The organism is Salinisphaera sp. PC39 (assembly GCF_040361335.1).
GTDB lineage: Bacteria > Pseudomonadota > Gammaproteobacteria > Nevskiales > Salinisphaeraceae > APNM01.
The window spans coordinates 57,672-107,970 of sequence record NZ_APNM01000013.1; the positions used below are offsets into that span (position 1 = coordinate 57,672).

General features: G+C 68.9%; 45 protein-coding genes (1 of these 45 running past the window's edge). 14 read left to right on the forward strand and 31 right to left on the reverse strand.

Annotated elements, in window-relative coordinates; all coding sequences use genetic code 11:
• Positions 1 to 973, forward strand: partial view of a PhoH family protein gene (locus PC39_RS12795; protein WP_353253783.1) — the 3' portion only. Its footprint begins 434 nt before the window's first position; the window shows 973 of its 1,407 coding nt (coding positions 435-1,407); its start codon lies beyond the left edge, outside the window; its stop codon occupies positions 971 to 973.
• Between the two features lie 241 nt (positions 974 to 1,214).
• On the opposite strand, the gene PC39_RS12800 is transcribed toward PC39_RS12795, so the two are convergent.
• Positions 1,215 to 2,288, reverse strand: coding sequence for an AI-2E family transporter (locus tag PC39_RS12800; RefSeq protein WP_353253784.1), 1,074 nt, complete (start codon positions 2,286 to 2,288; stop codon positions 1,215 to 1,217).
• Positions 2,289 to 2,420: 132 nt separating this feature from the next.
• Here PC39_RS12800 and PC39_RS12805 point away from each other — a divergent pair, with 132 nt between their 5' ends.
• Complete coding sequence (locus tag PC39_RS12805; RefSeq protein WP_353253785.1) at positions 2,421 to 3,902, forward strand: M48 family metallopeptidase; 1,482 nt, start codon at positions 2,421 to 2,423, stop codon at positions 3,900 to 3,902.
• A 143-nt stretch (positions 3,903 to 4,045) separates the two neighbouring features.
• Here PC39_RS12805 and lapB read toward each other — a convergent pair whose 3' ends face one another.
• The 12 genes from lapB to gyrA all read right to left on the reverse strand — a co-directional run bounded on the left by lapB (position 4,046) and on the right by gyrA (position 18,348).
• Positions 4,046 to 5,215 carry a lipopolysaccharide assembly protein LapB gene (gene lapB, locus PC39_RS12810; RefSeq protein WP_353253786.1) on the reverse strand — a complete coding sequence of 390 codons (1,170 nt, stop codon included), beginning with the start codon at positions 5,213 to 5,215 and terminating at the stop codon, positions 4,046 to 4,048.
• Complete coding sequence (locus PC39_RS12815; RefSeq protein ID WP_353253787.1) at positions 5,208 to 5,498, reverse strand: lipopolysaccharide assembly protein LapA domain-containing protein; 291 nt, start codon at positions 5,496 to 5,498, stop codon at positions 5,208 to 5,210. Before PC39_RS12815 ends, lapB begins: the two co-directional genes overlap by 8 nt.
• 79 nt (positions 5,499 to 5,577) lie before the next feature.
• Complete coding sequence (locus PC39_RS12820) at positions 5,578 to 5,868, reverse strand: integration host factor subunit beta (protein ID WP_353253788.1); 291 nt, start codon at positions 5,866 to 5,868, stop codon at positions 5,578 to 5,580.
• A gap of 117 nt (positions 5,869 to 5,985) precedes the next feature.
• The gene (gene rpsA, locus PC39_RS12825) at positions 5,986 to 7,677 is read right to left on the reverse strand and encodes a 30S ribosomal protein S1 (RefSeq protein ID WP_353253789.1); all 1,692 of its coding nucleotides are present in this window, start codon (positions 7,675 to 7,677) and stop codon (positions 5,986 to 5,988) included.
• 112 nt (positions 7,678 to 7,789) lie between these two features.
• Entirely contained in the window at positions 7,790 to 8,572 is a 783-nt protein-coding gene (cmk, locus tag PC39_RS12830) for a (d)CMP kinase (protein ID WP_353253790.1), read from the reverse strand.
• Between the two features lie 5 nt (positions 8,573 to 8,577).
• Positions 8,578 to 9,909, reverse strand: a complete 1,332-nt coding sequence (gene aroA / locus PC39_RS12835) for a 3-phosphoshikimate 1-carboxyvinyltransferase (RefSeq protein WP_353253791.1) — start codon at positions 9,907 to 9,909, stop codon at positions 8,578 to 8,580.
• Complete coding sequence (locus tag PC39_RS12840) at positions 9,906 to 10,802, reverse strand: prephenate dehydrogenase (protein ID WP_353253792.1); 897 nt, start codon at positions 10,800 to 10,802, stop codon at positions 9,906 to 9,908. The genes aroA and PC39_RS12840 overlap by 4 nt, the downstream gene beginning before the upstream one ends.
• Complete coding sequence (gene hisC / locus PC39_RS12845) at positions 10,799 to 11,923, reverse strand: histidinol-phosphate transaminase (RefSeq protein ID WP_353253793.1); 1,125 nt, start codon at positions 11,921 to 11,923, stop codon at positions 10,799 to 10,801. Before hisC ends, PC39_RS12840 begins: the two co-directional genes overlap by 4 nt.
• Before the next feature lie 160 nt (positions 11,924 to 12,083).
• The gene (gene pheA, locus PC39_RS12850) at positions 12,084 to 13,169 is read right to left on the reverse strand and encodes a prephenate dehydratase (protein WP_353253794.1); all 1,086 of its coding nucleotides are present in this window, start codon (positions 13,167 to 13,169) and stop codon (positions 12,084 to 12,086) included.
• A gap of 21 nt (positions 13,170 to 13,190) precedes the next feature.
• The gene (locus PC39_RS12855) at positions 13,191 to 14,381 is read right to left on the reverse strand and encodes a phosphoglycerate dehydrogenase (protein WP_353253795.1); all 1,191 of its coding nucleotides are present in this window, start codon (positions 14,379 to 14,381) and stop codon (positions 13,191 to 13,193) included.
• 163 nt (positions 14,382 to 14,544) lie between these two features.
• The gene (serC, locus tag PC39_RS12860; RefSeq protein ID WP_353253796.1) at positions 14,545 to 15,627 is read right to left on the reverse strand and encodes a 3-phosphoserine/phosphohydroxythreonine transaminase; all 1,083 of its coding nucleotides are present in this window, start codon (positions 15,625 to 15,627) and stop codon (positions 14,545 to 14,547) included.
• A gap of 165 nt (positions 15,628 to 15,792) precedes the next feature.
• Positions 15,793 to 18,348 carry a DNA gyrase subunit A gene (gene gyrA / locus PC39_RS12865; protein ID WP_353253797.1) on the reverse strand — a complete coding sequence of 852 codons (2,556 nt, stop codon included), beginning with the start codon at positions 18,346 to 18,348 and terminating at the stop codon, positions 15,793 to 15,795.
• Positions 18,349 to 18,573: 225 nt separating this feature from the next.
• On the opposite strand from gyrA, the gene PC39_RS12870 reads away from it, so the two are divergent.
• The 4 genes from PC39_RS12870 to PC39_RS12885 all read left to right on the forward strand — a co-directional run bounded on the left by PC39_RS12870 (position 18,574) and on the right by PC39_RS12885 (position 22,265).
• Positions 18,574 to 19,890, forward strand: coding sequence for a TRZ/ATZ family hydrolase (locus PC39_RS12870; RefSeq protein WP_353253798.1), 1,317 nt, complete (start codon positions 18,574 to 18,576; stop codon positions 19,888 to 19,890).
• Between the two features lie 237 nt (positions 19,891 to 20,127).
• The gene (ubiG, locus tag PC39_RS12875; protein WP_353253799.1) at positions 20,128 to 20,829 is read left to right on the forward strand and encodes a bifunctional 2-polyprenyl-6-hydroxyphenol methylase/3-demethylubiquinol 3-O-methyltransferase UbiG; all 702 of its coding nucleotides are present in this window, start codon (positions 20,128 to 20,130) and stop codon (positions 20,827 to 20,829) included.
• Complete coding sequence (locus tag PC39_RS12880) at positions 20,813 to 21,514, forward strand: HAD family hydrolase (protein ID WP_353253800.1); 702 nt, start codon at positions 20,813 to 20,815, stop codon at positions 21,512 to 21,514. The genes ubiG and PC39_RS12880 overlap by 17 nt, the downstream gene beginning before the upstream one ends.
• 13 nt (positions 21,515 to 21,527) lie before the next feature.
• A complete protein-coding gene (locus PC39_RS12885; RefSeq protein ID WP_353253801.1) occupies positions 21,528 to 22,265 on the forward strand; it encodes an SDR family NAD(P)-dependent oxidoreductase in 738 nt (245 codons plus the stop codon).
• A 193-nt stretch (positions 22,266 to 22,458) separates the two neighbouring features.
• On the opposite strand, the gene PC39_RS12890 is transcribed toward PC39_RS12885, so the two are convergent.
• The 6 genes from PC39_RS12890 to PC39_RS12915 all read right to left on the reverse strand — a co-directional run bounded on the left by PC39_RS12890 (position 22,459) and on the right by PC39_RS12915 (position 27,317).
• Positions 22,459 to 23,121 carry an endonuclease III domain-containing protein gene (locus PC39_RS12890; protein ID WP_502950883.1) on the reverse strand — a complete coding sequence of 221 codons (663 nt, stop codon included), beginning with the start codon at positions 23,119 to 23,121 and terminating at the stop codon, positions 22,459 to 22,461.
• Positions 23,122 to 23,250: 129 nt separating this feature from the next.
• Entirely contained in the window at positions 23,251 to 23,994 is a 744-nt protein-coding gene (gene rluB / locus PC39_RS12895; RefSeq protein ID WP_353253802.1) for a 23S rRNA pseudouridine(2605) synthase RluB, read from the reverse strand.
• 8 nt (positions 23,995 to 24,002) lie between these two features.
• Positions 24,003 to 24,659 (reverse strand): SMC-Scp complex subunit ScpB, encoded by a 657-nt coding sequence (scpB, locus tag PC39_RS12900; protein ID WP_353253803.1) that lies wholly within the window; start codon positions 24,657 to 24,659, stop codon positions 24,003 to 24,005.
• Positions 24,652 to 25,503: a segregation and condensation protein A gene (locus tag PC39_RS12905; RefSeq protein WP_353253804.1), complete on the reverse strand. Its 852-nt coding sequence runs from the start codon at positions 25,501 to 25,503 to the stop codon at positions 24,652 to 24,654. The genes scpB and PC39_RS12905 overlap by 8 nt, the downstream gene beginning before the upstream one ends.
• A 78-nt stretch (positions 25,504 to 25,581) precedes the next feature.
• Complete coding sequence (gene trpS / locus PC39_RS12910; protein ID WP_353253805.1) at positions 25,582 to 26,595, reverse strand: tryptophan--tRNA ligase; 1,014 nt, start codon at positions 26,593 to 26,595, stop codon at positions 25,582 to 25,584.
• A gap of 101 nt (positions 26,596 to 26,696) precedes the next feature.
• A complete protein-coding gene (locus PC39_RS12915) occupies positions 26,697 to 27,317 on the reverse strand; it encodes an L-threonylcarbamoyladenylate synthase (RefSeq protein WP_353253806.1) in 621 nt (206 codons plus the stop codon).
• Between the two features lie 92 nt (positions 27,318 to 27,409).
• Between PC39_RS12915 and PC39_RS12920 the strand changes: the two genes are divergently transcribed.
• The 3 genes from PC39_RS12920 to PC39_RS12930 are packed head-to-tail and all read left to right on the forward strand — an operon-like array spanning position 27,410 to position 28,520.
• Positions 27,410 to 27,955, forward strand: a complete 546-nt coding sequence (locus PC39_RS12920) for a septation protein A (RefSeq protein WP_353253807.1) — start codon at positions 27,410 to 27,412, stop codon at positions 27,953 to 27,955.
• Positions 27,955 to 28,254 carry a YciI family protein gene (locus PC39_RS12925; protein WP_353253830.1) on the forward strand — a complete coding sequence of 100 codons (300 nt, stop codon included), beginning with the start codon at positions 27,955 to 27,957 and terminating at the stop codon, positions 28,252 to 28,254. Before PC39_RS12920 ends, PC39_RS12925 begins: the two co-directional genes overlap by 1 nt.
• Complete coding sequence (locus tag PC39_RS12930; protein WP_353253808.1) at positions 28,251 to 28,520, forward strand: BolA family protein; 270 nt, start codon at positions 28,251 to 28,253, stop codon at positions 28,518 to 28,520. The genes PC39_RS12925 and PC39_RS12930 overlap by 4 nt, the downstream gene beginning before the upstream one ends.
• Positions 28,521 to 28,542: 22 nt before the next feature.
• Here PC39_RS12930 and PC39_RS12935 read toward each other — a convergent pair whose 3' ends face one another.
• The 5 genes from PC39_RS12935 to smc form a co-directional block, all read right to left on the reverse strand.
• Complete coding sequence (locus PC39_RS12935; RefSeq protein WP_353253809.1) at positions 28,543 to 28,908, reverse strand: hypothetical protein; 366 nt, start codon at positions 28,906 to 28,908, stop codon at positions 28,543 to 28,545.
• Between the two features lie 11 nt (positions 28,909 to 28,919).
• Positions 28,920 to 29,996, reverse strand: a complete 1,077-nt coding sequence (locus PC39_RS12940; protein WP_353253810.1) for a PQQ-dependent sugar dehydrogenase — start codon at positions 29,994 to 29,996, stop codon at positions 28,920 to 28,922.
• Between the two features lie 88 nt (positions 29,997 to 30,084).
• Positions 30,085 to 32,184 carry an NAD-dependent DNA ligase LigA gene (gene ligA / locus PC39_RS12945; RefSeq protein WP_353253811.1) on the reverse strand — a complete coding sequence of 700 codons (2,100 nt, stop codon included), beginning with the start codon at positions 32,182 to 32,184 and terminating at the stop codon, positions 30,085 to 30,087.
• Between the two features lie 7 nt (positions 32,185 to 32,191).
• On the reverse strand, positions 32,192 to 33,022 hold the full coding sequence (gene zipA, locus PC39_RS12950) for a cell division protein ZipA (RefSeq protein ID WP_353253812.1): 831 nt from the start codon (positions 33,020 to 33,022) through the stop codon (positions 32,192 to 32,194).
• 98 nt (positions 33,023 to 33,120) lie between these two features.
• Positions 33,121 to 36,636, reverse strand: a complete 3,516-nt coding sequence (gene smc / locus PC39_RS12955; RefSeq protein WP_353253813.1) for a chromosome segregation protein SMC — start codon at positions 36,634 to 36,636, stop codon at positions 33,121 to 33,123.
• A gap of 499 nt (positions 36,637 to 37,135) precedes the next feature.
• On the opposite strand from smc, the gene queF reads away from it, so the two are divergent.
• On the forward strand, positions 37,136 to 37,525 hold the full coding sequence (gene queF / locus PC39_RS12960; RefSeq protein ID WP_353253814.1) for a preQ(1) synthase: 390 nt from the start codon (positions 37,136 to 37,138) through the stop codon (positions 37,523 to 37,525).
• A gap of 10 nt (positions 37,526 to 37,535) precedes the next feature.
• Here queF and PC39_RS12965 read toward each other — a convergent pair whose 3' ends face one another.
• A complete protein-coding gene (locus PC39_RS12965; RefSeq protein WP_353253815.1) occupies positions 37,536 to 38,048 on the reverse strand; it encodes an outer membrane lipoprotein in 513 nt (170 codons plus the stop codon).
• A 58-nt stretch (positions 38,049 to 38,106) separates the two neighbouring features.
• Here PC39_RS12965 and cysZ point away from each other — a divergent pair, with 58 nt between their 5' ends.
• Both cysZ and PC39_RS12975 read left to right on the forward strand, forming a co-directional pair.
• Positions 38,107 to 38,853: a sulfate transporter CysZ gene (cysZ, locus tag PC39_RS12970; protein WP_353253816.1), complete on the forward strand. Its 747-nt coding sequence runs from the start codon at positions 38,107 to 38,109 to the stop codon at positions 38,851 to 38,853.
• Entirely contained in the window at positions 38,850 to 40,835 is a 1,986-nt protein-coding gene (locus PC39_RS12975; RefSeq protein WP_353253817.1) for a M3 family metallopeptidase, read from the forward strand. The genes cysZ and PC39_RS12975 overlap by 4 nt, the downstream gene beginning before the upstream one ends.
• Before the next feature lie 58 nt (positions 40,836 to 40,893).
• On the opposite strand, the gene PC39_RS12980 is transcribed toward PC39_RS12975, so the two are convergent.
• On the reverse strand, positions 40,894 to 41,697 hold the full coding sequence (locus PC39_RS12980; RefSeq protein ID WP_353253818.1) for an HAD-IA family hydrolase: 804 nt from the start codon (positions 41,695 to 41,697) through the stop codon (positions 40,894 to 40,896).
• Positions 41,698 to 41,846: 149 nt separating this feature from the next.
• Between PC39_RS12980 and dksA the strand changes: the two genes are divergently transcribed.
• Positions 41,847 to 42,290 (forward strand): RNA polymerase-binding protein DksA, encoded by a 444-nt coding sequence (gene dksA / locus PC39_RS12985; protein ID WP_353253819.1) that lies wholly within the window; start codon positions 41,847 to 41,849, stop codon positions 42,288 to 42,290.
• Between the two features lie 199 nt (positions 42,291 to 42,489).
• Complete coding sequence (phaR, locus tag PC39_RS12990; protein WP_353253820.1) at positions 42,490 to 42,990, forward strand: polyhydroxyalkanoate synthesis repressor PhaR; 501 nt, start codon at positions 42,490 to 42,492, stop codon at positions 42,988 to 42,990.
• Positions 42,991 to 43,662: 672 nt separating this feature from the next.
• On the opposite strand, the gene pnp is transcribed toward phaR, so the two are convergent.
• The 5 genes from pnp to infB form a co-directional block, all read right to left on the reverse strand.
• Positions 43,663 to 45,780, reverse strand: coding sequence for a polyribonucleotide nucleotidyltransferase (pnp, locus tag PC39_RS12995; RefSeq protein WP_353253821.1), 2,118 nt, complete (start codon positions 45,778 to 45,780; stop codon positions 43,663 to 43,665).
• A gap of 125 nt (positions 45,781 to 45,905) precedes the next feature.
• Positions 45,906 to 46,175, reverse strand: a complete 270-nt coding sequence (gene rpsO / locus PC39_RS13000) for a 30S ribosomal protein S15 (protein WP_353253822.1) — start codon at positions 46,173 to 46,175, stop codon at positions 45,906 to 45,908.
• A gap of 220 nt (positions 46,176 to 46,395) precedes the next feature.
• Positions 46,396 to 47,313: a tRNA pseudouridine(55) synthase TruB gene (gene truB / locus PC39_RS13005; RefSeq protein WP_353253823.1), complete on the reverse strand. Its 918-nt coding sequence runs from the start codon at positions 47,311 to 47,313 to the stop codon at positions 46,396 to 46,398.
• Positions 47,306 to 47,701 (reverse strand): 30S ribosome-binding factor RbfA, encoded by a 396-nt coding sequence (gene rbfA / locus PC39_RS13010; RefSeq protein WP_353253824.1) that lies wholly within the window; start codon positions 47,699 to 47,701, stop codon positions 47,306 to 47,308. The genes truB and rbfA overlap by 8 nt, the downstream gene beginning before the upstream one ends.
• A 22-nt stretch (positions 47,702 to 47,723) precedes the next feature.
• On the reverse strand, positions 47,724 to 50,299 hold a 2,576-nt coding region (gene infB, locus PC39_RS13015), incomplete at its 5' end, for a translation initiation factor IF-2 (RefSeq protein WP_353253825.1).

A 50,299-nucleotide genomic window follows, 5' to 3' on the forward strand; every position in this document is an offset into this window, starting at 1 on the left:
CCTGCGGATCAAGGCCGCCGTGATCGGCATCGAGGCCGAGGACTACTACAGCGACAAGGTGCTGGAGGACGTCGACCTCCTGTTCAGCGGCTATGCCGAACTGCCCGGCAACTTCTGGGAGAGCTTCGCCGACTCCCTGGATTCCTGGCACGAGGAGGGGCGAACCTTCTACCGGGTCGAGGGCCCCATGGTCCGCGAATGGCACCAGAACCAGTTCCTGCATTTCGAGCACGAGAACGATGTCGAATTGATCGTGCGCGACATCCAGGGCGACGCCGCGACCCTGGAGCTGGCCGACGACTACCGCGAGAACAAGCATGCCGTGTGGGGCGTGCACGCCCGCAACCGCGAGCAGAATTTCGCCCTCAACCTGTTGATGGACCCGGAGGTGGATTTCGTCACCCTGCTGGGGGCGGCCGGCACCGGCAAGACCCTGCTGACACTCGCGGCCGGCCTGGCGCAGGCCCTGGACGAGCAGCGCTACCGCGAGATCGTGATGACCCGCGTGACCGTGCCGGTGGGCGAGGACATCGGCTTCCTGCCCGGCACCGAGGAAGAGAAGATGACGCCCTGGATGGGGGCGCTGATGGACAACCTGGAGGTCCTGACCGGCAGCCTCGACGGCTCCGACTGGGAACGCGCCGCCACCAACGAGCTATTGTCCAAGCGCATCAAGATCCGCTCGGTGAACTTCATGCGCGGGCGCACCTTCCTGCACCGCTACATCATCCTCGACGAGGCCCAGAACCTCACGCCCAAGCAGATGAAGACCCTGATCACGCGGGCCGGCCCGGGCACCAAGATCGTCTGCCTGGGCAACCTGTCGCAGATCGACACGCCCTATCTCACCGAAACCACCTCGGGCCTGACCAACGTGGTCGACCGCTTCCGCGGCTGGCGCCACGCCGGCCATGTCACCCTGGCCCGCGGCGAACGCTCGCGGCTGGCGGACTACGCCTCAGAGAAACTCTGAGGTTGCAGACGATTCCCGGATAAGACATCCGCAGATAACCCAGATGTACGCCGAGTATTAAATCGTTCGCCACATACCCGAGATTCTCTCGGGATTTGGCGCGCGCCCGGCCGACCCAGGCCTATTTGGCACTTACGGCCTGTGGCCGCGGGCATTCTCCCATTTGATGAACGCTTCGATTCGGAACACTGACAAATAATCCGTGTAAATCCGCGTAATCCGCGGATGTATTCAACGCGGATCAGGCCGCATCGGCATCCGATTCGCGGCCGCCTTCCCTCGGCCACGCGTTGATGACGGCATTGATCAGGGTGGCCAGGGGGATCGCGAAGAAAACGCCCCAGAAGCCCCACACGCCGCCGAAGAACAACACCGCGACGATGATCGCCACCGGGTGCAGGTTCACGGCCTCGGAGAACAGGATCGGCACCAGGACATTGCCGTCGATGGCCTGCAGGATGCCGTAGGCGACCAGCACGTAGACCGTCTCCGCCTCCATGCCCCACTGCGCGTAGGCGACCGCCGCCACGGGCAGGGTCATCGCCATGGCGCCGAGATAGGGGATCAGCACCGAGAAGCCCACGCCCACGGACAGCAAGAGCGCGTACTTGAGCCCCAGCAGGGTGAACACGGCATAGGCCGCCACCCAGACCAGCACGATCTCCACCGCCTTGCCGCGCACGTAGTTGCCGAGCTGAACGTCGACCTCGTGCCAGACGTCGCGCACGAGGTCCTTGTTCCGCGGCACGAAGCCGCCCATCCAGGCCATCAGCGTGGCCTTGTCGCGCAGGAAGAAGAACACCATCAGCGGCACCAGGATCATGTAGACCGCGAGGTACAGCAGGCTCACGCCCACCACCAGCGAGCGCGACAGCACCATCTGGCGCAGCGAGCCGATATCCTGGGTCGCGCTGGTCAGCAGCTCGTCGACATGCTCGGGCGTGACCAGGGAGGGGTAGCGCTCCGGCAGATTCAGCAGCCAGCTCTGGATACCCGCTATGATCGCCGGGATCTCCTGGAATATCTGCGCGGCCTGGCGCGTCAGCAGCGGCACCAGGGCGAAGCTGACCACGACCACGCCCACCAACAGGGCGGTGGATACCAGGCCCGCGCCCAGCGGTCGCGGCACGCGCATGCGCTCCAGCCAGCGCACCGGCGCTTCCAGCAGATAGGCGAGCACGATCGCCGCCAGCACCGGCGTGAGCAGGCCGCCGAAGAAAATCACCAGCGCCAGCCCGCCCAGCAGGATCAACGCCAGGGTCACGACCTGGGGGTCGGAAAAATGCCGATGTACCCACTCGCGGATCACGTTCATACGCGGACCACCGTTGCGATTTCTACCGGCCATGGTTGAACTGCCGGCCCTCCCCGACGTCAAATACCCGTACGACGCGATATTATGAACCGATTGATCCGCGAGCCTAGCACAGCGCGTCCGGGAGTCATTTTGCGCCTTTTCAAAGTCTTTTTCCTGAGCCTGCTCCTGTCCGCCACGGGCGCCGGGGCGGCCCAGGACTACAACCTGCCCAGCATCGGGCAGCCGGCGGACAACGTCCTGTCGCCGGCCGAGGAGAAGCGCATCGGCCAGCGGGTCGTGTCGCAGCTCAAGGCCCAGGGCATGATCCTGGAGGATCCCGAGCTGGAAGCCTATGTCGCGGACATCGGCTGGCGCCTGGCCGAGCACACGGAGCGCCCGCCGTCCGATTTCACCTTCTTCGTGATCGACGATCCCTCGGTCAACGCATTCGCGCTGCCCGGCGGCTACATCGGCGTCAACGCCGGCCTGCTCCTGGAGACCGAGACCGAGAGCGAGCTGGCCGGCGTGGTCGCGCACGAAATCGCGCACGTCACCCAACGCCATATCGCGCGCCAGATCGAGGCGACCCAGGGCCTGACCTGGGTTACCGCGGCCGCCGTGCTCCTGGCGATCATCGCCGGCGGCGGCGATCCGTCGGTGGTGCAGGCGGCCCTGACCATGGGCATGAGCAACCTCGGCCAGCAGCAGATCAACTTCACCCGGCAGCACGAGCTGGAGGCCGACCGGCTGGGCATCCATACCCTCGCCCGGGCCCAGTACAACCCCAACGGCATGGCCGATTTCTTCCGCAAGATGGAGCGGCGCTCGCGCCTGTACGGCAACCGCCTGCCCGAGATACTCCTGACCCACCCGGTGAGCGACACCCGTATCTCGGAAGCCGAGTCGCGCATCCGCGACCTGCACGTGGAGACCGTCCACGAGTCCGAGGACTACGCGCTCATGCGGGCCCGCGCGCGGGTACTGAGCAGCAAGCAGCCCAGCGACGCCGTGACCTACTTCGAGGAGAAGCGCCGGCGCGCCGAAACCGGCGACCCCGCCACCGACTACGGCTATGCCCTGGCCCTGACCCGCGTCGGCCGGCTGGAGCGCTCGCACGCGATCCTGGCGGATCTCGCCGGCCGGGAGGCGGCGCACCCGCACTACGCGCTCGCCTACGCCCGGGTGCTGCTGGACCAGGGCCAGGGCGGCGAGGCACTGGAGGTACTCGCGGACGTGCGCCCCCGGCATCCCTCCTATCTACCGATGACCCTGGCGTACGCCGAGGCCCTGATCGTCAACGACCGCGCCGCCGACGCCCGCAACTACCTGATGGACAAGCGCCGGCTCGTCGAGAACAACGCCGACGCCAACCGGCTGTTGGCCCGTGCCGCCGACAAGGAGGGACGCCTGGCCGAGGCGCACTACCGGGACGCCCGCTACTTCTTCCTGCGCGGCAACCACGCCGCCGCCATCCACCGCCTGCAGGCGGGCCTCAAGCTGCCCGACCTGTCCCAGGACGACAAGGCCCGCCTGGAGGCCGCCCTGCGCGAATACCGCGGCGACTGCCACGACAAACTGTCGGAGCGGGAATGCCGGGAACGCGTCGAAGGCACCGGCTCCCGCCGTTACTGATAATCCCGCAAAAATACTAACCACAGAGACACAGAGAACACAGAGTAAAGCGCACTGAACTGCGGGCACACGAAGGTCTCATCCTCTTGTAACCCAGCACTTTTGCTTCTCTGTGCCTCTGTGCCTCTGTGGTTAATTCCTAGTTAAGAGGGCTTGACGTCGCGTACCGGCGCGACGCTGTTCCACTGCTTGCAGCTCGGGCACTGCCAGTGCAGGTAGCGCCCCGAGAAGCCGCAGTGGCCGCAGTGGTACAGCGGCTGCCGGTCGATCACCTGGCGCAGCGACTGGCGCAGACTGTCCAGGGGACCGGACAGACCGGTCCGGGTGCCGGACCAGGTCAGGTCCAGCAGGTGGTAGAAGGCGATCCAGTTGGGCGTCGCCTGTAGATAGTCCGACAGGTGGGCGATGGCCTCGTCGTTGCGACGCTGGCGTTCCAGCAGGCGGGCCAGCGCGATATGCGGCGCCGGTCCCTCGTAGCGCTGGATGACTTCCTCCAGGAACCGGCGATAGCCGTCGAAGTCGTCGCGTGCCAGGAAACAGCGCTCCATCGGCGCCAGGATCTCGGTGACGAAGTCGACGTCCTGTTTCAGGACCTGGCGATAGGCCTTGATGGCGGCCGCATGGTCGCCCGCCGCCTCCTCGATCTCGCCGCGCAGGAGACTCGCGCGCACGCATTCCCGGAATTCGCCGCGCGCCGACTTGATATGGCGCAGCGCCGCCTGGGCATCGCCCGCAGCGCGTTCGTTCTCGGCCAGCTCGCAGAAATACTGGGCGATCACCGGGCGCAGGCTGTGGCCGCGTACCGACTCCAGCCGGCGGGTGGTCTCGATCGCCTGTTGCCAATCGCGTTCGGCCTCGTAGATCGCCACCAGTCCGGACAGGGCGCGCTCCAGGAACATGCCCTGATCGACCAGCTCGCGGAACAGGTTTTCGGCGCGGTCGAGCACCCCGGCGCGCAGGTAGTCCTGCGCCAGCTCGAAACGCGCCTGGTTGCGGTGGACGGGCTTCAGGTTCGGGCGCGCGACCAGGTTCTGGTGCACGCGCAGGGCCCGGTCGACCTCGCCCTGGCGGCGGAAGAGGTTGCCCAGCGCCAGATGCGTCTCGACCGTCTCGTTGTCCACTTCCAGCAGGCGGACGAAGACCTCGATCGCCTTGTCGGCGTCGTCGTTGACCAGGTGGCTTATGCCGCGCAGGTAGTCCGGGTGGACGTGCGGCGGACGCTCCTCGGGCCGGCGCATGCGACCCCGCAGGTACCACCCCGATGCCGCCGCCGCCGGCAACAGCAGCAGCACCAGCCAGTAGCCGTCAAGCATCGTGGATGGGCATGCTCCGCAGGTTGCGGATCTCCGCCTGCGCGTCCTTGAGCTGTCGCCGCTCGCGCGCCAGGTCCGAGCGCAGCTTGAGGGTGCGTCCCAGCAGGAGCAGCAGGGCCAGGCCGAAGCCGAGCACGAAGTCCAGGATCAGCACCACGACCAACGGCACGCGCGCCTCGCTCCAGAGCAGGTCCACCGTGACCAACTGGAAATTCACGAACCCGAAAGCGATACCGATCACCAGGGCGAGCAGGAGAACGAGGTTGCGTAGCAGACGAAGCATGATGCGGTTCCGTACTCCGGGGGCGAATCGAGCCGCGATTGTAGCAACCCGGCGCGATTGACGCCGGACCGAACGCCTGTCAGCGGTCGGAGTCGCCGTTCACGCGTTCCCGCATCTCCTTGCCGGGCTTGAAATGCGGCACGTACTTCTCGGGAATCTGGACGGACTCGCCGGTCTTGGGGTTACGGCCCATGCGCGCGGGCCGATGGTGTACCGAGAAGCTGCCGAAGCCGCGAATCTCGATGCGGCCGCCGGACGACAGTGTCCGACTGACCTCCTCGAGCAGGAGCTTCACGGCGAGCTCGACATCCTTCTGCGACAGGTGGGTATGCCGCTGCACCAGACGCTCGATGAGTTCCGATTTCGTCATCCGGCGCTTCCTTATACGCAACCGACTTCACCCCGCCGCACGGTGGCGGGGTCCGGAAATCAGGCTAGACCAATCCGCGGACGCCCGCAACAGGATGTCGCGGGCGTCCCTCGCGGCTTACTTGTCGTCGTCGCCGCCCGCGTCCATCTGTTCCTTGAGGAGATCGCCCAGGCTGGTGGTGCCGGAGCTGACGTCGTCGCTCTTGGCGTACTGACGCATCGCCTCGCGCTCTTCCTTCTCGTCCTTGGCCTTGATCGAGAGGCTGATGGAGCGGTTCTTGCGGTCCAGGCCCATGAAGCGCGCCTCGACCTCATCGCCCTCGGACAGGGCGCTGCGGGCGTCCTCGACGCGGTCGCGCGCGATATCGGAGGCGCGGATATAGCCGGTGATATCGCCTTCGAGCTGGACCACCGCGCCCTTGGGCTCGACCTCGATGATCTTGCCGGTCACGATGCTGCCCTTCGGGTGCTGGGCCACGAAATCGGACAGCGGATCCTGCTCGAGCTGCTTGATGCCCAGGGAGATGCGCTCGCGCTCGGAATCGATGGCCAGCACCACGGCCTCGACCTCCTCGCCCTTACGATAGTTGCGCACGGCGTCCTCGCCGGCCTCGCTCCAGGACAGGTCGGACAGGTGAACCAGGCCGTCGATGCCGCCGGGCAGGCCGACGAAAATGCCGAAATCGGTGATCGACTTGATCTGGCCGGACACCTTGTCGCCCTTCTGATGGTTCTGGGCGAAATCCTCCCAGGGATTGGACTGGCACTGCTTCATGCCCAGCGAGATGCGACGGCGCTCCTCGTCGATCTCGAGCACCATCACCTCGACCTCGTCGCCGATCGAGACCACGGTGCCGGGATTGACGTTCTTGTTGGTCCAGTCCATCTCGGAAACGTGGACCAGGCCCTCGACGCCCTCCTCGATCTCGACGAAGGCGCCGTAGTCGGTGATGTTGGTGACGTTGCCGAACAGGCGCGTGTTCTCCGGGTAGCGGCGCGCGATGTCGACCCACGGATCGTCGCCCAGCTGCTTCAGCCCCAGGGAGACGCGGGTGCGCTCGCGATCGAACTTGAGGACCTTGACCTCGATCTCGTCGCCGACGTTGACCACCTCGGACGGGTCCTTGACCCGCTTCCAGGACATGTCGGTGATGTGCAGCAGGCCGTCGATGCCGCCCAGGTCCACGAACGCACCGTAATCCACCAGGTTCTTGACGATGCCCTTGAGGACCACGCCCTCCTGCAGGGTCTCGAGCAGCTGCTTGCGCTCCTCGCTGTACTCCTCCTGCAGCACGTCGCGACGCGATACCACCACGTTGTTGCGGACGCGGTCGAGCTTGATGACCCGGAACTCCAGAGGCTTGCCCTCGAGGTAGGTGGTGTCGCGCACGGGCCGGACGTCCACCAGCGAGCCGGGCAGGAAGGCGCGGACGTTGCCGATGTCGACGGTGTAGCCGCCCTTGACCTTGCCGCTGATCTGGCCGACCACGGACTCGCCCTGCTCGTAGGCTTCGGTGAGGAAGTCCCAGGTACGGATGCGCTCGGCCTTCTCCTTGGAGAGGCGGGTGGCGCCGAAGCCGTCCTCGACGGCCTCCAGGGCGACCTCGACCTCGTCGCCCTCGTTGATGGTGAGCTCGCCCTGCTCGTCGTAGAACTCCTCGACCGGGATCACGCCCTCGGACTTCAGGCCCGCGTCGACGATGACCACGTCCGGCTTGATCTCCAGGATGTGCGCCTGGACCAGGGACCCGGGCTGCATGGTGCGCCCCTGGAGGCTTTGTTCGAACAGTTCGGCGAAACTCTCAGACATAATCGGTGGAACTTCCCGCGGCTGGGCCGCATGTTGCCGCCGGGCGGAGGCCCGCCGGCGGGTTAACGGATGTCCGTCGGCGGCTTTGCGCGCGCCTCCGGGCCAAATCAACTCATTCGTCGCGTATCGACTTTTCGTTGCGCTGATCGCGCCTTTTCGACTGAAAATAGGACGCCAGTCCGGCTTCGCGCACCAAGGCGCGCACCCGGTCCAGCGTCCCCTCGACATCCTCGCCCGTGGTATCCAGCACCACGGCCTCGGAGGCCGGCCTCAATGGAGAATGCTCGCGCGCGGCATCACGCTCGTCGCGCGCCACGATCTCCTTGTAAATCTGGTCAATATTAGCACTGGCCCCGGACGCCGACAACTGGGCATGCCGGCGACGCGCCCGCTCCTCCGGGCTGGCGGTGACGAACAGCTTGAGCTCGGCGTCCGGGAACACCACCGTGCCCATGTCGCGGCCGTCGGCGACCAGCCCGGGCGGCACCCGGAAATCCCGCTGCAGGGCCAACAGCGACCGGCGCACCTCCGGCTCGGCGGCGAAATACGAGGCGAGGCCGCCCACGGCCTCGTCGCGGATCGCGGCGGTGACATCCTCGCCCGCCAGCAGCACCCGCTCGCCGGCGCCACCCTCCGTCACCCGGAACGCGACATCCAGACGCCGGGCCAGCGCCGCCGCCCGCGTCACGTCCGCCGGGCGCTCCGGCGACAGCGCCTCGCGCCGGGCCGCCAGCGCTACCAGCCGATAGAGCGCGCCGGAGTCGAGCAGATGCCACCCCAATTCCGCGGCCAGCGCGCGCGAGAGCGTGCCCTTGCCGGAGCCGCTGGGGCCGTCGAAGGCGATTACCGGCGCTTTTGCCCCGTGATTGGTGATTGGTGCTTGGTGATTCGGCATGCCCGTTACCCGTTCGCTTCCTCGATCGACAGGCCGGCCTCGCGGGCCATGGCGACGAAGCCGGGGAAGGAGGTGGCGACGTTGGCGCAATCGCGGATCGCGATCGTATCGCGGGCGCGGAAGCCCGCCATCGCGAAGGCCATGGCGATGCGATGATCGCCGTGACTGTCGATCTCACCGCCGTCGAAGGCGAAGTCCGCGCCACCGCCCCGGATGCGCAGGCCGTCCGGATAGACCTCGACCGGCACACCCAGCGCGGCCAGGCCGTCGGCCATCACCGCGATCCGGTCGGATTCCTTCACCCGCAGTTCCGCCGCGCCGCGCAGGACGGTGTCGCCCTCGGCGCAGGCGGCGGCCACGAACACGGCCGGGAACTCGTCGATCGCCAGCGGCACCAGCGCCGGATCGATCTCGATACCGCGCAGCGCGCCGCCTGTGACCCGCAGGTCCGCCACCGGCTCGCCGCCCTCGGTGCGCTCGTTTTCCAGGGCGATCCCGACACCCATGGCGCGCAGGATGGCGATCACCCCGTCCCGCGTGGGATTGACCCCGACGCCCGTGAGCCGGACCTCCGCCCCCGGCACGATCGCGGCCGCGAGCATGAAGAACGTGGCCGAGGATAAATCCGCCGGCACCCGCAGCTCGCCGCCGGTCAGGCGCTGCCCGCCGCGCAATCCGACGGCGTCGCCGTCGCGGAACAGTTCGACGCCGAAGGCCGACAGCATGCGCTCGGTATGGTCGCGGCTGACGGCCGGCTCGACGACCGCGGTGTCGCCGTCGGCGTAGAGCCCGGCCAGCAACACGCAGGATTTCACCTGGGCGCTGGCCACCGGCGGTCGGTAACGGATGCCCCGTAGGGACCGGCCGCCGCGGATGCGCAGCGGCGCCAGATCCCCGGCCTCGCCGGCGATGTCGGCACCCATCTGTCGCAGGGGCTCGATGACCCGGCCCATGGGCCGCTTGCGCAGGCTGGCGTCGCCGGTCAGGACGCTGTCGAAGGCCTGCCCCGCCAGCAGCCCGGCAAGCAGCCGCATGGAGGTGCCGGAATTGCCCAGGTCGAGCGCGCCGGCCACCGGCCGCAGCCCGTCGCGGCCCGCGCCGGCGATGCACAGCACCCCGCCCTGCCGGGTCACCGTGACACCCATGGCCTCGAAGACGCGCAGGGTCGCGAGACAGTCCGCCCCCTCCAGGAAGCCGTGCACCCGGGTCTCGCCGTCGGCGATGGCCGCCAGCATCGCGGCGCGATGCGAGATCGACTTGTCGCCGGGCACCCGCAACTCGCCGCGCGGGCGGCCGCCGGGGCGGACCAGGAAGCTGTGTCGTGCTGCGTGTTTCAAGTGTCGTTCCGCGAGTCCGATCTGTCGCCGACGAAGGCGTCGCGCGCGGTCTTGGCGCGCTCGAAGCAGGCCCGGACGGTCTCCCGGTCGTCCTGCGCGATCGCGGCCCGCAGGCGCTCCAAATCGGCGATGTAACGTTCCAGGACCGGCAACAGGGCGGATTCGTTCGCGGTGACGATATCCGACCACATCGCCGGCGACGAGGAGGCGATGCGGGTGAAATCCGCGAAGCCGCCGGCGGCGTACTCGAAGATCTCGGTACGCTCGGCCATGCGCGCCAGGGTGTCTACCAGCGCGTAGGCGAGCACGTGCGGCAGATGGCTGGTGGCCGCCAGCACCTCGTCGTGGTGCGCCCCGTCCATCTCGGTGACCCGAGCGCCGGTCGCTTGCCAGGCGGCCCGCACCCGCGCCAGGGCCGCCGGCCCGGTGGCGGCGGTCGGCGTCAGGATCACCCGCCGCTCGCGAAAGAGTTCGGCGAAGGAGGCATCCACCCCGCTGTGCTCGGTGCCCGCGATCGGATGCCCCGGCACGAAGTTCTCGGGCAACGTCCCAAAGCCGGTCTCGGCGGCGGCGATCACGCTCAGCTTGGTGCTGCCGGCGTCGGTGACCACGGCCTCCGGCGCGAGGGCATCGCGGATGGCGGCGAACACCCCCGCCATCGCCCCCACCGGCACCGCCACCAGGACGAAGTCCGCGCCGTGCACGGCGGCGGCCGGATCGGTCTCGGCGATATCGATCACGCCCAGGCGCCGGGCCTGTTCCAGGTGTGCGGCGTCGCGGCCGCAGCCGACCACGGTGTCGACCGCACCGGCCGCGCGCAGGGCGCGCGCGAAGGACCCGCCGATGAGGCCCACGCCGATGACCGCCAGGCGCCGGATGGACACCTCGCTCACGCCCCCGTCACCGCATCCAGCGCCGCCAGGAAGCGGCGGTTCTCGGCCTCGGTGCCGACCGTGACCCGCAGGTGTTCCGGCAGCCCGTAGCCGGCCAGCGGCCGCACGATCACGCCTTCCCGCAGCAGGGCCCGGTACAGGGGCGCCCCCTCGCGGCCGCAGGCGAAGGTCAGGAAATTCGCCTGCGACGGCAGCGCCGGCAGACCGCGCGCGGCCAGCTCGCGCGCCAGCAGGTCGCGCTGTTCCGCGTTGGTCGCCGCCGATTCCGCCACGAAGTCGTCGTCGTCGAGCGCGGCCAGGGCGCAGGCCTGACCCAGCAGATTGACGTTGAACGGCTGGCGCACCCGGTTGAGCCGGTCGGCCAGCGCGGGCGAGGACAGGGCATAGCCCACGCGCAGCCCGGCGAGACCGTAAATCTTGGAGAAGGTCCGGGTCACGATCAGGTTGTCGTGGCGCTCCAGCCAGGCGCGGCTGTCCGGGCGCCGCGCCGGGTCGAGATACTCGCGGTAGGCCTCGTCCAGCACCACGACCACGTCATCCGGCACCCGCTCCAGGAAGGCCTCGATCGCCGCCGGCTCGAGCCAGGTGCCGGTGGGGTTGTTGGGGGTGGCGAGGAACACGACGCGCACGGCGTCGTCCAGGGCCTCCGCCATCGCCGCCAGATCATGGCCGTAGGGCATCTCCGGATGGTCCGGCGCCAGCGCCGGCGCCTCGCGCGGGTCGGCGTCGGCGGCCAGGGTCACGATCGGATAGACCGCGAAGGCATGGCGCGCGAACAGCGCCGCGCGACCCGGTCCCAGGAAGACCCGGGCCACCAGATCGAGCACGTCGTTGGAACCGTTGCCCAGGGTTATCCGCCCGGGCTCGATGTCGTGGATCGCCGCCAACCGCGTCTTCAGGGCGTGGCCGTTGCCGTCCGGATAGCGTCCGAGATCGCCGCGCCACTCCGTCAGGACCCGGCGGGCGGACGGCGAGGCCCCCAGCGGGTTCTCGTTGGAGGCGAGCTTCACGATATCGGTGATACCGAGCTCGCGCTCCAGCTCCTCCACCGGCTTGCCCGGCTCGTAGGGCGACAACGCCTCGACGCCCGGGTTGATGTGTTCCAACAAAGTACGCGACATAAGAAGACTAACCACAGAGGCACAGAGTCACAGAGGATTCAAGAAGCAAAAAGCAAAGAGACTGATCAAGAGCGACACCGGATAACGCCCCGCGCTCCCCCTTCTTCATGGCCACTCGAGCTCGCTCTCTGTGCCTCTGTGACTCTGTGGTTCATTATCTTTAGAGAACAGCCTTCGGGTAGGCGCCGAGGATCTTGAGATAGGCCGCCTCGGCCTCGATGCGGTCGATGACCTGACGCACGGCGGCGTCCTCGACGTGCCCTTCCAGGTCGATGAAGAAGTTGTAGTCCCAGGGCTGGCGGCGCGACGGCCGCGATTCGATCCGGGACAGGTCGACGCCCGCCTCCGCCGCCGGGGTCAGCAGGCGGTGCAGCATGCCGGGCCGGTTGTGGATGGACACCAGCACCGAGGTCATGTCCTGTCCCGTGGCCGGCACCGGCTGATCCCCCAGCACCAGGAACCGGGTCGTGTTGTTGGGCTCGTCCTCGATGTTCGCGGCCAGGATCGGCAGCTCGTAGAGCTCGGAGGCCGCGCGTCCGGCGATCGCCGCCGACTCGCTCTCGTGGCGGACCATGCGCGCGGCCTCGCCGTTGCTGGCGACCGCCTCGCGCACCACGTTGGGCATCTTCGCGTCGAGCCACTTGCGGCACTGGGCCAGGGACTGGGCGTGCGCCACCACCCGCCGCACCCGCTCCAGGGACGGCGCGTTGGACAGCAGGTGGTGATGCACCGCCAGGGCCACCTCGCCCACGATCGACAGCGGACTGCCCACGAGCTGGTCCAGGGTGTGGCTGACCACGCCCTCGGTGGAGTTCTCCACCGGCACCACGCCGTAGTCGGCGTTGCCGGCCTCGACCTCGCGGAAGATCTCGTCGATGGCGCTCATCGCCACCGCCTCCACCGAATGGCCGAAGTGCTTGTAGACCGCGGCCTGGGTGTAGGTGCCCTCGGGGCCGAGATAGGCCACCTTGAGCGGCGATTCCAGGGCCAGGCAGGCGGACATGATCTCGCGCATCAGGCGCGTCACGGTCTCGTCCGACAGCGGTCCGTGGTTGCGCTCGGCCACGGCGCGCAGGACCTCGGCCTCGCGCGCCGGCCGGTAGCAGTTGCCCTCGCCGCCGTCGACCGCCGCCTTGATCTCGGCGATCTCGCGCGCGATCCCGGCGCGCTCCGAGATCAGCTTCTGGAGCTGCTCGTCGAGCGCGTCGATGCGGGCGCGGGCGGCGGCGAGACGGTCGTCGGACATGGGCTTCCGCCTCGGACGGGCCTAGGCGTTGTCGCCGTCGGCGTTGAGGTAGCGTACCGAGAGCACGCCCTCGATGCCCCGGATCTCGTCCAGCACCGATTCCGGCACCTCGGAGTCCACGTCCACCAGGGTGTAGGCCACGCCCTTGCGGGACTTGTTCAGCAGGTCCGCGATGTTGAGCTCGTGCCGCGCCAGCGCCGAGGAGATCTGGCCCACCATGTTGGGCACGTTGGCGTTGACCACGCAGATGCGGAAGGCACCCTCCGTCGGCGGCATGATCGCCTCGGGGAAATTCACCGAGTTGCGGATGTTGCCGATCTCCAGGTACTCGCGAAGCTGGTCCGCGACCATCACGGCGCAGTTGTCCTCGGCCTCGTCGGTGGAGGCGCCCAGGTGCGGCAGCGCGATCACCTTGGGATGGTCCTTGATCGCGGCGGTCGGGAAATCGCAGACGTAGTAGCGGAGCCGGCCCTCGTCGAGCGCCTCGATCACCGCCTGCTCGTCGACGATGGCGTCGCGCGAGAAGTTGAGCAGCACGGCCCCCTTGCGCATCAGCTTGAGGCGCTTGGCGTCGATCAGGCCGCGGGTGTCGTCGACCAGCGGCACGTGCAGGGACACGAACTCGGACTTGGATAGCAGGTCGTCCACGGACACCGCCTCGGAGACCCCCGCGTTCAGGCGCCAGGCGTTGAGCACGCTGATCGCCGGATCGAAGCCCCGGACCGACATGCCCAGGTCGTGGGCGGCGTTGGCGACGTTCACGCCGATCGCGCCCAGGCCGATCACGCCCAGGGAGCGCCCGGGCAGTTCGATGCCCTTGTACTGTTTCTTGCCGGCCTCGACCTCCTTGTGCAGCGAGGCGTCGTCGCCGTCGAGCTGTCGCACGTAGTCCCAGGCCTGGACGATGTTGCGCGCGGCCAGGAACAGCCCGGCCAGCACCAGCTCCTTCACCGCGTTGGCGTTGGCGCCGGGGGCGTTGAACACGGGCACGCCGCGGTCGCTCATGGCGTCCACGGGGATGTTGTTGACGCCGGCGCCGGCGCGGCCGATGGCCTTCACCGAGTCGGGGATGTCCATGCTGTGCATGTCCGCCGAGCGCACCATGATCGCGTCGGGGTGGCCGATCTCGGAGGCCACCTCGTAGGACTCGCGCGGGAAGCGGTCGAGCCCGACGGGAGAGATGTTGTTCAGCGTCTGGATCTTGAACGTCATAAGAGCCTTTTCAGGTTAAAACCACAGAGTCACGGAGACACCGCGTTTAAGAACGTAAAACCACGAAGACGCACACAAGGACACATCGGGAAGGAGCAAGAGATACTTCGTGTCTCAGTGCTTGATGATATTACTTCCCTCTGTGGCCTCTGTGCCTCTGTGGTTAGCCATTTCTTCGCTCGAAGTCGCGCATGAAGTCGATCAGCGCGTCCACGCCGGCCTCCGGCATGGCGTTGTAGATGCTGGCGCGCATGCCGCCGACCGAGCGGTGCCCCTTGAGGGTCGACAGCCCGGCCTTGTCCGCCTCTTCGAGGAAGGTGGCGTTCAGATTGTCGTCGGCCAGCAGGAACGGCACGTTCATGCGCGAGCGCGCGCCGGGCGCGACCGGATTGCTGTAGAAATCCGAGCCGTCGATGAAGCCGTAGAGCTTCTCCGCCTTGCGGGCGTTGCGCTCGGCGATCGCCTCCAGGCCGCCCTGGCGCTTGAGCCACTGGAAGGTCAGGCCGGCCACGTACCAGGCGAAGCACGGCGGCGTGTTGAGCATGGAGTCGGCCTCGGCCTGGGCCTGGTAGTCGAGCACCATGGGCGTATCGGCGCGCGCGCGGCCCAGCAGGTCCTTGCGCACGATCACGACGGTGACGCCCGCCGGGCCCACGTTCTTCTGGGCGCCGGCGTAGATCACCCCGTGCGCGGCCACGTCCACGGGCTTCGACAGGAAGTTGGAGGACATGTCGGACACCAGCGGCACATCGCCGCTGTCCGGCGTCCAGTCGAACTCCACGCCCTGGATGGTCTCGTTCGAGGTGTAGTGGACATAGCCGGCGTTCGCCGACAGATCCCAGGCGGACTGCGGCGGCAGGTCCGTGAAGCCCTGATCCTCGGTGGCGGCGGCGGTGCGCACGTCGCAGTACTTGCCCGCTTCCTTGCGCGCCTTCTTGCCCCAGTTGCCGGTGACCACGTAGTCGGCCGCGGCCTTGTCGCCCAGGATATTGAGCGGGACGCCGGCGAACTGGCCGGCCGCGCCGCCCTGCAGGAACAGGACCTCGTAGTCGTCCGGCACCGCCAGCAGCTCGCGCAGGTCCGCCTCGGCCTGCTCGGCGATGGAAACGAAGGCCTTGCCGCGATGGCTCATCTCCATCACGGACATGCCCGTGCCCCGCCAGTCCAGCAGATCGTCGCGGACCTGCTCGAGTACTTCCTCCGGCAGCGTGGCCGGACCTGCACTGAAATTGTAGACGCGTGCCATGTGGCTCCTGTGTCTCCAAGTTTGAAGTTTGAAACGCTCGGCCGTCCCGGACGGCCTCAGTTTCGGGGTTCGAGTTTCAAGTTTCGGGACAATCCCCGTCCCGGCGACGGCTCCCTTCCCGGCCGCGACGCCGACATCCCGGCACCACGGCCGGCACGGGCATCGCTAAGCCTCCGCCTCGTCGCCGTCGTCATCCTCGTCCGCCGCGATCCGGTCCACGCCCACCAGCTTCTGCTCGTCGGCGAGACGGATGATGCGCACGCCCTGGGTGTTGCGGCCCATGATCGAGACCTCGTTCACGGCCGTGCGGATCAGGGTGCCGGTGTTGGAGATCAGCATGATCTCGTCGTCCTCGCACACCTGGGTGGCGCCGACCACGGCGCCGGTCCGCTCGCTGCGCTTGGTGGCGAGCACGCCCTGGCCGCCGCGGCCGCGCAGCGGATAGTCATCGATCGGGGTGCGCTTGCCGTAACCGCGCTCGGTGACGGTGAGCACATGCCCCTCGCGCACCACGATCAGGCCGATGACGGCCTCGCCGTCGCGCAGCCGGATGCCGCGCACGCCGGCCGCGACCCGGCCCATGGAGCGCACGTCGCCCTCGGCGAAGCGGATCACCTTGCCGGCGTCCGAGAACAGCATGATCTCGGAATCGCCCTCGGTGAGATCCACGGCGACAAGGCCGTCGCCCTCGCGCAGATCGATGGCGATGATGCCGTTGCTGCGCGGCCGCGAGAAATTCTCCAGCGGCGTCTTCTTGACGGTGCCGTTGCGGGTCGAGAAGAACACGTTCTGGCCGGTATCGAAGTCCTTGATCGGCAGCACCTGGCTGATTCGCTCGTCCGGCTCCAGCGGCAGCAGGTTCACGATCGGCTTGCCGCGCGCGCCGCGGCCGGCGCTGGGCAGCTCGTAGACCTTGAGCCAGTAGGCCTTGCCGAAGGAGGAGAAGCACAACAGCGTGTCGTGGGTGTGGGTCACCCACAGCTTGTCGATGAAATCGTCCTCCTTGGTCGCGGTGGCCGACTTGCCGCGGCCGCCGCGGCGCTGGGCGCGATAGGCGTCCAGCGGCTGCGACTTGATGTAGCCCTCGTGGGTGAGCGTGACCACCACGTCCTCGGGCGTGATCAGGTCCTCGGTGGTGAGATCGAGGTGATCGTCCAGGATCTCGGTGCGCCGCTCGTCGCCGAAGTTGCTCTTGATCTCCAGCAGCTCGTTGCGGATGACCTCGAACAAGCGGGCATCGCTCGACAGGATATGGATATAGTCGGCGATGCGCTCCAGGAGCTGCTCGAATTCCTCGACGATCTTGCCCTGCTCCAGGCCGGTGAGGCGGTGCAGGCGCAGGTCCAGGATCGCCTGGGCCTGGGTCTCGGTGAGCCTGTAACCCTTGTCCGTGAGCCCGAAACCGCGCGGCAGGTCCATCGGCTTGGAGGCCTCGGCGCCAGCGCGCTCCAGCATGTCGGTGACCTGCCCCGGCGGCCAGCTGCGGGCCACGAGTGCCGCCTTGGCGTCCGCCGGCCCGTCGGAAGCCTTGATCAGGGCGATCACCTCGTCGATGTTCGCCAGGGCGACGGTCAGGCCCTCCAGGACATGGGCCCGGGCCCGGGCCTTGGCGAGTTCGTAGTTGGTGCGCCGGGTGACCACCTCGCGCCGATGGCGCAGGAACGCCTCCAGCAACTGCTTGAGGTTGAGGGTGCGCGGCTGGCCGCCATCCAGGGCGACCATGTTGATGCCGAACACCACCTGCATCTGGGTGTGTCGGTAGAGGTTGTTGAGGATCACCTCGGGCGTCTCGCCGCGTCGCAGCTCGATCACCATGCGCATGCCGTCCTTGTCGGACTCGTCGCGCAGTTCGGTGATGCCCTCCAGGCGCTTCTGCTTGACCAGCTCGCCGATCTTCTCCAGCAGCCGCGCCTTGTTGACCTGGTACGGCAGCTCGCTGACCACGATCGCCTGTTTGCCGCGGTCGTCGATGTCCTCGATCTCGGCGCGGGCGCGGATGTACACGCGGCCGCGGCCAGTGCGGTAGGCCTCGCGGATGCCGGCGGCACCGTTGATGGTGCCCGCGGTCGGGAAATCCGGGCCCGGTATGTGCGCCATCAGGTCCTCGACCGACAGGGTCTCGTCGTCGATCAGACCCACGCAGGCGTCGATCACCTCGCCCAGGTTGTGGGGCGGGATGTTGGTGGCCATGCCCACGGCGATGCCGGTGCCGCCGTTGACCAGCAGGTTCGGCAGCTTGGTGGGCAGGACGGTCGGCTCCCACTCCGATTCGTCGTAGTTGGGGATGTAGTCGACCGTGTCCTTGTCGATATCGGCCAGGATCTCGTGCGCCAGGCGCGCCATGCGCACCTCGGTGTAGCGCATCGCCGCCGGGGCGTCGCCGTCCACCGAGCCGAAGTTGCCCTGGCCGTCCACCAGCACGTAGCGCATCGAGAACGACTGCGCCATGCGCACGATGGTGTCGTACACCGCCGAGTCGCCGTGCGGGTGGTACTTACCGATCACGTCGCCGACCACGCGGGCCGACTTCTTGTACGGCTTGTTGTAGTCGTTGCCGAGCTCGCGCATCGCGTAGAGCACGCGGCGGTGCACGGGCTTGAGCCCGTCCCGGACGTCGGGCAGTGCGCGGCCCACGATCACGCTCATGGCGTAATCGAGATACGACTGCCGCATCTCGTCCTCGAGATTGATCGGCAGGATTTCCTTCGCGACCTCGGCCATAGATTCCTGCTTGCACATCCGGCGACCGCCACCGGGCGGCCGCACTGGGCGGGAAACGCGCCGCGGCCATCCGCGCGCCGCCGGATACCGGCCGGACGCGGGACGCGCGGGACGCGCCACATAAAGCGGTCAATATTAACACAGCTCGACGCCGCGGAAGGCCCCTGCGCCGGGCCCGTCTGCTATAGTGCGCGGCCTGTTGCGCCGCAGGACGGAATAGCGCGCATGAGCGACGTGGACACCCTGATTTTCCCCCGCTGGCTACTGCCGATGGCACCGGCCGACGGCGTTCTGACCGACCACGCCATCGCCGTGGACGGCGGCCGCATCGTGGCCGTGCTGCCGGCCGCGCAGGCCTGCCGCGAGTTCGACGCGCGCGAGACCGTCGAGTTGCCGGGTCACGCCCTGCTGCCGGGCTTCGTCAACGCCCACACCCATGCCGCCATGAGCCTGATGCGCGGTCTCGCCGACGACCTGCCGCTGATGGAATGGCTGGAAGGCCATATCTGGCCGGTAGAGGCCCGGTTCGTCTCCAGCGAGTTCGTCGCCCACGGCACCGAGCTGGCCGTGGCGGAGATGCTGCGCGGCGGCACCACCTGCTTCAACGACATGTACTTCTTCCCGGGCGCGGTCGCCGAGACGGCCGTGGCGGCGGGTATCCGGGCCAGCGTGGGCCTGATCCTGATCGACTTCCCCACGGCCTGGGCGGAGGGCCCCCAGGAATACCTGGACAAGGGCTTCGCGGTCCACGACAAATACAAGGGCCATCCGCTGGTCTCCAGCATGTTCGCCCCGCACGCGCCCTACACCGTCTCCGACGGTCCGCTGGGCAAGATGCGGATGTACGCGGACGAGCTGGACCTGCGGGTGCACATGCACGTGCACGAGACCGCCTTCGAGGTTGCCGAGTCCGAAAAGGCCACCGGCAAGCGGCCGCTCGCACGCCTGGACGAGCTGGGCCTGCTCAACCCCGGTCTGCTGGCGGTGCACATGACCCAGCTCACCGAGGCCGAGATCGAGGCCTGCGCCACCGCCGGCGTGCATGTCCTGCACTGCCCCGAGTCGAACATGAAGCTGGCCAGCGGCGCCTGCCCGGTCGCGGCGCTGCGGGCGGCCGGCGTGAATCTCGCCCTGGGCACCGACGGCGCCGCCAGCAACAACGACCTGGACATGATCGGCGAAATGCGCAGCGCGGCCCTGCTGGGCAAGCTCACCGCGGACGCCGCCGACGCCCTGCCCGCCGCCTCGGTCCTGCACATGGCCACCGCGGGCGGCGCCGCCGCGCTGGGCCTCGGCGACGAGATCGGCACGCTGGAGCCGGGCAAGTGGGCCGACCTCTGCGCCATCGATCTCGACCGCGTCGAGACCCGGCCGGTCTACGACCCCATCGCCCAGATCGTCTACAGCGCCGACCGCGGCCAGGTCACCGACACCTGGGTCGCCGGCCGGCGCCTACTGCGCGAGCGCGAGCTGACCACCATCGACCTGGACACCACGCTGGCGCGCACCGACGAGTGGCGCGAGCGGCTGCAAGCAACATGAACCACAGAGGCACAGAGAACACAGAGAGAAAAACGATTGACAGTACAAAGGACATGAAAAGGCCCCGGCATCACGTCGCGGGGGCAAGCGGATCAGCCGCTATCGCCGCGGCGCGGCAGCCATGCCAGGAGTTCGCATAATGCAGGAAGGACTGGAGAGGAAATTAGTAATATTCCGTGTTCTTTGCACCTTTGTGGTCAGTCACTCTGTGCCCTCTGTGTCTCTGTGGTTACTCAAATGAGCGACAACAACGCCTACACCGACGAGCTGTCCAAGTTCGCCCGGCTCGCCGAGCGCTGGTGGGACCCCGAGGGCGAGATGCGGCCGCTGCACGACATCAATCCGCTGCGGCTGGATTTCGTGGATACCCGCGAATCCCTGCAGGGCGCGCGCGTGCTCGACGTCGGCTGCGGCGCCGGCCTGCTCTCCGAGGCGATGGCCGCGGCCGGGGCCGAGGTCACCGGCATCGATCTGGCCGAGGACCTGATCGCGGCCGGACGCGCGCACGCCGCGGAGACCGGCGTCGCCGTCGATTACGAGTGCGTGAGCACCCGCGACTACGCCAACGATCATGCCGGCGAGTTCGACATCGTCACCTGCATGGAGATGCTGGAGCACGTGCCGGAACCGCAGGTGATCGTGGACGACTGCGCGCGCCTGCTGCGACCCGGCGGCGCGGCCTTCTTCTCCACCATCAACCGCAGCCCCAAGGCCTGGCTGCTGGCCATCGCCGGCGCCGAGTACGTGCTCGGCCTGCTGCCCCAGGGCACCCACGACTACGCCAAGCTGATCCGGCCCTCGGAACTGGCCGCCTGGGCGCGCGCCTCGCGCCTGGATGTGCGCGAGATCACCGGCATGCATTACAACCCCTTCCTGCACACGGCGCGCCTTACCGCGCGCCCGGACGTGAACTACTTCGTCTATGCCCGCAAGCCCTGAGACCCGCGCGGTCCTGCTGGACCTCGACGGCACCCTCCTGGACACCGCCCCCGACCTGGCCGGCGCGGTCAACGCCCTGCGCGGCGAGCACGGCCTGTCGCCCCTGCCGATCACCGACCTGCGCCCGCTGTGTTCCTGGGGCGCCCGCGGCATGCTGCGCGGCGGCATGGATATCGAGCCCGGCCACCCGGACTACGAAACCCTGCGCGATCGCTTCGTCAGCCTGTACCGGAGCCGGCTGACCGAAGCGACCCAACCCTTCCCCGGTATGCGCGAGGCGCTCGCGGCGCTCGCCGCCGACGGCTGGGCCTGGGGCGTGGTCACCAACAAGTTCGAGTCGCTGGCGGTGCCGTTGATGGAAGCGATGGTCTTCGAGCCGCCGCCCGTGTGCGTGATCGGCGGCGACTCGGCGGCGCATCCCAAGCCGCACCCGGCGCCGCTTCTGCTGGCCTGCGAGCGCGGCGGTGTCGCACCCGCCGACTGTGTCTACGTCGGCGACTCGGCCCGGGATATCGCCGCCGGCCGTGCCGCGGGCATGCGCACCGTGGCCGCGGCCTACGGCTATATCGAGGCCGACGACGCCGCCGAGACCTGGGGCGCCGACGTCCTGATCCACGACGCCGCGGAGCTGGCCATGGCCATCGCGGAAGCCGCCGGCCTCGGCCCCGTGACGGCGGACCGGTAGGAGACACCCGACGATGGCGACGAACGATTTCCTGGCGGGACGCGTGATCCTGTTGACCGGCGCCGGTGGCGGACTGGGCGGCGCCGTGGCCCGCGCCGCCGCGGCGGCGGGCGCCGAGCTGATCCTGTGCGGCCGCGACCAGGGCCGCCTGGAAACGACCTACGACACCGTGGTCGCCGACGGCGGCCCCGAGCCGGCCTTGTTCCCGATCGACTTCGGCGGGGCCGCCGAAGCCGACTACGAACGTCTGGCGGAAGGCATTGAAACGGACTTCGGCCGCCTTGACGGCATCGCCCACCTGGCCGCCGCCTTCGGCGGTCTCAGGCCGCTGGCCAGCTTCACCCTGGAGGAGTGGCAGCGCACCCTGCACGCCACCCTGACCGCGCCCTTCGCCGTCACCCGCGCCTGCCTGCCGCTGCTGCAGGCGGCGCCGGACGCCGCCGTGGTGTTCGCCGCGGACCGCCAGGCCGCGAGCGGCGCGGCATTCTGGGGCGCATACGGCGCGGCCAAGGCCGGTATCGAAACGCTCAGCGCCATGCTCGCGGCGGAATCCGGCGACGGCCTGCGGGTGCACGCCCTCGACCCCGGCCCCCTGGACACCGCCCTGCGCCGGCGCGCCTTCCCCGGCGGCGATCCGGAATCGACGCCGCCCGAGGCGGCCGCCGCCGCCTGCGTGCGCCTGCTGGGCCCGGACGGCCGCGACTTCCACGGCCGCATCGTCGGACCTGATGACCTGACTACCCGGGACTAAGAAAACACAGAGGCGCTCAGAGGCGCACAGAGGTTTTTGATGTCATGCCGGACGGCGCGCGAGCGCCGATCCGGCAAACGGGAAACAGTCGTCCCTGTGCGTCTCCTCGAGACCTCCGATCGCTACCGCCCGGTCGGGCATGACAACCACAATATTCTTCCCTCTGTGTGCCTCCGTGCGCCTCTGTGGTTAGTCAAGAGGCGGCGGGACAAGTGTCACGTAGCGTGCAGGCCCCACACAGCGGCTTGGGCCGACAAAGGCGATTGCCGTGGATCACCAGCAGGGCGTGCAGTTCGTTGAAGAAATCGGCATCGGCACCCGGCGCCGCGGCCTCGACGCCGGCGCGCAGGGCCTCGTAGCCGGCGCGCTCCGCGATCAATCCCAGGCGCTCGAAGATGCGCCAGGTGTAGGCGTCCACCACGAACACCGGCCGCTCGAAGGCATACACCAGGATATCGTCGGCGGTCTCGCGGCCCACGCCGTTGACCGACAGCAGCGCCTCTCTCAGGGATCCCGTATCCAGCCGCTCCAGGGCCGGGAAGCCGCCGGCCTCCAGGAACCAGCGGCAGAGGTTGCGCAGGCGCCGGGCCTTGATGTTGAAGTACCCGGACGGCCGGATGGCGGCCGCCAGCTCGGCCTCGGGCGCATCCAGGATCGTCTCCGGCGCCAGCCAACCGCATTCGCGCAGGCCGGCCAGGGCCTTCTCGACGTTGCTCCAGGCCGTGTTCTGGGTGAGCACGGCGCCGATCAGGATCTCGAAACGGGTCTCGGCCGGCCACCAGCCGGCGGGGCCGTGCATGGCGTACAGGCCGTCGAACACCGCCCGCAGCCGTTCAGGATCGATCGAAAGCTTCATCGGATTGGAACCACAGAGTCACAGAGAGCACAGAGCGGAAAAGAACAGCAAGAAGACTTATGTGATCTATATTCTTGCAACCTCGATTCTTGAATCTCTGTGTCCTCTGTGCCTCTGTGGTTAGCCCCGTCAACGCTTCAGGCCGACCTGCGCCGCCAGGGCGCGCACCTCGGCCTTGTCCAGCTCGCGCCAGCCGCCGGCCTTGACCCCGGTGGGCAGGGCCACCGGCCCGAAGCGCACCCGGATCAGCCGGCTTACGGTCACCCCTTGCGAGTCCCAGAGCCGGCGTACCACGCGGTTGCGGCCCTGGCGCACCACGACATGGAACCAGCGGTTGCTGCCCCGGGCGTCGGCCTCGGCCGCGATGCGTTCGAAGCGGGCCGGGCCGTCCTCCAGCTCGACGCCTTCCTGCAGGCGCGCCAGCATGGCCTCGTCCACGGGGCCGTGGACCCGGACGGCGTACTCGCGCTCCAGCTCGTAGCTGGGATGCTCCAGGCGCCGCTTGAGCTCGCCGTCGGTGGTCAGCAGCAGCAGACCCGAGGTGTTCACGTCCAGCCGGCCCACCGCCAGCCAGCGTCCGCCCTTGAGGCGCGGCAGGCGCCGGAACACGGTGGGCCGGCCTTCCGGATCGCGCCGGGTGACCACCTGGTCGACATGCTTCTTGTACGCCAGCACCCGGCAAGGCACGCGCTGCCCGCGCGCCGGGTTCACCGGCCGGCCGTCGATCTCCACCCGGTCGCCGGGGCCGGCGGTGTCGCCGACCCGGGCGACGCGGTCGTTGACCTTCACCCGCCCGTCGGCGATCCAGCGCTCGATCTCGCGTCGCGAGCCGTAGCCGGCCTGGGCCAGCAGTTTGTGCAGTCGTTCGGCCATTCGGTCTCTCAGTGCACGGCGTCGCTGGCGGGCGGGCTCGGCGGCGGGGTCGTCGTATCGTCCCCGCCGTCTTCCCGCTCCGGCGTCTCGCCCTGGAGGCTCGCCGCGGCGGCGTCCAGGTCGTCGAGATCGCGCAGCTCGGGCAGCGCCGGCAGATCCTCCAGGCGCTTCAGGTTGAGGTCGTCCAGCAACTGCCGGGTGGTGCCGAAAAGCGCCGGGCGCCCCGGCACCTCGCGGTAACCGACCACCTTGATCCATTCCCGTTCCTGGAGGGTCTTGATGATCGAGGACGACAACGACACGCCGCGAACGTCCTCGATCTCGCCGCGCGAGATGGGCTGGCGGTAGCAGATCAGCGCCAGGGTCTCGAGCAGCGCCCGCGACAGCCGCGGCGGCCGCTCTTCCCAGAGCTTGCCCACCAGCCCCGCGTAATCCTCCCGAACCTGGAAGCGCCAACCGCCGGCGACCTCGGACAGGGCCACGGCGCTGCCCTCGTAGGCCCGCGCCAGGGCGCCCAGGGCCGTGCGCAGGGCCTTGCGGTCGGGGGTGCCGGCATCGTCGGCCAGCAGCGTCTCGAGCTGCGACAGCGACAGCGGGCCGTCGGCGGCCATCAGCAACGCCTCCACGCAGCGGACCAGGGTTTCGGGTACCTCGGTTTCAGTCATAGTCCGCGTCCTCGATCACGTCGTTCTCCCCCGCCCGGTCGCCGCGGGCGCCGGCCACCGCCACCTGCAGCGGCGCGAAGGGGGCATCCTGCCACAGCTCCACCAGGGCGCCGCGCACCAGTTCCAGGATGGCGAGGAAGCCCACCACCACGCCGAGCCGCCCCTCGGCGGGGTCGATCAGCTCGGTGAAGGGCACCCGACGGCCGCCGTGCAGCCGCTGCAGGATGCCGCTCATACGCTCGCGCACCGACAGCGGCTCGCGTTGCACGTGGTGGTGGCTGAACAGCTCGGCCCGCTGCATCACGTCGCGGAAGGCCGCCAGCAGTTCCGCCAGCTCGGGCACCGGCTGTGGCACGTCGACATCGAAGCGCACGGGCGGCAATTGCACCGGGGCGATGTCGCGGCCGACACGGGGCAACTCGTCCAGCGCCTCGCCGGCGCTCTTGAAACGCTCGTATTCCTGCAGGCGCCGGACCAACTCGGCGCGCGGATCCTCGCCCTCCTCTTCCTCCGGCGCCGGCCGCGGTAGCAGCATGCGCGACTTGATCTCGGCCAGCATGGCCGCCATCAGCAGGTATTCGCCGGCCAGCTCGATCTCCAGCTCCTGCATCAGATCGATGTAGCCCATGTACTGCTCGGCGATGCGGTGCACCGGGATGTCGAGGATGTCCAGGTTCTGGCGCCGGATCAGGTAGAGCAGCAGGTCCAGCGGCCCCTCGAACGCCTCCAGGATGACCCGCAGCGCATCCGGCGGGATATAGAGGTCGTCCGGCAACTTCTCCAACGGCCGGCCGGCGACCAGGACCTCGTCGAGTACGGCGTCGTTGCCGGCGGGTGCTTCCATGGACGGGGGATGCGCGTGGGTAGGGTATCTAGGGGCCAGGATAGCCCGCTAGGCGGTCCGTGTCTGCGCCGGCGGCGCTCATCCCCGCGGCAGGAAGCCGGTGGCGGCGAAGGCCCGCTCCAGCGTGGGCGCGGCGCGCTCGGCGGCGGCCGCCGCGCCGTCGGCCAGGATCGCGTCCAGCCGCCCGGTGTCTTCCCGCAGCTCGCGGTAGCGGGCCTGGATCGGCTCCAGGAAGGCCACCACGGCGTCGGCGAGATCACCCTTGAGACGGCCGTAGCCGCCGTCGCCGTAACGCGCCTCCAGGTCGGCGATGTTTTCGCCCGTGACCGCGGAGAAGATCGACAGCAGGTTGGAGACGCCGGGCTTGTCCGCCGGATCGAAACGCACCTCCGAGCCGGAGTCGGTGACCGCCCGCTTGATCTTCTTGACCACCCGCTTGGGCTCGTCCAGCAGGGCCACGTAATTGCCCTCGGCGTCGTCGGACTTGGACATCTTGGCGGTCGGATCACCCAGGCTCATGATGCGCGCGCCCACCTCCGGGATGAACGGCTCGGGCACCTTGAACAGTTCGGTGTCGTAGCGCGCGTTCACGCGCTGGGCCAGGTTCCGGGCCAGCTCCAGGTGCTGTTTCTGGTCCTCGCCCACCGGCACCGCGTCGGTCTGGTAGAGCAGGATGTCGGCCGCCATCAGCACCGGGTATCCGAACAGGCCGGCGTTGATATTGTCCGCGTGCCGCCTGGCCTTGTCCTTGAACTGGGTCATGCGGTTGAGCTCGCCCATGGACGTGTGGCAGTTGAGCAGCCAGGCGAGCTGGGTGTGCGCGGGCACGTGCGACTGCACGAACAGTGTCGCGCGCTCGGGATCGAGGCCGCAGGCCAGGTACAGGCACAGGAATTCGCGGCAGCGTTCGCGCAGGACCTCGGGCTCCTGGCGCACGGTGATCGCGTGCAGGTCGACCAGGGTGAACAGACAATCGTGCGTGTCCTGCATGGCCACCCAGTTCTTGAGGGCGCCGATGTAGTTGCCGATGGTCAGCCGCCCCGACGGCTGGATGCCGGACAGGACGACGGGCTTGCGCGCGGTCTCGTTCACGATGGACTCGGTTCTGCCTGCTGGGGATCAGGCGGCATTATACGGGTCCGTGATCGGTGATTGGTGATTGGTCGAAGAGACGGGAATACTCATCCGACCAATCACAAACCAATAGCATCGAGCGGCCCGCGGCCCTCGCGCAGCACCTTGGGCACGGCCCCGGTCAGGTCCAGCACCGTGGTGGGGTCGACGTGACAGGGGCCGCTGTCGACGATCACGTCCACTTCCTTGCCGATGCGTTCCTCCACGTCCATCGGGTCGGACAGGGGCAGGTCGTCGCCGGGCAGCAGCAGGGTCACCGACATCACGGGCTCGTCCAGTGCCTCGGCGATCGCCTGCGCCGTGCGATGCGCGGGCACGCGGATGCCGATGGTCTTGCGCTTGGGATGCCAGAGCCAGCGCGGCACCTGGCGGGTGGCCGGCAGCACGAAGGTATAGGGTCCGGGCGTGGCCGCCTTGAGCAGCCGGAAATTGGCGTTCTCCACCTTGGCGTAGCTCGCGATCTCGGACAGGTCGCGGCAGATCAGGGTGAAGTAATGCTCGCGGCCGAAGCCGCGCAGCCGGTGGATGCGCTCGATCGCGGCCTTGTCGCCGATGGCGCAGCCCAGGGCATAGGACGAATCCGTGGGATAGGCGATCACGGCGCCCTCGCGCAGCCGTTCGGCCACGCGTGCCACGAGGCGGGGCTGGGGATTCTCCGGATGTATCTTCAGGTATTCCATCGGCGTGCGCGCAATCGTGACGGCCGGGGCCGCGCGGAGGGGCATTGTCGCATTGCCGAGCGCGTGACGCCGACCCGGGCCACGGAGGTACAATGCCGCGCATGAAAGCGCTGATCGATTACCTGCCGCTGATCGCCTTCGGCGGCGCCTATTTCGTGTACGACATCTATGTCGCCACCGGCGTGCTGATGGCGGCGCTGGTGCTGCTGGTGGCTTTTCACCGCGTCGCCTACGGCGAGTGGCACCGCATGCACTTGGCCACCGCCGCCCTGGCATTGGTGTTCGGCGGCATGACCCTGGCCGTGCACGATCCGATGTTCATCAAGGTCAAACCGACCGTGCTCTACCTGCTGTTCGCCGCGGTGCTCGGCGGCAGCCACTTCATCGGCGAACGCCCCGTGATCCAGCGTGTGCTCGCCGCCCAGCTCGTGCTGCCGGACCGGGTCTGGCGCAACGTGAGTTGGCTGTGGGTGGGCTTTTTCGTGCTATGCGCGGCGCTCAACCTGATTATCGCCTTCAACTTCAGCGAGACCGCCTGGGTCAACTTCAAGCTGTTCGGCACGCTGGCCCTGACGCTGCTGTTCGTGATCGGCCAGGGTCTGTACCTGTCGCCGTATCTCAAGGAGCAGGAGGAATGATGCTGTACGCGATCATCGGCTTCGACGTCGCGAATTCCGGCCCGCTCCGGTCCGCCGCGCGTCAGGCCCATCTCGCCCGACTGGATGCGCTGCGCGATGCCGGACGCCTGGTGCTGGCGGGCCCGTACCCGGCGGTGGATGCCGAGGATCCGGGCGAGGCCGGCTTCGAGGGCAGCCTGGTGGTGGCGGCGTTCGAGGATCTGACCGCGGCGCGGGCCTGGGCGGACGCCGACCCCTATGTCGAGGCGGGCGTCTATCGCGAGGTCGTGGTCAAGCCGTTCAAGAAGGTGTTGCCATGACGGCGCAGCGTGTGGAACGCATCCGCGAGAGATTGCGCGAGGGTCTCGACACGGACGAGATCACGGTCGCCGACGAGAGCCACAAGCACATCGGGCATCCGGGCGCGCGCAGCGGCCTGGGCCATTTCGCCGTGCGGGTGCGCAGCCCGGCCTTCGCCGGCAAGTCGATGATCGAACGCCACCGCCTGGTCTACGAGGCGCTGGGCAACATGATGCAGACCGATATCCACGCGGTCTCCATCCGGGCCCTGGCGCCCGAGGAGTAGGCGCCGGCATCCCCGGCCGCGGCTAGGCGAGGGTCCGGCGCAGCCAGTCGTCCAGCCAGTCGCGCGTCACGTCGTCCAGACGCCGGACTTCGCGCTCTCCCGCCGGCCCCGCCAGCAACAACAGCGGCCGGAAACCGTCGAACGCGGCCTCCACGGCGCCGGTCTCGGTCTCGACCGTGCACAGCCGGCACAGGGCCTCGCCGCCGTCGGCCTCGCGATAACGACCGCCGGCATCGCGCGCGGCGGCCTCCATGGCCGGACGCACGGTCTCTTCCAGCCGGGCCTCGGCCTGGGCGGCGATACGCTCGTGCCGCTCGCGCAGACGTTCGGCATCGTCGGCCTTGGACTGGACTTCGCCGGTCGTGACCTGCAGCCAGGTTCGCGCCATTCGTTGCCTCCTCAGTTTTCCGGTGCCAGCCGCAACAGCGGGGCCTTGCCGGCGTCGACGAGTAAATAAAGATAGCCGTCCGGCCCCTGGCGCACGTCGCGGATGCGCATGCCCGCGTCGTCCAGGAGGCGCTGCTCGGATACCACCTTCCGGCCGTCCAGCGTCAGCCGCGCCAGATGGGTCATGCGCAGCGCGCCGACGAAAAGATCGCCTCGCCACGCCGGGAAGACATCGCCGGTATAGAACGTCATGCCCGACGGCGCGATCGACGGTGTCCAGTGGTGGATCGGCGAGACATAGCCCGCCACGGGCGGTTCGGGCGCGAAGCGCTCGCCGGAGTAGGCGCGGCCGTACGTGGTCTCCGGCCAGCCGTAATTGGCGCCGGCCTCCAGGACATTGATCTCGTCGCCCCCCAGCGGTCCGTGCTCATGCAACCAGATACGGCCGGTCCCGGGATGCACGGCGATGCCTTGCGCGTTGCGGTGGCCGTAACTGTAGATGGCGTCGTGGGCGCCGGGATCGTCGACGAAGGGATTGTCGGCGGGAATCGAGCCGTCCGGATTGAGGCGCAGCACCTTGCCGTGCAGCTTGCCCAGGTCCTGAGCGTTGTCCTTTTGCCCGCGGTCGCCGGTGGTGACGAACAGATAACCCTCGTGGAACAGCAGGCGGGAACCGAAATGGCGGCCGCCCTCGACGAAGGGCGCCGCCGTGATCAGGACCTCGAGATCCTCAAGCGTGTGATCCACCAGCCGGCCGCGGGCGACGCGGGTGGCATAGCCGCCCTCCCCGGCCACGGCATAGCTCAGGTAGACCCAACCATTGTCGGCGAACGCCGGATGCAGGGCCACGTCCAGGAGGCCGCCCTGATTGATCGCGGCCACCTCGGGCACGCCGTAGACGCCGCAGATTCGATCGCCGTCCGCGTGGACCCGGCTGAGACGGCCGCGACGCTCGGTCACCAGGTAATCGCCACCGGGCAGGAAGGCCAACCCCCAGGGATTGGCGAAACCGTCGGCCACGGTCTCCAGCCGGAACCCCGGCGACTGCGCCACGGCCGCCTGCATGCCCGCCAGGAGCAGGCATGCCATCAGCGCTACCGCTGTGGCGGAACGGCATCCATGGGCGCGCCGGGATGGCATCATCGGGGTCTCCGGGATCGGGTGCGAGGGCAACAGACTAATCGCCGGCCAGCAGGGCCTCAAGCTCGGCCTGGTCGATCACCGGTACTTTCAGCCGTTCGGCCTTGTCCCGCTTGGAGCCGGGGCTCTCGCCGGCCACCACGTAATCGGTCTTGCGCGAGACGCTGGACGTGACCCGGCCGCCGGCGGCCTCGATACGGGTCTTGGCCTCGTCGCGACTCCAGTCCGGCAGCGTGCCCGTGAGCACGAAGGTCTTGCCGGAGAGCGGCTGGGGATGGTCGCCGTCGCCGCCGGGACTGTCCCACGCGACGCCGATCTCCCGCAGCGATCGAATGACCTCGAGGTTGTGCGATTCGGTGAGGAAATCCGCGATCTGGCCGGCCACGCGCGGGCCGACGTTCGGCACGCGGCGCAGCTCGAGGCCGGCGAGCCGCTTGTCGATCGCCGCCGGCTTGTCCTCCTCCGCCCGCGCCGCGGCCCGCTCCCGCGCGTACTCGCGCGCGGCCTCCGCCAACGGCTCGAGGCCGCGGAAGTGCAGCGCCAGGTCCCGCGCCATGGTGTCGCCGACCTCCCGGATGCCCAGGGCGAACAGGAAACGGTCGAGGGTCGTGCGCTTGCTGCGCTCGATCGAATCGAGCAGGTTCGCGACCGATTTCTCCCCGAACCCCTCGCGCTCGACCAGTGCTTCTCGGTGATCCGCCAGGCGGAAGATGTCGACCGGTGACGTCAGCAGACCCTCGTCCACGAACTGCTCGATCTGGCGCTGCCCCAGACCTTCGATATCCAGCGCCCGCCGCGAGACGAAATGCTTGAGGGCTTCCTTGCGCTGCGCGGCGCAGACCAGGCCGCCCGAGCACCGGGCCACCGCCTCGCCCTCGGGGCGTTCGACCTCCGAGCCGCATACCGGGCAGGTCACCGGCAACTCGATCCGGCGCGCGTTGCGCGGCCGCTTCTCGGGCAGCGCGCGCACGATCTCGGGGATGACGTCCCCGGCACGGCGCACCACCACGGTATCGCCGATGCGCACGTCCTTGCGCTCGATCTCGTCCATGTTGTGCAGGGTGGCGTTGGACACGGTCACGCCGCCGACGAACACCGGCTCCAGCCGCGCGACCGGGGTCAGCGCTCCCGTGCGGCCGACCTGGAACTCGACCTCGCGCAACGTCGTGGTCGCCTCCTCGGCCGGGAACTTGTGGGCGATCGCCCAGCGCGGGGCCCGGGCCACGAAACCCAGTTCTTCGCGCTGGGTCTCGTCGTCCACCTTGTAGACGCAGCCGTCGATCTCGTAACCCAGGGCATCGCGCCGTTCCAGCATGTCCCGGTAATAATCCCGGCAACCGGCCAGCCCCTCGACGCGGCGCATGTGCTCGTTGACCGGCAGGCCCCATGCGCGCAGCCGATCCATCACCGCGAGGTGTGAGCGCGGCAGGTCGATCCCCTCGGCGATACCGACCCCGTAGACGTACAGGAACAGCGGCCGCCGGGCGGTGACGCGGGAGTCGAGCTGGCGCAGGCTGCCGGCGGCGGCGTTGCGCGGATTGACGAAGGTCTTCTCGCCGGCCGCCTCCAGGTCCCGGTTGAGGGCGGCGAAATCCGCGAGCGGGATCAGCACCTCGCCGCGGACCTCGATCAGGGCGGGCGGGTCGTCGGCGCGCAGGCGCAGCGGCAGGTTGCGGATGGTCCGGACGTTGGCGGTGATGGCCTCGCCGTTGACGCCGTCGCCGCGGGTGGCGCCGCGTTCCAGCACCCCGTCGCGGAAGGTGAGGTTGACGGCGACGCCGTCCAGCTTGGGCTCGGCGGCATAGGTCACCGCGTCCGTGCCGAGCCCCTCGCGTACCCGCCGGTCGAATTCCGCCAACTCGTCGTCGTCGAAACAGTTCTCCAACGACAGCATGGGCACCCGGTGGGCGACGCTCTCGAACGCATCCGCCGGCGGCGCCCCCACCTTGCGGGTCGGCGAGTCGTCGGTGGCCAGTTCGGGCCGCTCGGCCTCCAGGTCCTGGAGCTCGCGGAAGAGGCGGTCGTACTCGGCATCCGATATCACCGGCTCGTCGAGCACGTAGTAGCGGTAGTTATGCTCCTGCAGGGCCTCGCGCAATTCCGCCGCGCGCGCGGCCGGGTTCTTGCCCGCGCTCATCCGGGCGTCAGCGTCCGGCCCGGACCCGCTGCCGCCGGTCCAGTTCCGCGACCTGATCGAGCATGTACTGCGCGGTCTGGTTGGTCAGCAGGCTGCGCTTGTCGTCCAGCACCTCGCCGCCGAGATCCTCGGCCAGCGCGCGGGCGGTATCCAGCATGTCGCGCATGGCGCGGGTGCCCTCGATCGGCCCCGGCAGCACCAGGAAAATCGCCAGGCCGGGCGTGCGCAGGTGATCCTGCTCCACCGGGTCCAGGAAACCGGGCTTGAGCATGTTGGCCACCGAATAGACCGACTCGGGCACGCCGTTGACCTCGGTGATGCGGTGATAGATGTCGTGGAGCCCGAACTTCAGCTTCTGGTCCTGCAAGGCCCTGTGGATGTCGGGACCGTCCAGGAAGCTGCCGTCGCGGCTGGCCACATGCAGCACGAACAGGCTTTCCTCGCCGGCGGGCGGGCGCTGCGGTCGGACCTCTTCGACCCCGGAATCGGCCTTCTGGTCGTCACTGCCCCCGGGTTCGGTATGGAAGGCCTGCCAGAAGGAATCGTCGTCGCCGGCGGTCCGGGCCCGCCCGGCGCGGCGGTCCTGGTCCGGCGCCGGCTTTGCCGCGCCGTCGTCGGATCCCGCCCCCGCGGACGACGATGCGCCACCGCTGACGGTACGCACGCCCACGATGTAGGAATCGCCGCCGAGGGACTCGCCGCGATCGTCCCGGCCGCCGCCGGATTCCTCGTCCAGGCCCTGCCAGGGATCGTCCCCGCCCTGCCGGCGCAGATACCAATAGGCGGCGGCCACCGCGGCGATCACCAGTATCAACAACAGCCACTGTATGCCTGACATATACGCTTCGCTCTGTGTGCGTCGTGATCCGTGATTGGTGATTCGTGATCGGCCCTCGGGCACGATCACCCGGCAACGGGCCACCAACCGCGGTCGTACTAGCCTGCCATCTCCAGGGCCTGCTCGATATCCACGCTGACCAGCCGGGACACGCCCGGTTCCTGCATGGTAACGCCGTGCAACTGCTGCACCAGCTCCATGGTCAGCTTGTTGTGCGTGATCACGATGAACTGGACGTGCTCCGACATCTGCCGCACGAGGTCGCAGAAGCGAGCCACGTTGGCGTCGTCCAGCGGCGCGTCGATCTCGTCGAGCATGCAGAACGGCGCCGGGTTCAGTTCGAACAGCGCGAACAGCAGCGCCACCGCGGTCATCGCCTTCTCGCCGCCGGACAGCATCTGGATGGAGGCATTGCGCTTGCCGGGCGGGCGCGCCATCACCCGGACACCGGTCGCCAGCAGATCGTCCTCGGTGAGTTCCAGCCGCGCCTCGCCGCCGCCGAAGAGCACCGGGAACAGCGCCCCGAAACGCTCGTTGATGCGCTCGTAGGTATGGCGGAAACGGCTGCGGGTCTCGCGGTCGATCTTGGCGATGGCCTGCTCCAGCGTCGCCAGGGCCTCCGAGAGGTCGGTGTGCTGTTCCTGCAGGTAGGTCTCGCGCTCCTGCTCGCTCTCGAACTCCTCGATCGCGGCCAGGTTGATCGCGCCCAGGCGCTGGATACGCCGTTCCAGGGCATCGATGCGGCCCTCCCAGTCCTCGGGTGTGGCGTCATCGGGCAGTTCCGCCACCAGGGCCGCCGGGGCGTGGCCGGTCTCGGCGAGCTGCTCCTCGATACCCTGGCGGCGCACGGCCGCGGTCTCGTAGGCGACACGGCTCTGCTCCGCGGCCTCGCGGGCCTCCTCCACCGCGGCTTCCGCGGCGCGGGCCTGACGGGTGACCTCCTCGACCCGCGTCTCGGCGGCCGCGAGGCGCTCGCGGGCGGTATCCAGGGCCCGGCGGGCTTCGTCCCGCCGGGTCTCGGCGGCCTCCTTGCCCCGGTCGCCGGCCTCCGTCTCGCGTTCCTCCGCGAGTTCGCGGCCGAGCGTGTCGCGACGCTCGGCCGTGCGCCGCCGGCGCTCGGTCAATTCCTGGCGCCGGCGCTCGGCGGCCTCCAGCTCGCTGCGCCGGCCCGCCAGAGACAGCTCCAGCGACTGCCGCCGCTCGCCGGCGCGTTCGCGGGCCGCGCGGGCATTGTCGCGCTCCTCGCGCAACCGCTGCAGCCGTTCCTGCATCGCCTGACGACGCTGGACGAACTCGCGGGCGGCGTCCGCCACCGTATCCAGGCGGCGACGCGCCTCCGCGATCGCCGCCTCGCGCTCGTCGCGGCGCTGCCGCAAATCCTCGATCTCGGCGTCCAGCTCACGGCCACGGCGCTGGACCTGCTCGGCGCGCACGCTCAGACCCTGGCGTTCCGCCAGGCGCTCGCCGTGCCGCCGCCGCAGGTCGTCCAGGCGCGAGCCATGATCGCCGCGCGCGCTCTCCGCCTCGTCCAGGCGCCGGCGGATATCGGCCAGGGTCTCGGCGCCCTCGCGCTCGGCCGTCTCCAGACGGGCCACCTCGCGGCGCGCCTCGTCGATCCCCTGCTCGCGCCGCAGCACACCCTGCTCGGCATCCTCGGTACGCGGGGTACGGACCCAGCCCGGACCGAAACAGACGCCGTCGCGGGTCACCAGCATCTGGCCCTCGTCCAGGGCGGACAATGCCGCGTGCGCCGCGGACGTGTCCTCGACCAGGAAGATGCGACGGGCGACCCGGCGCAGCGCCGGCGGCGCGTCCAGCACCGCCGCCAGACTGGTACTGCCGCCCGGTCCCGGCGGCGGCTCGCGGCCGTCGTCGTCCCCGTCCGCGGCGAGCAGGGTCAGGCTCTGTTCCGGCCATTGCGACAGCCGGGCCACGCGATCCGCGAGGCCCGGCACGGCCAGGGCCCGCAGGAAACCGCCGAGCGCCGTCTCGGCGGCGGTCTCCCAGCCCTCGGCCACGCGCACCGAGTGGGCGACGCCGGCGGCGTCGGTCCAATCCTGTTCGGCGAGCCAACCCTGTACGCTGTCGTCGTCCTCGCGCAGGGCCGCCTGCTGCAGGGCTTCGAGAGAACTCAACCGCCCCCGGGCGTTGGCCAGCGCCTGCCGGACCTCGTGCAGCGTCGCATCCTGCCGGGCGCGTTCGTCGCGTAGCCGCTGCGCCTCGGCGGCGACCGCCTCGTGGTCGGACTGCAGGCCGGCCAGCTCGGCGTTCAGCCGGGACAGGGCGTCCTCGGTCTCGGCCAGGGCCCGTTGCGGCGCGTCCGCATCCAGGCGCTGACGCTCGCCGAGCCGCTTGTCCAGCCGCTCGCCGATATCGGCCAGCTCGGCCTCGAGGTGTTCCAGGCTGGCGCGCTCGGCCTGCGCCCGCTGCACCGGGTTGTCGTCCTCGTTGAGGGATTCCCACTCGCGCTCGCCCTCGCGCGCCGCGGACTCCGCCTGCGCCAGGCGTTCTCCCGCGCTCTCGGCCTCGCGCTCGGCCTCGGCCAGCTCCCGGGTCCGGGTCTCGATGGCCTCGCGAAGTTCTTCCGCCGACCGCGCCTCGGCCCGGTCACGCTCGTCCAGTTCCGCGAGCTGACGCTCCAGGTCGGCATGCTCGGTCTCCCGCACCTGTCGCAATTCGCGGGCGTGCGCCAGGGCCTGCTCGACCCGGGCGACCTCGGCCTCGGCGGCGTAGAAATCGGCCTGCAGCCGCTGGCATTCCTCGCCGGCGGTCTGCTGCTCGCCGCGCCGGCGCTCGGCCTCGCCCCCGATCTCGCGGACCCGGCCGCGGGCCGTCTCCAGATCGTGCTTGCGGGCCTCCAAGGTCTCGCGGTGCTTTTCGGCCTCGGCATGCAGACCGCGCCAGCGCAGGGCCAGCAGCTCGGCGCGCAGGCGACGCTCCTCGGCCTTGTACTGCTTGTACTTCTCGGCGTTGGCGGCCTGGCGCTTGAGTTGCGCCAGCCGCTGCGCGACCTCGGCGATGAGATCGCTGACCCGATCCAGGTTCTCGCGCGTGTGTCGGATGCGGTTCTCGGTCTCGCGCCGGCGTTCCTTGTACTTGGAGATACCGGCGGCCTCCTCCAGCACCTGGCGCATGTCCTCGGGCTTGGCCTCGATCAGCCGGTTGACCGCCCCCTGCTCGATCACCGCGTAATTGCTGCGCCCGCCCAGGCCGGTGCCCAGGAACAGGTCCACCACGTCGCGGCGCCGGCAACGGGAGCCGTTGATGTAGTACTGGGAACCGCCGTCGCGGCTGAGCTCGCGGCGCACGGCGATCTCGGCGAAGGCCGCGTACTGGCCGCCCAGCTTGCCGTCGCTGTTGTCGAAGAGCAGCTCGATCGCGGCCCGCCCCACCGGCTTGCGGGCCTTGGAGCCGTTGAAGATCACGTCCTCCAGGGCCTCGCCGCGCAATTGCTTGGCGCTGGACTCGCCGGTGACCCAGCGGACCGCGTCGATCACGTTGGACTTGCCGCAGCCGTTGGGCCCCACGATCCCGGTGAGGTTGCTGGTCAGCCGCAGCGTCGTGGGATCGACGAAGGACTTGAAGCCGGCGAGTTTGATGGCGCTCAGCCGCATTCGAAAATCATTAACCGGAAAAGCCGAAGCACGCAGCCGCTATGAAGGTCGTGGCATCTGACGCCGGCCGCAGCACGAGCCGGCGCCGGGCTGGAGCGAAAGCCGTAGCTGGTACTACGGCTTGAGTGAAGCCCAAGCCGGGCGCATCGCCCCGAGAGGCGGAGCGGGGCCCCGCCACGCAGTGGTGGGGTGCGACCCTCGGCGGGGCGATTCCGCCCGATGGCGGCAGAAGGCGATGGTCCGCCCGCCGGCGGTCGCATCCCGGCTGCGCCTGGAACCCTGCTCCTCGCCTCAGGCGGACAGGGCAAGTCAGGGCCACGACAGCGCGAGACAGCCCAGACCTGCTGAGATACTTGTAAAGTCGCATACGTCTATCACAAATGGTTATTCGGCGACGGGCAGTTACGCTGTCTCGCGCGAATTCATGGCGGCTGCGGGCTTAGTGTACCCTACCGCCTTCCGCGTACCGATACCCGACGCCATAGCCCAGCCGAACGCGATGCCCAGCAAGCCGAGCAAAGACCTGGAGACATTTCCTAATCCCGAGCCCGGGCGCGACTACACCATCCGCATGCGCATCCCGGAGTTCACCTGCCTGTGCCCCAAGACCGGGCAGCCGGACTTCGCCACCCTGCACCTGGCCTATGTGCCGGAGGCGACCTGCGTGGAGCTGAAGTCGCTCAAGCTCTATATCTGGTCGTTCCGGGACGAAGGCGCATTCCACGAGGCGGTGACCAACCGCATCCTGGACGACCTGGTGACGGCGACGCGGCCACGGTTCATGCGCCTGACGGCGGAGTTCTACGTGCGCGGCGGCATCGACACCACGGTGGTGGCCGAGCACCGGGCCGACGGCTGGACGCCGCCGCCCCCGGTGAGCCTGCCCTAGACGATCCCGGCTAGCGCAGCACCAGATTGTTGCCCTCGACGCGGACCTTGTCGCCCACGGACAGCATGCTGGCGTCGGCCACCTGGACCACCTGGGAGCCCCCGCTCTCCATGGCCACGGTGACCTCGTAATAGGTCTTGGCACGCAGCCGCTTCTCGGCCTCGTTGCCGGCGATGGCGCCGCCGATGCCGCCGACGATCTTGGCGATATCCTTGCCGCTGCCGCTGCCGATCTGGTTGCCGGCGACCACGCCGACGATGGCGCCGCCGACGGCGCCGGCACCGCTGCTCTCGCCCTTGACCGTGACCTTGTCGATGGCGGTCACCCGGCCGCAATCCGCGCACACCGGCGCGGGCGCCGGTTTCGGCGCCGGCTTGGAGGCCGGGGCCGGCTCCGCGGCGGCCTGCTCCTGGGATTCGTCCGCCCGCGGCTCGTCGGTATCGTCGCCCAGCGGACAACCGGCGAGCAGGGCCGTGGCGACCAGGGGCGCGAGATACCGCAGGAATCGCTTGCCGTGTGTCATGATCGGTCTCCGGATACCAGGGATGTGACGCCCACACTGTAACCCAGGAGGTAATGATTTGAGACCGATCGGCGACATGGCGCGGGGACCGGCCTATCTCTGGCAGGGCTTCGCGCTGATCCGGGAGCCGGGGCTGCGGAGCGTGGTCGCCCTGCCCCTGGCGATCAACGTGATCGTGATCGCGGGCCTGCTGTGGCTGTTCGGCAGCCAGTGGTCGGTGTGGCTGGACGCCTGGCTGGCGGGCCTGCCGGGCTGGCTCGCGTGGCTGGAATCGGTGCTCTGGTGGTTGGGTTTCCTGCTGGCCATCCTGCTGTTCTGCTACTTCTTCACCCTGCTCGCCAACCTGATCGCGGGCCCGTTCAACGGCATCCTCTCGTCGCGGGTGGAGCGTCACCTGACCGGCCACGAGCCCGAGACCGGCATGACCCTGTGGGGCGAGATCGCCGACGGCGCCGTGGGCGAGGCCCGTCGGCTACTCTATTACGCGGGCCGGGCGCTACTCCTGGGCTTGCTGAGCCTGGTGCTGCTTTTCATCCCGGTGGTCAACGCCCTGGTCCCGATCCTGTGGTTCGCCTTCGGCGCCTACATGCTGGCCTTCGAGTATCTGGACGCGCCGATGGGCAATCGCGGCCTGCCGTTCGCGATCAAGCGCCGCAGGCTCGCCGAGCGCCGCTGGCTGGGCCTGGGCTTCGGCGGCACGGTCACACTGATCACCGCCCTGCCCCTGATCAACCTGGTGGTGATGCCCGCCGCGGTGGCCGGGGCCACCGCCCTCTGGCTGGCCGAGATGGAGGGCCGGGAATGAACGGTTTTGCAAGCCGGCTGATCTGCCTTTGCTGCCTGCCGCTGGCGGCCGCCGCGGCGCCTCAGCCGCGGCCGGCCGTGACGGTCTTCGAGGGCGCCGCCTCGCTGAACGAGACCTGCGAGACGGCCCTCGCCCGGGCCCGCGCGGACGCGGACGAGATCCGCGCCGTGCCGGAAGCCGACGCCGGCGTCGCGAATGTCCTCGCGGCGTGGGATCGCATGAACATCCGGCTGGAGGACGGCATCTACCCCGCGCATCTGCAGGCCTACGTGCATCCGGACGCGGCGGTCCGCGCCGCCGGCCAGGACTGCATCCTGGCCGCCAATCGCCTGGAGACCGAGCTCTTCCAGGACGTCGCGCTGCACCGGCGGGTCGCGGCCGCCGCCCCCGCCGACGCCGTGGATCGCGAGCTGCGCCGCACGCTGCTCGAATCCTTCGAGGACACGGGCGTATCACTGCCTCCCGCCAGGCGCGCGCGGGCCAAGGCCCTGCTCGAACGCATCGAGGCCCTGGGACAACGATTCCAGAGCAACCTGCGCGAGAACGACGACACGCTGGTCTTTCCCGCCTCCGCGCTGGCGGGACTACCCGACGCCTATCTGGATCGGGTCGAACGGCGCGAGGACGGCGGCATCGAGGTCGGTTTCGACTACCCCGAGTACTTCCCGTTCATGGCCCACGCCGAGGACGCCGCCGCCCGCGAGCGTTACTACCGCGCCTTCGTGAACCGCGGCGGCGAGAAGAACCTGGCCCTGCTGCGCGAACTGACTCGACTGCGGCAGGAACTCGCCGGCCTCTACGATCTGCCGGGCTACGCCCATTACGCCACCCGGCGGCGCATGGTCGGGGATCCGGCGACCGTGCACCGGTTCCTGATCCGGGTGGACACCGCGGTCACGCCGCTGGCGCGCCGCCAAGTCGGGACGCTGGCGGCACTGAAGGCCGAGCGCGTCGGTCGCGAGACCGCCCGCCTGCGGCCCTGGGACAAGGACTTCTACCTGGAACGGCTGCGCCAGCGACGCTACGACATCGATCAGGAGGCCCTGCGGCGGTATTTCCCGATGCCGCAAATGACCGACTGGGTGCTGGCGCTGGCCGCGGATCTCTACGACCTGCGTTTCGAGCGCGCCGATGTCCCGGTTTGGCACGACTCGGTCACCTATTACGATGTCCGAGACGCCGGCACCGGGGCCTTCCTCGGCGGCCTTTATCTGGATCTGTACCCGCGTTCCGGCAAGTACGGCCACGCCGCCGCCTTCTCGGTCCGCAGCGCCAGTACCCGGGCGGGCCGGACGCCGATCTCCGTGCTGGTGACCAACTTCGAGCGCACCGGACTCACGCATCGCGAGGTCGAGACCTATCTCCACGAGATCGGGCACGCCCTGCACAACATCGTCTCGGGCACGCGTTACAGCCTGCACAGCGGCACCCAGGTGGCGCTCGACTTCGTGGAGGCGCCGTCACAAATGCTGGAGGAATGGGCCCGACGGCCGGAGACCCTGGCCCGCATCGCCGATGTCTGCCCCCGGTGTCCCCCGGTCGACCGCGAGCTGGTCGAGCGGCTGAACGCGGCGCGCCGCCTGGACCGCCCGCTGTTCTACAACCGCCAGTTGCTCTACGCCCGCTACGACATGGCACTGGCGGCCGACGACCCGCCCGACCCGATGACCGCCTGGGCGGCACTGGAGGACGCCACCCCGCTCGGCCATGTTCCCGGCACGCAGTTTCCCGGCACCTTCAGTCACATCGCCGGGGGCTACGCGGCCGGCTATTACGGCTATATGTGGTCCGAGGCCCTGGCACTGGACATGGTCGGTGCCTGGGGCGACGATCTCATGGACCCCGCGGTGGGCCGACGTTTCCGCAAGGTCGTGCTGGCGCGCGGCGGCGAGGTGCCGGCCGCCGACCTGGTACGGGCGTTCCTCGATCGCGAGCCGCGGCCGAACGCCTTCTTCTCGGAAGTCCGGGGAGAGCGGGAGTAACGCCGTCTGGCGTTGCGGCCAAAACCGGGCCGGCCACTCTGCCGGCCACGAAACAGCCTCAGGATCCCGCCGCCCGCGGCAACCTCTCGGATTCCGCCAGCAACCGCTCCAGCAGCGCGAGATTCACGCACCCGACATCGCGGCGTGGCCCGCCCAGGACGCGGCAGGGCGCATCCGGCTCGCCGAGTTGGTCGACCACCAGCAGGGCGTCGGTGAAATCCTGGCCGCGGGTATCGGCGTTGACCGTGACCACGACCGGAATGGAGGCGGCACGCGCCGCGGCGGCGCCCATCGCCGAATCCTCGAGGGCGATGCACTCACCCGGACGTCGCCCCAGCCGACGCAACGCGAGCTGGTAGAGGTCGGCGGCGGGTTTCTTCCGCGCCACCTCCTCGCCACTAGCGATCACGCTCACGAAGGCATTCAGCTCCGGGCCCAGGATATGCTCCAGGAACGGTTCCAGGGTGGCGCGGCTGGCGTTGGTGACCAGAGCGAGTTCCAGCCCGGCGCGGCCCGCCTCCAGCATCAGCCGGCGCACGCCCGGCCGCAGGCTGACCCGGCCGGATTGCAGTCGCTCGCGGAAGTGGCGCGACTTGAGCCGGTGCAGGGAGTCCACCCAGGCCTCGCGGTTCCGTTTCACCTCGTCCCGGTGGTGGCCCAGGTCCGGTTCGTGCTCGCGAAGGTAGTGCTCGATGCGTTCCCGGCCGCCGGGCAGGAGCAGGAGCTGACGATAAAGCTTCTTGGACCACTGCCAGCCCAGCCCCAGCTCCTTGAAGGCCCGGTTGTAGGCCGGCAGATGCCCTTGCGGCTCGGTGTCCGCCAGTGTGCCGTCGACGTCGAACAGCAGGGCCCGCAGGGCCATCGCTATACTGCCTAACTCATTGCAATCGTTGGATTCATTGTGCCAAAGACGGGCCGGCCCCACCACTCCCCCGCCAGCGTTGCCGCACCCCGCGCTTTCTGCTATAGCTAGCGGTCGCTTTTTTCCCGGTACGCGAGGAAACAGTCTTCATGGCCGCACGACAAGCCAGCGCCAAAACCGAGGCGCCGCAAAGCTTCACGCCCTACGAGCCCAAGAAGGGCGAGGAGTACATGAACGAGGCTCAGCGGGCGCACTTCCGCGACATCCTGGTGAGCTGGAAGCGCGAGCTTATGGAGGAAGTGGACCGCACGATGCACCACATGAAGGACGAGGCCGCGAACTTTCCGGATCCCACCGACCGTGCGACCCAGGAGTCCGAGTTCAGCCTGGAGCTCAGGACCCGCGACCGCGAGCGCAAGCTGATCCGCAAGATCGACGAGGCCATTTCGCGCGTGGACCGCGACGAGTACGGTTTCTGCGATACCTGTGGCACGGAGATCGGCATCCGCCGCCTGGAGGCGCGCCCCACCGCCACGCTCTGCGTGGACTGCAAGAGCCTGGACGAGATCCGCGAGCGGCAACTCGGCCGCTGAGTCTCGCGAAACGCATGTCACGGCGGCCGTCCGATCCCCGCGATCGGTGGCCGCGCCGCCCCACCCCGTAGATCGCGGCCAGCGTGGCCGTCCGCGCGCTTGCGCGCGGTACACTGGCGGCCACCGCTAGGCGCTGTCGCGTCGATCTGTCACAATGCTCTATCGCAGTGCAACATGCGGTATGCGGGGAGGACAGATCGTGAGCGACGTGCGCATCATCAAGAAATATCCCAATCGACGGCTGTACGACACCGAGATCAGCCGCTACATCACCCTGGAGGAAATCCGGCAGCTCGTGTTGCGGGGCGAGGAATTCCAGGTGGTGGACAAGCGCACCGGCAACGACATCACCCGCACCATCCTGTTGCAGGTGATCAGCGAGCAGGAGGAAGGCGGCGACCCCATCTTCTCGACCAAGGTGCTGCGCAACATCATCCGCTTCTACGGCGACTCGATGCAGAACACCATGAGCAGTTACCTGGAACTGTCGCTGGAGTTCTTCAGCGAGCAGCAGCACCAGTTCCAGGACCGGCTACGGCGGTTGCTGGGCGCCAACAATCCCCTCGCGGCACTGCGCGAGATATCGCAGCATCAATTGCCGCTATGGCGATCCGTTCGGCGCGAGTTCATCCGCAATCTCGGGCGCGAGAAGCGGCGTCAGGACGCGCCGGAGCAAAATTCCCGGAAGCCGAAGAAGTAACGCCATTTCGGGCATGTTTCTTGCTATAATTTCAGACAAGGATGTGGCAGAAGGCAGTTGACACGGCATGGAGCCACGCTTATACTGCACTGCAACATCAACGGCGCGGCGCCGGGCGAGAACCCGAAGACAGCGCGCAAAGAAAACCCGGCGAGGCCGGGTCTGACAGAATCTCCTCCGAAAGGCCTCACGGCCTTTCTCGCACCTTGCCCCCTCCCCCAGGGGGCTTTTTTTTGCGCCCCCGCAGGAAACGGGAAGAGCCATCATAGCCACCGTGGCGCCGAGCCGCAAGTTCCGCCCCTTGCGGCCACCGCGGTCGCGGGTCGGAGCCGCGATAGATTGGACTTATCCGATCGATAGAAAGATTTTCCGATCCGTTTATTGACAGGCCCGGACGACAAACTTATACTGCACTGCAACATCACTTGCGCGAGCAACGACGAAGATAGCGCGCAAAAAGAAACCCGGCCTCGGGCCGGGTTCGACAGAATCTCCTCCGAAAGGCCGCACGGCCTTTCTCGCACCTTGCCCCCTCCCCCAGGGGGCTTTTTTTTGCCCCCGCAAGAAACGGGAATGGCCATCATAGCCAGACCGCGCGCGGACCGCAAGTCCGAATTGCGGCCCGCGCACCAAGAAGGGGCGGTGTGCGCACCCGCCCCGTGCGGCCGCGGATCAGCCGGTGTTCTCGGCCGCCTCCGGCACTTCCTTCATGGACAGGCGTACCCGGCCCTGCTTATCGACCTCGAGCACCTTGACCCGGACCACATCGCCCTCGTTGACCTCGTCACGCACGCTCTCGACGCGGTGGTCGGCGATCTGGGAGATATGGACCAAGCCGTCGCGACCGGGCATCAGGCTGACGAAAGCGCCGAAGTCCATGATGCGCACCACCTTGCCCTCGTAGATCTGGCCGGGCTCGATGTCGCGCGTGAGATCCTCGATGCGCTTGATGGCGGCGTCGGCGGCGCTCTTGTCCACCGCGGCCACGCGCACGCTGCCGTCGTCCTCGATGTCGATGGTGGCGCCGGTCTCCTCGGTGATGCTGCGGATGGTGGCGCCGCCCTTGCCGATCACGTCGCGGATGCGCTCCGGATCGATCTTGATGGTGAAGATACGCGGCGCCCACTCCGAGATCTCGGCGCGCGGCTTGTCGATCACGCCTCCCATCGCCTCGAGGATGTGGAGACGGGCCTCCAGGGCCTGATCCAGCGCGGTCTCCATGATCTCGCGGGTGATGCCGCCGATCTTGATGTCCATCTGCAGCGCGGTGACGCCGTCGCGGCTGCCGGCCACCTTGAAGTCCATGTCGCCGAGATGGTCCTCGTCGCCGAGGATGTCGGTGAGCACCGCGAAACGCTCGTCCTCCTTGATCAGGCCCATGGCCACGCCGGCCACCGGCTCGGCGATCGGCACGCCGGCGTCCATCAGCGCGAGGCTGGTGCCGCAGACGGTGGCCATCGAGGAGGAGCCGTTGGACTCGGTGACCTCGGAGACCACGCGCACGACGTAGGGGAAGTCCTTCTCGAGGTCCGGCATCACACCGGCGATGGCACGCTTGGCGAGCCGGCCGTGACCGATCTCGCGGCGCTTGGGACCGCCCATGAAGCCGGTCTCGCCCACGCAATAGGGCGGGAAGTTGTAGTGCAGCAGGAACGGATCCTTGCGCTCGCCCTCGATGCCGTCGATGATCTGCGCGTCGCGACCGGTGCCGAGGGTGCTCACCACCAGGGCCTGGGTCTCGCCGCGGGTGAACAGCGCCGAGCCGTGGGTGCGCGGCAACACGCCGGTCTTGATGGTCAGCGGCCGCACCGTGCGGGTATCGCGGCCGTCGATGCGCGGCTCGCCGGACAGGATGCGGTCGCGCACCAGCCGCTTCTCGAGGGCGCCCATGGCGCCCTTGACGTCGTCGGCGGTCCAGCCCTCGCCGTCCTCGGCGGCGAGCTTCTCGACCAGTTCGCTGCGGATCTCGCCCAGGCGCGCCTGGCGATCCTGCTTGTCGGCGATCCGGTAGGCCTCGGCGATGGCCGCCTCGCCGGCCTCGCGCACCGCCTCTTCGAGGGAGACGTCCTTCTCGGCCGGCTGCCAGTCCCAGGCCGGCTTGCCGACCTCGCTCGCCATTTCGTTGATCGCCTGGATCGCGGCCTGCATCTGCTCGTGCCCGAACAGCACGGCGCCGAGCATGGTCTTCTCGGGCAGGCGGCGGGCCTCGGACTCCACCATCAGCACGGCATCCTCGGTGCCGGCGACCACGAGGTTGAGGCTGGAGTTCTCGAGAGTGGCGTTACCCGGATTGAGCACGTACTCGCCGTCGACATAGCCGACACGCGCCGCGCCGATCGGCCCGGCGAACGGCATGCCGGAGATCGCCAGGGCCGCGGAGGCGCCGATCATCGCGGGGATGTCCGGGTCCACGTCCGGGTTCGAGGACAGCACCGTCGGGATGATCTGGACCTCGTTGTAGAAGCCCTTGGGGAACAGCGGGCGGATCGGCCGGTCGATCAGGCGGCAGGTCAGGACCTCCTTCTCGCTGGGCCGGCCTTCGCGCTTGAAGAACCCGCCCGGAATGCGGCCACCGGCGTAGGTGCGTTCCTGGTAGTTGACGGTCAGTGGGAAGAAGGCCGCGTTCGGATTGACTTCCTTGCGGCCGGTCGCGGTCACCAGGACCACGGTGTCGGACATGGTGACCTTGACGGCGCCGTCCGCCTGACGGGCGATCTCGCCGGTCTCGATGGTGACGGTGTGCTCGCCGTACTGGAAGGTCTTGGTGCAGGTCGGTTGTACTGTGCTCACGACGGATTACCTGGTCGTAAAAAATGAAGCGCCCGCCGGCCGGCGGCCGACGGGCGGCAATACTGTGCGCTCGGCCCTTGCGGTGAGCGCCTCCGGAGCCGTGGTGGGCGCGCGGCCCGGCGCCATCAGCGGCGCAGGCCCAGCTCGGAGATCAGGGCCTTGTAGCGCGACGGATCGCGACCCTTGAGGTAATCCAGCAGCTTGCGCCGCCGGTTGACCATCTTCAGCAGGCCGCGACGGGAATGGTGGTCGCCCTTGTGCTTGGCGAAATGATCGCCGAGCTGGGTGATCCGTTCGGACAGCAGGGCCACCTGCACCTCGGGGGAGCCGGTGTCGGCCTCGCCGCGCTTGTGCTTGCTGATCACTTCGTTTTTCCGCTCGCTCGTCAAAGACATGCGTTACTCCTGGACTGAACAGGGGGCCCGCCGAGCGAGACACGGTCCGGCACGTCCGCGCGGCGCGGTTCCGGCCTTTTCCCAAGCGCAGTCCGTGCCTGCGCTTGGGAAAAGCCCGTATCCGTCGCCGCCGGCGACCGGCCGCCGCGCTCGCGGCGGGCGGTTGGTATTGGGCGGCGCGTATTTTAGCGCCGCAAGCGGCGCAATCACAACAAAACCGTCAACCGACGGCCCGCAAGAGGCGCTTGGGGGCGATACGGCCGTCGTCGAGAACCTCGCCGACGCCGAGCAGCCGCTCGTGATCGTCGTAGACGCGGACCCAGCCGCCGGTCGGCGCCCGCGGCACCTGGACCGGCTGGCCGCGCCCGATGTAGAACACACTGTCGGGGTCCAGGACCACCGCCGGCCAGTCGGCCAGGGCCTCGTCGATCGGCAGCAACAGGGCGTCGAGGGACTCGTGCCCCCGCTCCGCGGCCTCTTCCAGGGCCTCGATCGTGTGCATGCCCTGGGCCCCGAACGGCCCTACCGCGAGCCGGCGCAATTCCGCCACGTACCCGCAGGTGCCCAGGTGCTCGGCGACATCCTCGACCAGAGTCCGGACATAGGTACCCTTGGTGCAACGCACCCGCAGATCCATGGTATCGCCGTCCAGGCGCTCAAGCTCGAACTCGTGGATGCGGATACGCCGCGGCTTGCGCTCGACCTCCTCGCCGGCGCGCGCCAGTTCGTAGAGACGCTTGCCCTGGTGCTTGACCGCGGAATGCATCGGCGGCACCTGATCCTGCTCGCCGAGGAAGGCCGCCAGCGCCTCGCGGACCTTGTCCTCCGCGGGCGGCGACGTGTCGCTGCGCGCGATCACCTCGCCCTCGGCGTCGCCGGTGGCGGTCTTCTCGCCCAGGCGGACGCGGACCCAATAATACTTGTCGGCATCCAAAAGGTAGCCGGACACCTTGGTGGCCTCGCCGAAGCAGATCGGCAGCAGACCGCTCGCGAGCGGATCCAGGCTGCCCGTGTGGCCGGCCTTGCGCGCGCCGAACAGGCGCTTGACCCGCTGGAGGGCCGCATTGGAGGAGGCCCCCACCGGCTTGTCCAGCAGGAGGATGCCGTCCACCGGACGACCGCTGCGGCGCCTACCCATCGCGGGAACCCTCCCCTTCGTCACCGTGCCGCCGATCGTCCTCGGCCACGGCGTCGTCGATCAGGCGTGACAGGCGATGCGCCTCGCGTTCGGTCACATCCTCGATGAAATGCAGCTCGGGCACGCTGCGCAGCCGCAGATCGGCACCCAGGCGACCGCGCAGGAAACCGCCCGCGCGGCGCAGGGCGGCGACCACGTCGGCGCCGTCGCCGTCGAGATCGAACAGGCCGACGTAGACCTTGGCGTGGGCCAGGTCGCGCGAGACCTCGACATCGGTCACGGTGGCGCCGGCCGCGCGCGGGTCCTTGACCTCGGTGGCGATCAGCCGGGCGAGCTCGCGCTTGATCTGCTCCGCGACCCGCCGGCTGCGGGAGAATTCCCTGGGCATTAGTGCGTCCGGTCTCCCGCCGTCACGCCGAGGCTTCGGCCTCGACCTTGCGCTGGACCTCGATGCGCTCGTAGCACTCGATCTGGTCGCCGACCTTGACGTCGTTGTAGTTCTTCACGCCGATGCCGCACTCGGTGCCCGCCTCGACCTTCCGGACATCGTCCTTGTGGCGGCGCAGCGATTCCAGCTCGCCCTCGTAGATCACGACATTGTCGCGCAGGACGCGGATCGGCAGGCCGCGACTGACGTAGCCGTCCACCACCAAACAGCCGGCGATGGCGCCCAGCTTGGAGGAGCGGAACACGTCCTTGACCTCGGCCAGGCCCACGATCTCCTCGCGCAACTCGGTGCCGAGCAGGCCGTTGATGGCGTCGGTGACGTCCTGGATCGCCTCGTAGATCACGCTGTAGTAGCGCACGTCCACGCCCGACTCCTGCATCACCTTGCGGGCCTTGGCGTCGGCACGGACGTTGAAGCCGATGATGATCGCCTGCGAGGCCAGCGCCAGTTCGACGTCGGACTCGCTGATGCCGCCCACGCCGCTGGCCACGATGCGGACCTTGACCTCCTCGCTGGGGATCTTGCGCAACGATTCGACCAGTGCCTCCACGCTGCCCTGCACGTCCGCCTTGACCAGCAGGTTCAGGTTCTTGGCCTCGCCGGCGCCCTCCTCGCCGATCTGCGAGAAGACCTCTTCCAGGCGCGCGGCCTGCTGCTGGGCCAGCTTGTTCTCGCGCTTCTTCTCGTCGCGCAGCTCGGCGATCTCGCGCGCACGGCGCTCGTCGCTGACGACCAGGGCCTCGTCACCCGCCTCGGGCGTGCCGGACAGGCCCAGCACCTCGACCGGGATCGAGGGGCCGGCCTCCTTAACCTGCTCGCCCAGCTCGTTGAACATGGCGCGGACACGGCCGAAGTGCGGCCCCGCCAGCAGGGTATCGCCCCGCTTGATCGTACCCGCCCGGACCAGGATCGTGGCCACGGGCCCGCGGCCCTTCTCCAGGCTGGACTCGATCACGATGCCGCGCGCCGGCACGTCGCGGGGCGCGGTCAGCTCGGCGACCTCGGCCTGCAGGACGATGGCGTCCAACAGCTCGTCCACGCCCTCGCCGGTGATACCGGACACGCCCACGAACTGCACGTCGCCGCCCCATTCCTCGGGGATGACCTCCTCGGCGGACAACTCGTTCTTGACCCGGTCCGGATCGGCACGCTCGGTGTCGATCTTGGTCATCGCGACCACGATCGGCACACCCGCGGCACGGGCATGCTGGATGGATTCCTTGGTCTGCGGCATCACGCCGTCGTCGGCCGCCACCACCAGCACCGCGATATCGGTGATCTCGGCGCCGCGGGCGCGCATCCGCGTGAAGGCGGCGTGGCCCGGGGTGTCGATGAAGGTGATGTCGCCCTTGTCGTGCGCAACGTGGTAGGCGCCGATGTGCTGGGTGATACCGCCGGCCTCGCCGGCCGCCACCTTGGTTCGGCGGATGTAGTCCAGCAGCGAGGTCTTGCCGTGGTCGACGTGGCCCATGATGGTGACCACCGGCGCGCGCGGCTCGCCCTTGACCTCGGATTCCTCGGCACGGACTTCCTCGATCAAGGCTTCCTCGGCGCTCGCCTCCTTGATCGGCTTCGGATTGTGGCCCATCTCCTCGACCAGCAGGATCGCGGTGTCCTGGTCGATGGTCTGGTTGATGGTGGCCATCACGCCCAGCTTCATCATCTGCTTGAGCAGCTCGCCACCCTTGACGGCCATGCGCTGGGCGAGGTCGCCCACGGTGATGGTCTCGGGAATCTCGACATCCCGGATCACCGGCGCGGTGGGACGCTCGAAGCCGTGCTCGGTCTGCATCTGCACGCGACCCGGACGGGCGCGCGACTTCTTCTTGCGCCGCCCCTGCTTGCCCTCGGCGACGTGCAGTTCCTTGCGCTTGCCGCCGCCCGCGGCCTTGCGGCGCTCCTCGCGCGCCTCGTCCTCGGGGGTGCGGCCATGGCTCTCGGCGGCACGACGCAGGTTCTCCCGGGCGCGGCTGCGGGCATCGTCGGCCGCCGCGCGCAGGCGCTCGGCCTGGCTCAGCGGACGCTTGCGCTCCGGCTTGGCCGGCTCTTCGGGCTTGGCCTCCGCGGCACCCTCCTCCTCGGCGGCCGGCGCCGGCGTCTCGGCCTCGACCGCTTGCTCGGCATCTTCCTGCTTCTCGGCCTTCTCGGCTTCCTCTTTCGCCTTTTCGGCCTCCTTCTCCGCCTGCTCGGCGGCCTCGGCCGCACGCGCGGCCTCCTCTTCCTCCTCGCGCCGGCGCGCTTCCTCGGCCTCGGCCTCGGCCTCGGCCTGTTGACGCTCGGCCTCGGCCTGCTCCTGTTCCTGCGCTTCCGCCTCGGCGCGAGCGCGCTCCTCGGCCTCGGCGCGCGCCTGGGCCTCGGCTTCCTCGCGCGCACGCTGCTGCTCGGCCTCTTCCTCGGCCTGCTGCTGACGGTTGACGTAGGTACGCCGGCGCCGGACCTCGACACTCACGGTCTTGCCGGGCGCGCCGCCGCGTCCCCCGCTGAGCTTGAGCTCCGAGGTGGAACGCCGCCGCAGCGAGATGCGGCGGGCGCCGCCGC

Excerpts from the sequence above, each read along its gene's own strand:
- ligA (WP_353253811.1), bottom strand. The coding sequence starts at position 32,184 with ATGAGCGCGGGCAAGAACCCGGCCGCGCGCGCGGCGGAATTGCGCGAG.
- pheA (WP_353253794.1), bottom strand. The coding sequence starts at position 13,169 with ATGTCCGACGACCGTCTCGCCGCCGCCCGCGCCCGCATCGACGCGCTC.
- rluB (WP_353253802.1), bottom strand. The coding sequence starts at position 23,994 with ATGGCCGAACGACTGCACAAACTGCTGGCCCAGGCCGGCTACGGCTCG.
- cmk (WP_353253790.1), bottom strand. The coding sequence starts at position 8,572 with ATGCCGAATCACCAAGCACCAATCACCAATCACGGGGCAAAAGCGCCG.
- PC39_RS12885 (WP_353253801.1), top strand. The coding sequence starts at position 21,528 with ATGGCGACGAACGATTTCCTGGCGGGACGCGTGATCCTGTTGACCGGC.
- PC39_RS12975 (WP_353253817.1), top strand. The coding sequence starts at position 38,850 with ATGAACGGTTTTGCAAGCCGGCTGATCTGCCTTTGCTGCCTGCCGCTG.
- zipA (WP_353253812.1), bottom strand. The coding sequence starts at position 33,022 with ATGTCAGGCATACAGTGGCTGTTGTTGATACTGGTGATCGCCGCGGTG.
- PC39_RS12925 (WP_353253830.1), top strand. The coding sequence starts at position 27,955 with ATGCTGTACGCGATCATCGGCTTCGACGTCGCGAATTCCGGCCCGCTC.
- dksA (WP_353253819.1), top strand. The coding sequence starts at position 41,847 with ATGGCCGCACGACAAGCCAGCGCCAAAACCGAGGCGCCGCAAAGCTTC.
- rbfA (WP_353253824.1), bottom strand. The coding sequence starts at position 47,701 with ATGCCCAGGGAATTCTCCCGCAGCCGGCGGGTCGCGGAGCAGATCAAG.
- gyrA (WP_353253797.1), bottom strand. The coding sequence starts at position 18,348 with ATGGCCGAGGTCGCGAAGGAAATCCTGCCGATCAATCTCGAGGACGAG.
- PC39_RS12940 (WP_353253810.1), bottom strand. The coding sequence starts at position 29,996 with ATGGCATGCCTGCTCCTGGCGGGCATGCAGGCGGCCGTGGCGCAGTCG.
- truB (WP_353253823.1), bottom strand. The coding sequence starts at position 47,313 with ATGGGTAGGCGCCGCAGCGGTCGTCCGGTGGACGGCATCCTCCTGCTG.
- PC39_RS12905 (WP_353253804.1), bottom strand. The coding sequence starts at position 25,503 with ATGGAAGCACCCGCCGGCAACGACGCCGTACTCGACGAGGTCCTGGTC.
- PC39_RS12820 (WP_353253788.1), bottom strand. The coding sequence starts at position 5,868 with ATGACGAAATCGGAACTCATCGAGCGTCTGGTGCAGCGGCATACCCAC.
- scpB (WP_353253803.1), bottom strand. The coding sequence starts at position 24,659 with ATGACTGAAACCGAGGTACCCGAAACCCTGGTCCGCTGCGTGGAGGCG.
- rpsA (WP_353253789.1), bottom strand. The coding sequence starts at position 7,677 with ATGTCTGAGAGTTTCGCCGAACTGTTCGAACAAAGCCTCCAGGGGCGC.
- serC (WP_353253796.1), bottom strand. The coding sequence starts at position 15,627 with ATGGCACGCGTCTACAATTTCAGTGCAGGTCCGGCCACGCTGCCGGAG.
- queF (WP_353253814.1), top strand. The coding sequence starts at position 37,136 with ATGCCCAGCAAGCCGAGCAAAGACCTGGAGACATTTCCTAATCCCGAG.
- PC39_RS12915 (WP_353253806.1), bottom strand. The coding sequence starts at position 27,317 with ATGGAATACCTGAAGATACATCCGGAGAATCCCCAGCCCCGCCTCGTG.
- PC39_RS12935 (WP_353253809.1), bottom strand. The coding sequence starts at position 28,908 with ATGGCGCGAACCTGGCTGCAGGTCACGACCGGCGAAGTCCAGTCCAAG.
- PC39_RS12855 (WP_353253795.1), bottom strand. The coding sequence starts at position 14,381 with ATGACGTTCAAGATCCAGACGCTGAACAACATCTCTCCCGTCGGGCTC.
- PC39_RS12980 (WP_353253818.1), bottom strand. The coding sequence starts at position 41,697 with ATGGCCCTGCGGGCCCTGCTGTTCGACGTCGACGGCACACTGGCGGAC.
- smc (WP_353253813.1), bottom strand. The coding sequence starts at position 36,636 with ATGCGGCTGAGCGCCATCAAACTCGCCGGCTTCAAGTCCTTCGTCGAT.
- ubiG (WP_353253799.1), top strand. The coding sequence starts at position 20,128 with ATGAGCGACAACAACGCCTACACCGACGAGCTGTCCAAGTTCGCCCGG.
- PC39_RS12800 (WP_353253784.1), bottom strand. The coding sequence starts at position 2,288 with ATGAACGTGATCCGCGAGTGGGTACATCGGCATTTTTCCGACCCCCAG.
- PC39_RS12880 (WP_353253800.1), top strand. The coding sequence starts at position 20,813 with ATGCCCGCAAGCCCTGAGACCCGCGCGGTCCTGCTGGACCTCGACGGC.
- PC39_RS12965 (WP_353253815.1), bottom strand. The coding sequence starts at position 38,048 with ATGACACACGGCAAGCGATTCCTGCGGTATCTCGCGCCCCTGGTCGCC.
- PC39_RS12930 (WP_353253808.1), top strand. The coding sequence starts at position 28,251 with ATGACGGCGCAGCGTGTGGAACGCATCCGCGAGAGATTGCGCGAGGGT.
- rpsO (WP_353253822.1), bottom strand. The coding sequence starts at position 46,175 with ATGTCTTTGACGAGCGAGCGGAAAAACGAAGTGATCAGCAAGCACAAG.
- PC39_RS12870 (WP_353253798.1), top strand. The coding sequence starts at position 18,574 with ATGAGCGACGTGGACACCCTGATTTTCCCCCGCTGGCTACTGCCGATG.
- hisC (WP_353253793.1), bottom strand. The coding sequence starts at position 11,923 with ATGTCGCGTACTTTGTTGGAACACATCAACCCGGGCGTCGAGGCGTTG.
- PC39_RS12890 (WP_502950883.1), bottom strand. The coding sequence starts at position 23,121 with ATGAAGCTTTCGATCGATCCTGAACGGCTGCGGGCGGTGTTCGACGGC.
- PC39_RS12920 (WP_353253807.1), top strand. The coding sequence starts at position 27,410 with ATGCCGCGCATGAAAGCGCTGATCGATTACCTGCCGCTGATCGCCTTC.
- PC39_RS12815 (WP_353253787.1), bottom strand. The coding sequence starts at position 5,498 with ATGCTTCGTCTGCTACGCAACCTCGTTCTCCTGCTCGCCCTGGTGATC.
- lapB (WP_353253786.1), bottom strand. The coding sequence starts at position 5,215 with ATGCTTGACGGCTACTGGCTGGTGCTGCTGCTGTTGCCGGCGGCGGCG.